Origin of the sequence: Pseudomonas sp. nanlin1 (assembly GCF_045571515.1) — a bacterium.
Lineage (GTDB): Bacteria > Pseudomonadota > Gammaproteobacteria > Pseudomonadales > Pseudomonadaceae > Aquipseudomonas.
Map to the genome: position 1 here is coordinate 807,672 of NZ_CP124218.1, position 57,413 is coordinate 865,084.

The following is a 57,413-nucleotide window of genomic DNA, read 5'->3' on the forward strand; positions in this document are numbered from 1 at the left end:
AAACCCTGGCGCTAGCGGCGGAGTTTCGGGGTATCGAGTCAATGGACCTGCGCCTGAGTAACTGCATGCGCCGCCCTGCCACCGGGGAGTTGGTCTGGACGGACCCGTTAGATGATTGTTTCTACGAGCCAGACCCCGCTATGGAAATGCCACTGAATGAACTCTTCGCGCGCCTCAAGTAAAAGGCGCGGGTGATGAAAAACCCAAACCCGCGCTACATCTTGATCACCGGCGCAGCCGGCACCGGCACCACCACGTTAGCGCAAGCGTTAGCCAACGAACTGCGCATCCAGCACCTAGAGGCAGACGACTTCCTATGGCTGCCCAGCGACCCGCCCTACCAGCACATGGCAGACAAAACCAAGCGAGGCGAGCGTTTACAGCAGGCCATGCACGACCATGGCCAAGCCATCGTCGCCGGCTCTATCGTGGGCTGGGGCCAGCCGCTTGAAAATGCATTTGGCCTTGTGGTGTTTCTTTACCTGCCGGCTGAACTCAGATTAAAACGGCTAGAGCGCCGGGAAATACAGCGCTTCGGCCAAGCCAAACCAGAGTTCCTGGCATGGGCCGCGCAATATGATCAAGGCGGCGTTCCTGGCCGCAGTTTGGCAGTGCACAACCAATGGCTGGCGGCGCGTGAGGGTGAGGTGTTGCGGCTAGAGGGGGATATGTCCGTGAGTGAGCGGGTGGGGCGAGTGCTAGATGTGCTCGGCCGGTAAAGTCGCATTCAGCTAGCGCAGAGCCCTTACTGAGTTCGGATGGTTGGTCGTGATACTTGAATCAACCCTGCATTCCACTGGCGATCGAACTCACGCTTGGCGGTATTGCGGTGGTCAACGCAGGCAACCATCTGAGCATCTGTCTTCCAGTTATCGCACCCCTTGGGGTCTTGATAAGACACGTCGAAGGCGCGCGCTCGGGCTTGTTCTTGTTCCCAGCGTAGTTGGGTTTCATGTACGTATTTTTCATTGGCAGCCTGCGCTGCCTGAGCTGCCGCTACCTTTCTTCGTTGAGCCGCTTCCACTTGAAGTTGCTGCGCAGCGTTAGCTTGTAGGGCGATGGCTTGAATCGCGGAGATACGCTGGGTGACGGCGTTCTGCGTGATTTGAGTGAAGGCGTAGTAGCCCAGAAGGGCAATTGCCATAGGTAGAAGCAGTTTGAGAAGAAGATGCTCGGGGGTTCTGGATCGGCGTCGTGCCATGGTTTGGGCTCCTGGGGTGATAGCTTAATGCTACCTGGTCTGGCTGTTGAACTCTACTGGGAGAAGGAATGGGGGCAGCTAAAGCGAACGAAACTCACCAACTCCATTATCGAAGCCGCCCGAGCAGGTGAGCAGGGAGGCGGTTTCGCCGTGGTCGCCGACGATGTACGCAGTTTGGCAGGACGCACTAGCGCCTCAACCCAGGAAATCGCCGGCCCGATTGCCCGGATCCAGTGAAGCACTCGTTAGGCAGTGACCAGCATGAAAGCAGCTGTCGCCCAAGCCTGTAAGGTCGTGGCCGTCACTGCTGAGGTGGAATGGGGGATCGAGGAGATACTGGACGCTACTTTGAGCACGACAGCGCTGGTGAGCAACATCACGCGGACTATTGGGGAGCAGCTTCTAGCGAGTAAGAGATCGGACATCAGGTTGAGATGGTTGCCGGTATGTCGGAAGGGGATAGTCGGGTGATAGATCAGCCAGCTAGCGGTATTGATGAGATTTATGGGCTTACGAATCGGCTTGTGCGGTTGGTTTGGCTTTGATGGTTCATGGGTGCGATTTGCGGGGTGGCGCGCATCGAAATCTGCGGGCTTTATTGCTTGTATGCTTGTTGCATAGGATCGTTGAAGTCACGCGCTACGAGTGGTGGCTGGTCTGATATTTACCGTTGAACAGAATGGGTGGGGGATATGGGTCTGTCTGCAGTGCGAAACGCTGATTCAGGCCCTGGTGCTGCCAGAGGTGATCGACAAGGGCACCTCACGGTCGACGCACGTGCCGGGGGGATTTGAACCCCCGTCTAGCGCAGGCCAGTTAAGGGCTTCAGCCAGAGGGCTGCCATAAAGCTGTCATTGCCTCGCAGCCTAGATGCATCGTCGAATGGGCAAAATAGCCTCACCGCGCTGCATCGATTGGCATTCCGCCAGCAGATAGGTACATTGACTGAGAGGATAAGAGCAGGGAGCTCCTCTGCTTCAGTATTCGATGCATGATGACCCTCCCGACACTTGATCCCGCGAAATCCTAGATAGGGATAATTAGGCAAGGGAGTTTTACATGAAGGTCATATCGGTTTTTAACAACAAAGGAGGCGTGGGCAAAACTACGCTAACTTATCATCTGGGAAACGCCCTGGCAGAAAGCGGTTACAAAGTGCTCATGATTGATGCGGACCCCCAGTGCAATCTGACCATCTATTCTCTGGATCAGGAAGTGGTTCATGATATATGGGCCGAAGAAGATAGATTCATCGATGAGGGTTTTGAGTCATCAAAACAGAAGCTCGGGGCGCAAAAATTCAGCGAGCTAAACGGTCGTCCGAGGAGTTTGCATTATCTCGTCAAGCCTACCGAAGAGGGTACTGGTGAGCTTGAGCATCTTCCTCCGCCATACATTGTCAACAGTAAGCTTCATATAATACCAGGCCGCCTTACCCTGCATCTTTACGAAGAGGTAATTGCCAGCCGTTGGACCAACTCTTATAGGGGGGATCCGTTAGCAATTAGAACCATAACAAAAATAAGGGCAATTGCTGAGCAGTTCTCAAATATCCATCATTATGACTATGTAATTGTGGATACGTCACCAAGTCTTGGCTCTTTGAATAAAGTAATCATTTCTACGGTTGACGGATTTTTCATTCCTGCGTCCCCGGACCTATTTTCGCTATATGGGATACGGAACATTGGCAAGGCTTTGTCAGCATGGAAAGAAGAATTCGATATTATATACAAGTTAATATCGTCGGAGAAGCGTCATAGCTTTCCGGAGCAGTTTGTAACATTTCTAGGCTACACGATTTACAATTCCAAGAAATACACGGGCAGTAACACAAAATGGAATCTTGCTCAAGCGCATCTCAAGTACGCCAACTTGATACCTGATACTATTGAAGAGCATATTGCATATAATCTCAGATCGCACCTAACCCGTGCCGACCTCGCTTCGCCCATTGGTGGGGAGCTAGTGATGCACAGTCATAACACTTTTCCGTCCATGGCTCAGTACTATCACTGCCCTATGTGGAAGGTCCCCAGCCAAAGAAATCTTGAGGCCGATCACCTCAATACGATACGCGGCGCGTCACAACGATACGAAGATACTAGGCGAAAATATATTGATTTCGGAAGGGATCTAATATCACGAATTGAACTGTTGGACTTTTAATCATGGATAAAAAAACAGTGATTGAGGCCGCGGTTAACGCGTTTCGTAGTGAAAAATACGTTTACGAAAGGTTCTTGAACGGAGTTGTCGATTCTTTCTCTCTGCAACCAGAGCTTAATGCATATGGGAATCCTATAATTTATACTGTAAAAAGCAGGATAAAAGACATAGATCATTTGCGCGAAAAGATATCTAGAAAGTGGTCGGATGACGATCCGATTTCTCCGGAAAATGTGTTCGAGAAAATCACAGACCTTGCTGGGGTAAGAATTCTCCATCTTTATCAAGACCAATTTCCCCATATCCACAACCATATAATGTCCCAGATCGAGTCGGGCGATTGGTTCTTCCGGGAGGCACCCGTTGCATATTCTTGGGATCCGGAGGCTAGCGAGTTTTTCAAGTCTCTCGGCCTCGACGCGAAAACAAGGGATACGTACTACACAAGCATCCACTATGTTATCTCGCCTAAGGCCGATTCGCATGTTTACTGTGAGGTTCAGGTAAGAACTCTTTTTGAAGAGATCTGGGGCGAAATCGACCATACTCTTAATTACCCAGTTCCTACCACCAGTCGATCGTGCAAAGAGCAGCTGCGTGTGCTTTCGAAGCTGGTATCTACGGGCACTAGGCTAGCAGACTCGATTTTCAGGAGCCAACAAGACTCCTTGAGCGGAACTGACGTTAAACCAATAAGCTGACTAAGGTGTCCTGAATAGGGTTTAGCAACCGTTTCAGGACAACCTGATTTTCGTCGAGGCACACAACATTCAACACATTACTAACATTACCCCATATTGCTACAGCTTTCCCCCCCGCACCTATATCCGCACTAGGCATCCATCGCCCATAAACTCTGGCAATCATTGTCCAGTCTGAGTGTCCCATTTGCTGTGCAACCCACATCGGGTGTTCTCCAGCAGACAGCATCATCGAAGCATACGTATGCCAGGTCTGGTATGGACGACGGTAGCGGACGCCAGCTTTTCTCACTGCGTGAACCCACATAGTCTCGCGTATGGGACCATCGCCCGCCCAGCGCTCAAGTGTTCGAGGATTCTGGAACACTTCTTGGCCCGCCAGGTAGGTGTGGTCTTTCTGCGCTTTCAGCGCGGATAGGGCCGGCGTGAGTAGCTTCACAGCTCTACGCCCAGACGCAGTTTTCGGGATCTCCGCGAGGCCCTTTGAGGCCTGAGTTATGGCTTTTGATATTTGAATCTCTGAATCGCCACTGGTTTCCTAGGCACTCTCCAAGCTCAGAAAATAACGTTTCTCATACTCTACTGGAGACAGCTGCATAGCACTGCTGTGCCGGCGTTTAGGGTTATAGAACATTTCGATGTAATCGAAAATATCACTTCGGGCGTTTCACGCGTTGGGTAGATCTTTCGTCGGATTCGCTCCCGCTTCAAAAGCTGGAAAAAGCTCTCGGCTACGGCATTGTCGTGGCAGTTTCCTCGTCGACTCATGCTGCTGATTACATTGTTGGTCTTCAAGAAGCTTTGCCAGTCTCAACTACTGAACTGACTGCCTTGGTCTGAGTGGATCATTACTTGCTGCTGTGGTTTGCGTCGCCACACAGCCATCAACATCGCATCGATAGCCCGGCCGCTGCACATCCTTGGCTTCATTGACCAACCAATTACTTGGCGTGAGAACAGATCCAGCACTACTGCCAGGTAGAGCCATCCTTCATAGGTGCGGATTCAAGTCATATCTGTTACCCAGACCTTGTTCGGCTCACTGACCTTGAACTGCCGCGCGAGGTGGTTGGGCGAGGCCACTGTTGGTTTTCCACCGTAGAACCCTGGACGCCGCCGATAGCCCGTTTGCGAACGCAGCCTCTCCGCCTGCATCAAGCGCCCGACCCGATTTCGCCCGCATGCCTCTCCCAGCTCACGTAGGTCATCGCGAATTTTGCGATAGCCGTATACACCTCCGCTCTCCAGCCAAGCATGTTTGATCAAGCCAAGCAGGTGTTGATCTTCTTTTGCTCGGGCAGATTGAGGCTCGCCCAGCCAAGCGTAGTAGCCGCTGGGATGTACCTTGAGAGTTTGGCAAAGGCGCCGTACCGGGTAATCAGTTGAGTGTTTCTTGATGAAGGCGTACTTCAGCCGCACTCTTTGGCAAAGTACTCGGCGGCCTTTTTTAAGATGTCTCGCTCTTCATTCACACGCTTGAGTTCGGCGCGAAGCTGACGCAGCTCGCCTTGCTGGTCATAGTCTTGCTCACGCTGCTCTTGTGGTTTGCTGTAGAGCTTGATCCAAGCGTAGAGGCTGTGAACGGACATGCCCAGGCGCTGGGCAACATCGGCGACAGGTTTGCCTTTCTCGGTCACTTGCTTGACCGCTTCGATCTTGAATTCTTCGGGTTAACGCTGACGACTCATGGCACCTCCTATTCGGGCCTCATTATGAGGCTTGGAGGTGTCTAGGAAACCAGGGGCGATTCAATGCCCGCGTAATGCATTTCCGGTGAGGTCGTAAGCTGGTCATTGAAATGCCCAGCCGAATGATGTCACTGTCTAGCCTCACCAACGAAAGGATTCCAACTGTGTATTGCAAAGTTTCCCTGATTTTGTGCCTTAGCTGCCTGCCTGCTCTCTCTCAAGCGGCTGATTATGATATAAAAAAATACTGTGGAAAAGTTTCGGATGCAGTGGGCGGTAGTGCTCAGATTGAGCTCGGGTGTCGAGAGCAAGAAGCAGATGCCCGGGCTGAGATCCCAGCCAAGAACGCTCCGCCAAAGATACTGGCTTACTGCGATCGAGTAGCGAAAGCAGTAGGCGGGAGTTACCAAATATTGTCAGGTTGCATCGATCAAGAGCAGGAGGCCCAAACGCAACTCGACAGGTGATCCTATTTAGGCATTCAAACCCGCCCCGGCAGGTTTCTTCATTTCTGAATCATTGGATGAGCCTCCCACTGATCATGCTGGGTGGCATCCCCATCCCGGCGCTATTCGGGAGGCCTTCGGTGTATCGGCACGACGTTGTGGTTCTTGGTTTGATTGATCGCAGATGCTAACAGTCTGCCGATGGCCGCCTTCTGGATATGCTCACTCCACCAGGCCATCATCGGACGCCGGCGTTCGATGTAATCCGCTCAGTTGTAGGCGCTCCGAACGTCATCCTTGTCGACATCCGCTAGCGCGATTTCAATCAGCTCCGGATCGCACTAATGCTCATTCAAGATGGTGCTGTCTGCCAGAGCCGTGAATCAAAGCTGATAAGCCCCCACGCATTGACCATCAAGCATTTCGATGGTGAGCGTGACCTTTGCTTCTCTTTCAAGCAGCAGTTGCTGGGCTCTATGGATATCAGTCTGGGCGCTACTCTTCAGCTCAGGCAACCTTTCCTCTTTCCATTGACGCAACTCGATGCGTTTGAGCTGGAGTGTGGACTGCCATTCCCAGACAGCACTCAGCGTATCGATACGCTCGTCCACGGCGTCCTTGAACGTTTCCAAGGGGCCATTAGAGCCGAAAAAAGTCTGCACCTCTGCTTCGAGATCCTGCTGACGTTTAGCTAACAGTGAGGTCTTGCCCGTGGTCTTCCCAAGAAGGCTACAAGCGACCCATCGACCGCTCATACACAGCTTCCATTCCTCGACGAGTCGTTCGGCCTTTTCTTGTTCAGATGCCAACTTGGCCGTTAAGCCAGATGACGTGTCAAACAGCCCTGGAGAATCAAACTCGACCACCTTCCTCTTGAGTCCTAGCAATTCAAAGCTGAGATGATCATTGATACCGCTGAGCTTAAGCTCAATCGCCTCCAACTGAGCACGAGCAGCGTCATCCCGTTCCCCATGTTGAAGCATGGCTGCGACTTGCTGAAGATACTTCAACGATCCAGTGATTTCGGATTTACGTTGATCTGCAAGAAAAGATGAAATGGAATCGATGCCGGCTTTTATGTCGTCGAGCTTGGCGCTGATATCTGCAAGGTGCTTCTGCGCCACGATCACCGAAGCGATTTGAAATAGCGCGGCGGAATTGACCAGATTTTGAAGACGCTCCGGCTCGAATAAGCTCGCATGTTCTTTGATCTTGCCGCCCTCGATTGTAAAAGCGCGGAAGCCCTTTCCGTTGGCCACCTTTGCAAGCGGGCCGTCAATTACAACCTCCATCAGACGCGACTGTGCAGCTTCTGTAGCTACCGCTGCACTGGGGATAGCCTGCAATAGCTGCGAAAGTTTATGTATGCCTAGTGAGGATCTATCGATGCTTTTAGATCCTTTGGGTACGGCATCCAATGACCTCAGAGTCACCAAAGGCTTGTCCCCATCCACACCGATGATTACCATATCGGTTGCAAATGAGAAGTGCGGGGATTCGCTTACTGACTTCATGTCTGCCTTCCCTTACCCTGCGGACGCGCCCGCGTGCTTTTGTCGAATGTACGCAATTTGCGCGACACACGGCAATGTGACTCTGTACGCCTCTTTGGCCGCAATATGTATACCAGCAGCCCCCGCCAGCGCAACGCCGACCGGGCCCAATAACCCAGTCGCTACTCGTCCTACAACCGTAGTCACTCCTACTGTGAAAGCGCCTTCAGCTAACAAGGCGCCAATGCCACTTACTCCTACAAAACCCGCTTTGGCTGCACCGAGCCCTCCACCGCGTATTGCAGCGAGTATAGCCGCCAGCCCTATATCAATCGCGCCATTGGCGTCATGGAATTTCCGCGCAAAATCAGCACGTTCATGTGCGCTCATCTTCTCCCAGACCTTAGTTACGAGCTTCTCCAAAACCTTCAATTCAAGCGCCTCGATTGACTCATTCGCCGTTACGCGGCCACCGATGTATTTCAGGACATCCCTAACAATTTCTGCGTACGGGACGCCAATCTGGCGGATTAAGTTAGCAATGCTGTTTCCTCCAAAGAGCTGGAGTTCGCGGATTAGAAGCAACAGCGTATCGCGGGAGTATTTGTTCTTCTGCTTCGCGGCTACCAGCGCTTTACTGACATCGGCAGCCATTGCCAGGCGCCCGTCACCAGAGTCGGTAAGAAAGTCCACGAGTGAACCTACATCTGCAGCATCTGCCGCCTGCAAAAGCGTCAGCAATTCCTTATCACCATTGACCACGTCTTCTTCATACGCCACGAGCTATTACCTCTTTTGTGCCGGCCCTGAAAACTCTGCAGGCACATAACTATCTGATTGAAATCAAATACAATGGATCATTTTCAGTTAAGCCGAAGCGGTCGTGACGAGTGAAGCTGTGCCGCTAGGCTTCAATTTCTTTGCTTATCGGCCTGACTTGATAAGTCTTGAGCATCTCTCCAGCAACCGGTATTTCAAGCCTTTGATATTGGGGTAAGAGCAGCGGCGTACTTGGCGACATGCGCCGGTGTGACCTCTATCAGCTCCGGATCCCACCCATGCTCGTTCAGGATGGTGCTGGCCATGGAACGAATGTCGTGGATGACCAACCGATCCTGAAGGTCATTCGTTTCAACGCCATGTTGGCGGTCTGACTGTTGGCGTGGGTGCGCGGATTTCTATCTGCCGGGAACACGTATTCCCTATGGCCTCAATTGGGCAAAGCAGTTCGATGGCCATTAGTGCGCTGATTTTTGAAAGCGGCGTTGTTTTCAGATATGGAAATAAATGCAGCGTGAGCGACCGCCAAATGTCCTCGGCGTAGGCCGGCGTGACCGAGTCTTTCTTAAGCTCGAACCAGGCGTTGGCCACGTTCTCGAAGGGGGGGCGTTTCTGCGCGCCTGGCCTCACTTTGTGCATCGCGCTGCACCTTCGGATCGATGCCTTGGGCGAGCAGCTCGCGCGCATCGACTGCCATCTTTCGTGCATTCGCCAGCGACAGTTCGGGATAGGTCCCGAAGCTAATGTTGATGCGCTTCTTGGTCACCAGCTCGCGGTAGTTGAAATTCCAAAGCAATTAGCCGTTGCTGCGCACGCGGAGCTGCAAGCCTTCACCGTCTGTAAGGACGTAATCCTTGGACGCGGGTATGACACCCTTGAGTTTTCGATCGGCGAGGCGGAGGTTTTGAGCAGGCATGAGATCGTCCTCAAGCACTGATTCGGTATTCCAAAGATTGGCACCGGGTGGGCTGGAATGCCGTCTGGAATACCAGAACAGCTAGAACTCAAAAACGCTCAAAAGACCGCAATAGCGCTGGAAATCCCATGGTTTCTGAATCCCACCCACAAAAAAAGACGCCCTAAGACGTCTTCTCATGTCGAATTGGTGGAGCCGGGGGGATTTGAACCCCCGTCCGCCAGCACTCCGCTGTCGGTACTACATGCTTAGCCGTGTCTACTGAGTTAATCCGCAGCCGCCCGATCGGCAGGGTGCATTGGACGAGCTGTGTAAGTTTTAGTCGTTTCGCCCACAGCGTGCTACGCGACGATCCTGTTCTGCGTGACGATCATTTTGAGTTTACAGGCATCCTCTGATGATCGCTGGCACCGAAGTAGCCAGAAGAGCGGCTCAGCTACCGTTAGGCAGCGAGAGCTTGGCCCTCGTAGGTTTCGTCATTGGCAACTATAGAAGTTGCAACAGTGGATTTACGAGTTCTGTTACCAACTCGGCATGCACCTAAAGTTTCATCACCGGCGTCGAATCCTAATCGGCCCCAACCGCTGCGGTTAAGCAGCGGAGGCGTGCAGTGTACGACAAACCTGACTGGAAGGCCAACCTGTGTTGGCCTGCCGGATCAGTTTTGGCTTTTACCAACGTTTTGCAGGCTTTGCAGAGCCTTGCCAGACACGCCAACGCAATCTTTGTCATGGCCTGCTTTTTGAGCAGCGATGGCCTTGGATTGAGCGTCGGTGATCTCTTTTTTCAAAGGTTCACCCATGTTGGTGTTAACGGTCAGGCCGTCTTTGATTTTCTGCAGGTTGACGTCGCAGAGGTCTTTGTCTTCTTTCGGGCCGGCGAAGGCGGTGGCGGAAGTCAGGGCAGCGGCGACGATCAGGCCGGAAATAATGCGTTTCATAAAAATTCCTTGGTCGTTTTTCAATCTGGATCGTGCTTATCCAAGCGGGATAGCACGCTGGTGGGCTTAGCCCGGATCAGTTTTGGCTTTTGCCAGCGTTCTGCAGAACCTGAACGGCTTGTTGAGCTTGCGAGATGCACTCTTTGTCTTTACCAGCGGCTTTGTTGCTGATGGCGGTCTGGTAGAAAGTGTTGGCATTGCCTTTGGCCGGTTCGCCGAGGTCTTGCTGGGTAGCAAGGAGGTCTTTGACTTTCTGCAGGTTGACGTCGCAGAGGTCTTTATCGGAAGCGAATGCCGACGAGGCCATCAGAGCAGTAACAACGATCAAGCCAGAAATAGCGCGCTTCATGGAAATCTCCTAAGTGTGCTGTGACTCGACGCGTAACATTGGGTTGGGCGTCCAGAGTCGGTATTCGCCCCCATTGTGTGGGCTTATACACATTGAGTTCGGCGAGCTGCAGGGGTTCTATGGAAAGTGCGTCTGTATGTAAAAAAATATCTGTCCCGGCCTTTTGCGCACTAAAAAGGGGCGTTTGAGCCCCTGTTTATAGTGGTTGGCCTTTTGCTATTGTCGGATTAGGCTGTTTTTAGGCTGGTTTACTGGGCTTGCGCGGTTCGCCTGCAGTGAGGCGAATGGGGGAGTGGGGGCTGTGGCGGGGAGGGGATTGAGGATGCAATCTTTTACTGGGCGATCGCCGAGGCCGGCCGCGAGGCCGTGCTAATGCATCCCAGCACTGAGCGCGGTATTAGGCGATTTGCCAGAGGCGTGCGGATGACGCCCGCGAGGTCTCCAGCCGGCATATTCCGTTCGTGCAGGAGATGCTCGAAGAGATGCGGCTAGAGGCCCAGCGGGAGGCGCGGGCGCAGCGGCGGAGGTTAGTCTTCCTTGCCCTTGTTGCGCACGGCCCGCTGCAATTCGCGGTTGGAGTCGCGCTCGCGCTCGGTGTCGCGTTTGTCGTACTCCTTTTTGCCCTTGCCCAGTGCGATTTCGCACTTGACTAAGTGTTTGCTCCAATACAGGGAGAGGGCTACGCAGGCGTAGCCTTTCTGCTGTACTTGGGAAAACAGCTTTTCCAGCTCGCGCTGGTTGAGCAGCAGTTTACGGGTGCGTGTCGGGTCGGCAATGACGTGAGTGCTGGCCGCTGTCAGGGGGGTGAAGTGGCTACCCATCAGCCAGGCTTCGCCGTCCTTGAGCAGGACATAGCTGTCAATCAACTGGGCCTTGCCGGCACGCAGGCTTTTTACTTCCCAACCAGCCAGGACCAGGCCGGCCTCGAAACGATGTTCGATGAAGTAATCGTGTCGCGCTTTCTTGTTCTGCGCGATGGTCCCTGTAGGGTGTTTCTTTTGTTTGGCCATAGGGGGCGCATTATAGGGAGTCGCCGCGTTGTCGGCTACGCAATTGCTGCATGCTTGAGCGCAAGAAGTTAATACCGGACAATGCCCGCTGTTTTTTGATCGCTCGGGCCTGACTGTTGTCTACCCAAAACACGCGAAATCATGAGGCGCCCCGTGGCGTCGCTCGGCATTCGAGACCGGTTTGCCGTTCAGCTTTGGAAGTGACGCTCGCATGACTACCCATATTCAACGTTCGGCTTTGTTACCTTACCCCGCTCAGGCGCTGTATGACCTGGTGAACGATGTAGCCCGTTACCCCGAGTTTTTGCCCTGGTGCTCGTCGGCTCAGGTGCTGGAATCCACCGATGAGTCCATGCGCGCCAGTTTGGAAGTGGCTAAAGGCGGGCTCAGTCAGCATTTTGTGACTAAAAATACTCTGGTACCGGGGCAGTCCATTGAGATGAATCTCGAGGAAGGCCCGTTTAATCAGTTGCATGGCGTCTGGGTGTTCAAGGCGCTGGGTGAGAAGGCTTGCAAGATCAGCCTGGACCTTTCCTTCGACTATGCTGGGCCCATCGTTCGGGCCACGTTAGGGCCGCTTTTCAATCAGGCCGCCAATACGCTGGTGGATGCCTTTTGCCAGCGCGCGAAGCAGATGCATGGCTGAGGCGTTGATCACGGTCGAAGTGGCGTGGGCGCAGCCTGAGCGCCAGGCTTTGATTGAGGTGCAGGTACCCGCAGGTACTAGTGTATTCGCGGCCGTAGAGGCTTCGGGCATTTTGCAGGTGTGCCCGGATATCCCCTGGCCAGGCTGCCCGCTGGGTATTTTTGCCGAGCGCGTGGCCGACCCCTCGGTGCGGCCAGTGCAGGCCGGCGACCGTATCGAGTTGTACCGGCCGCTACTGGCTGACCCCATGCAGGTGCGGCGTGAGCGCGCGGCGAGGGCGGCAGAGGCGAAGAAGGCGCGTTTGCGCAGCGGGGGCGCTTGAGCTTTAAGCGATAAACCCAGGCAATAAAAAACCCGGCGAGCCGGGTTTTTTTATGTGCGCCGATATTACTGCGGCGATGTTTCCAGGGGTTCCTGGGTCGGGACCGGTACGGTCTTGACGCCATCCACATCACGCTGGATATCTTCGAGCATCGAGCCAGGCTTGGCGGGCTCTTCGGCAGGCTGGTTGGTATCGCCCGTTGGGGTAACGGTCGTGCCATTGTCGTTGCCCAAGATGGCATCGTCACGGCTGACACCTGGCATGAAATCCCCCGCCAAGCTGACCAATTGGTCGTTGTCGTTGAAGATAACACTCATGCGTTCTTGCTGGCGTTCACCGCCACCTGGCTGCAAGCTGTACAGGTAATCCCAGCGATTGGCGTGAAACGTGTCGACCAACAGGGGGTTGCCCATGATAAACCTTACTTGCCGGCGGGTCATTCCCGGGCGCAACTGGTCTATCATGTCCTGCGTGACGACATTGCCCTGCTGGATGTCGATTTTGTAAACCCCGGGGAATGAACAACCGGCGAGTGCGAGCAGTCCCACGAAGGTGAGGCTGGTTAGCAAGTGCTTGGTGTTTTGCATCGGTGGGCGACTTCCACTATCTTGGCTGGGACAACGTAAACCCCGATCATACCCGCATTAAGAGAAGCTGCGAAGCAGCATCGGCGAGAAAGCTGACCATGGTTGAAAATAGCGAACTACGAAAAGCTGGCCTGAAGGTGACACTGCCGCGGGTCAAGATTCTGCAAATGCTCGACTCAGCAGAGCAGCGCCATATGAGTGCCGAAGATGTCTATAAGGCCCTGATGGAGGCTGGCGAAGACGTTGGATTGGCCACGGTTTACCGTGTGTTGACCCAATTCGAAGCCGCTGGGTTGGTGGTCCGCCATAACTTCGATGGTGGCCACGCGGTGTTCGAACTGGCCGATGGCGAGCATCACGACCACATGGTGGATGTGGAAAGCGGTGAGGTTATCGAGTTCTTCGATAGTGACATCGAGCAGTTGCAGAAAAAAATCGTGGCTGCGCACGGTTTGGAATTGGTAGACCACAATTTGGTGCTCTACGTACGCAAGAAAAAATAAGCGTACGGTTCCATCGATAAAGGCGACCCTAGGGTCGCCTTTATAGCTTCTGCCCAGGGCACCCGCCCCGCATGTTTTTCGCTTTTGTAGGAGCGAGCTTGCTCGCGAGATGCTCGCAGACGCCGCGTTTGTTCAAGGGCTGCGCGTTATCGTTGACGTTTTCGCGAGCAAGCTCGCTCCTACAGGGGGGTTCAGGGGGGTTAGCTTTTGGCGGTTACGACCATTTTCTTGGCATGGGCCAAGGATTCTTTGGTCAAATCGATACCGCCCAGCATGCGTGCCACTTCCTCTACGCGTTCGCTTTTACCCAGGCTGGAGACCGCCGTGCGTGTCTCGTCGCTGCCACGTACTTTGTGTACGAACAGGTGATGGTGCCCTTGGGCTGCCACTTGGGGCAGGTGGGTGACCGTCAGCACTTGGCCGCGCTCCCCTAGCCGACGCAGCAGTTGGCCGACGATTTCTGCGGTAGGGCCACCAATGCCCACGTCAACCTCGTCGAACACCAGGGTTGGCACGCGTGAGGTCTGCGCGGTGATCACCTGAATCGCCAAGCTGATACGCGACAGCTCGCCGCCCGAGGCGACTTTCGCCAGGCTTTTCAGCGGCTGCCCAGGGTTGGCACTGACCAGCAGTTCGATGGTTTCAAGCCCGTTAGGGTGCAGGTCTGCCTGGGTGTTCGGGTGCAGCTCGATAGTGAAGCGCCCGCCGGGCATGCCCAGGCGCTGGATTTCTACTTCGACGGCCGCCGCCAGTTGTGCGGCGGCTTGTTGGCGAAGCTGGCTGAGTTCTTCAGCCTTTTCCTGGTAATGGCGGCCATAGGCAGCCAACTCATCGGCAAGGCGATCGACGGATTCGTCACTGGCGTTCAGGCTTTCTAGCTCTTCGAACAGTTGCTGCTGCAAGGCCACGACTTCACTGGGGTGGATACGGTGTTTGCGTGCCAGGGTGTAGATGGTGTCGAGGCGCTCTTCCAGTTGCTGCAGGCGCGCCGGGTCGGCGTCGAAGTTATCGAGGAAGCGGTTGAGCTCGCCCACTGCTTCTTCTACCTGGATTTGGGCACTGGCCAGCATGGTTACCGATTCGCTGAGCGCACCAGGGGCATTCTGTACCGCGCTCAGGCGGTTGAGGCTGGCGGTCAGGGCGCTCAGCACGTTGCCGGAATCGCTCTCGCTGCATTGCTCGATCACTTGGCGGCAGATGCCAAAGAGGGCGTCGGCGTTGGTCAGGTTTTTGTGTTCCTGCTCCAATTGCTCCAGCTCGTTTTCGCCGAGCCCCAGGTTCTCCAGTTCTTCCAGCTGATAGCTGAGCAACTGATGGCGTGCGCGTTGCTCATCGCCGGAGTTCGACAAGCGCTCCAGTTCCAGGCGGGTCTGGCGCCACTTTTGCGCGGCCAGCTGCACTTGGCGTGACAGGTCGCCAGCCCCGGCGTATTCGTCGAGCAGGCGCCGGTGGGTCTCGGCTTTGAGCAGAGATTGGTGCTCGTGCTGGCTGTGGATATCGATGAGCAGTTCGCCCAGCGCCTTGAGATCGGCGAGGGGGCAGGGCGTACCGTTGATATAGCCACGGGAGCGGCCTTCGCTGGTGATGACCCGGCGCAGGATGCACGGGCCTTCGCCGTCGAGGTCGCGCTCGTTGAGCCAGGTGCGGGCCTCGGGGATATCGATGAGGTCGAAGGTGGCCAGGATGTCTGCCTTGTCGGCACCGGGACGCACCACACCACTGTCGGCACGGTCGCCCAGGGTGAGGCCCAGGGCGTCGAGCATGATGGATTTGCCGGCCCCGGTTTCGCCGGTAATAACGCTCATGCCGCGCTCGAGCTCGAGGTCGAGATGTTCGACGATGGCGTAGTTATGTACGGACAGGTGCACCAGCATAAAGACCGCTCCCAGGCTTTAGGTCTGGTTATTTATACAGTGCTTTTTGGGGGTTTGGCAACGCTGGGCGTTAGCTCGATTTGGTTGGGTGGGGCGTGTTCTTATTGCGTTTCGGTTAAGACCATTCAGCACCCAGGTGGTCTGAGCCCTTGAAGCCGAAAAATGCGACCCCATATACCGGGGCAGAAGCGCGAGTGGAGCTCGCTAACCTATCTAGAGGAGAAAACCATGGCTGACGAACAGACCCTGGATGAGCGCAATCCAGACGCCAACCAAGCCACTGAAGGCGCCAGCGAAGACCTCGCGGCCCGCGTGCAATTGCTTGAAGAGCAACTGGCGGGCGCCCAGGACCAGTCCCTGCGGGTCGCGGCTGACCTGCAGAACGTGCGTCGGCGTGCTGAGCAAGATGTTGAGAAAGCGCACAAGTTTGCGCTGGAAAAATTCGCTGGCGACCTGTTGCCGGTGATCGACAGCCTGGAGCGTGGTCTGGAGCTCTCCAACGCCGATGACGAGCATATCCGCCCGATGCGTGAAGGCATCGAGCTGACCCTGAAGATGTTCCAAGACACCCTCAAGCGCTACAACCTTGAGGCGCTGGACCCCCACGGTGAGCCGTTCAATGCTGAGCGGCACCAGGCTATGGCGATGCAGGAAAGCGCCGATGTCGAGCCTAACAGCGTGCTGAAAGTGTTCCAGAAGGGCTATCAGCTCAACGGTCGCTTGCTGCGCCCGGCGATGGTGGTGGTCAGCAAGGCGCCTACCGCGCCGAGCCCTTCGATCAATGAAAAAGCTTAAAACTCCATGCTGGGTCAGGCTTGAAATTGCCTTTCAGGCCCCCATTTAAGAGTCAAGCGTTTAAGTACTACCGCAGTTAGCCCTCACTGCTGCGGCAATCAAATCTAAGTTTTTGGGAGAGCGACAACATGGGCAAGATTATTGGCATCGACCTGGGGACCACCAACTCCTGCGTTTCGATTCTGGAAAATGGCAAGGTCAAGGTATTGGAGAACGCTGAAGGTACGCGTACCACGCCTTCGATCATCGCCTACGCCAACGACGGTGAGATCCTCGTCGGTCAATCGGCCAAGCGTCAAGCGGTGACCAACCCGCACAACACCCTGTACGCGGTTAAGCGTTTGATCGGCCGCCGTTTCGACGAAGAAGTCGTACAGAAAGATATCCAGATGGTCCCTTACAAGATCGTCAAAGCGGACAACAACGACGCTTGGGTCGAAGTAAATGGCCAGAAAATGGCACCGCCGCAGATCTCTGCGGAAATCCTCAAGAAAATGAAGAAAACCGCTGAAGACTACCTGGGCGAAGCAGTGACCGAAGCGGTCATCACCGTGCCTGCGTACTTCAACGACAGCCAGCGCCAGGCTACCAAAGACGCCGGCCGCATCGCGGGCCTGGAAGTCAAGCGCATCATCAACGAGCCAACCGCCGCTGCACTGGCGTACGGTATGGACAAAGCCAAGGGCGACCACACTGTCATCGTTTATGACTTGGGTGGCGGTACCTTTGACGTATCGGTTATCGAAATCGCTGAAGTCGATGGCGAGAAGCAATTCGAAGTGCTGGCCACCAACGGTGACACCTTCCTCGGTGGTGAAGACTTCGACATCCGCCTGATCGACTACTTGGTCGACGAATTCAAGAAAGAGAGCGGCATCAACCTCAAGGGTGACCCGCTGGCAATGCAGCGTCTGAAAGAAGCTGCCGAAAAAGCCAAGATCGAGCTGTCGTCCAGCCAGTCTACCGACGTCAACCTGCCTTACGTGACAGCTGATGCCAGCGGTCCTAAGCACTTGAACGTGAAGATCTCCCGCTCCAAGCTGGAATCCCTGGTGGAAGACCTGGTTCAGCGCACCATCGAACCTTGCCGTATCGCTATGAAAGACGCCGGTATCGATGTTGGCGCGATCAACGACGTGATTCTGGTCGGTGGTCAGACCCGTATGCCGCTGGTGCAGAAGCTGGTTACTGAGTTCTTCGGTAAAGAAGCACGCAAAGACGTCAACCCAGACGAAGCGGTTGCCATGGGTGCAGCGATTCAAGGCGCGGTACTGGCCGGTGATGTTAAAGACGTGTTGCTGCTGGACGTTAGCCCGCTGACCCTGGGTATCGAAACCATGGGTGGCGTGATGACTGCGCTGATCGAGAAGAACACCACCATCCCGACCAAAAAGTCGCAGGTGTTCTCGACTGCCGACGACAACCAGAACGCCGTGACCATTCACGTGCTGCAAGGTGAGCGTAAGCAGGCTGGGCAGAACAAGTCTCTGGGCAAGTTCGACTTGGCCGAGATTCCGCCAGCACCGCGCGGCGTGCCACAGATCGAAGTGACCTTCGACATCGACGCCAACGGTATTCTGCACGTCGGCGCGAAAGACAAGGCCACCGGCAAGCAGCAGTCCATCGTGATCAAGGCCAACTCGGGCTTGTCCGAGGAAGAAATCCAGCAAATGGTCCGCGACGCCGAAGTGAACGCCGAAGAAGACCGCAAGTTCGAAGAGCTGGCCGGCGCCCGTAACCAGGGTGATGCGCTGGTGCACTCGACTCGCAAAATGATCGCCGACGCAGGCGACAAGGTCACGGCCGAAGAGAAGACTTCGATCGAAGCCGCCGTGGTAGCTCTGGAAGCCGCTGTTAAAGGCGACGACAAGGCGACCATCGAAGCCAAAATCGAAGAGCTGTCCAAGCTGTCCGCGCCCGTCGCTCAGAAGATGTATGCCGAGCAGGCGGAAAAACCGGAAGCGGCGGCAGAGCCGGCTGAAGAAAAAGGTAAGCACGACGACGTCGTGGATGCCGAGTTCGAAGAAGTCAAAGACAACAAGTAATTTGTTGCTTGTGGTCAGCCAGCCGGCGCGTTAGCGCGCCAGGCTGGTAGGATGTCGCCGCGCGGGAGCCTGCTCCCGCGTTGGCGTGTCTGGAATAGACGAATTTTTACGGCATGCAACCACGGTCGTGTGCTGGCAGTGCGGCGGGCAACGCCCTGGCGTGCTGGCTCCTACAAAGAGTGCAAAGACTTATGGCAAAGCGTGACTATTACGAGGTGCTCGGGGTCGAGCGCGGCTCCAGCGATGCAGACCTGAAGAAGGCGTACCGACGCCTGGCGATGAAGTACCACCCGGACCGCAACCCCGACAACAAAGAGTCGGAAGAAGCGTTCAAAGAAGCCAACGAAGCTTACGAAGTGCTTTCCGATGCCAGCAAGCGTGCGGCCTATGACAACTACGGCCACGCCGGTGTCGATCAGGCCAGCGCTGCTGGTGGCGGCTTCGGCGGCGGTGGCGGGGCGAACTTCTCCGATATTTTCGGCGACGTGTTCAGCGACTTTTTCGGTGGCGCGCGTGGCGGCAATGGTCGCGGCGGTGCCCAGCGCGGCAGTGACCTGCGGTACACCCTGGAGCTGAACCTGGAAGAGGCCGTGCGCGGCACGACCGTCAGTATCCGTGTGCCAACGCTGGTCAATTGCCAGCCGTGCGATGGCTCCGGCGCCAAGAAAGGCTCGGCTCCGGTCACTTGCCCAACCTGTGGCGGTATCGGCCAGGTCCGCATGCAGCAGGGCTTTTTCTCGGTGCAGCAGACCTGCCCACGTTGCCATGGCCAAGGCAAGATCATCTCTGACCCTTGCGATGCCTGCCATGGCGAAGGCCGTGTGGAAGAATACAAAACCCTGTCGGTGAAAGTGCCGCCTGGGGTCGACACGGGCGACCGCATTCGCTTGTCCGGCGAAGGTGAGGCAGGCGCCCAGGGTGGCCCCACCGGCGACCTGTACGTGGTGATCAACGTGCGTGAGCACGAGATTTTCCAGCGCGACGGCAAGCACCTGTATTGCGAGGTGCCTATCAGCTTCACTGATGCCGCTTTGGGCGGCGAGTTGGAAGTGCCGACCCTCGATGGCCGGGTCAAGCTGAAAATCCCTGAGGGGACTCAGACCGGCAAGCAGTTCCGCCTGCGTGGCAAAGGCGTAGCACCGGTGCGTGGTGGCGGTGCGGGCGACCTGATGTGCCGCGTAGCGGTTGAGACGCCGGTCAACCTGGACCGCCGTCAGCGCGAACTGCTCGAAGAGTTCCGCGCCACCTTGGAAGGCAACAGCACCCACTCGCCAAAAGCCAATGGCTGGTTCGATGGGGTCAAGCGCTTCTTTGGCGATTTGTAACTAAGGGCAGAGCATGCGACGTATAGCAGTGATGGGCGCCGGGGGGCGCATGGGCAAGGTGCTGATCGAGGCGGTGCAGCAAGCGCCAGGCGCGGGCTTGACCGCCGCCGTGGCGCGCCCCGGTAGCACCCTGATTGGTGCTGATGCCGGTGAGTTGGCGGCATTGGGGCGTAACGGTGTACCGCTGTCGGCCGAGTTGGGCCGGGTGATCGAGGAGTTCGATGTGGTCATCGACTTCACTCACCCCACCGTGACCCTGACAAACCTCGCCCTGTGCCGCAAAGCAGGTAAGGCCATGGTTATCGGCACCACCGGTTTTAGTGCCGAAGAAAAGGCCCTGCTGGCGGAGGCGGGCAAAGAAATTCCGATCGTGTTCGCCGCCAACTTTAGTGTGGGTGTCAACCTGTGCTTCAAGTTGCTGGATGTGGCCGCCAGGGTTTTGGGTGACGAAGCCGACGTCGAGATCATGGAAGCCCACCACCGCCATAAGGTCGACTCACCCTCGGGTACGGCGGTGCGCATGGGTGAAGTGGTTGCCCGGGCGCTGGGGCGTGACCTCGAGAAGGTGGCGGTGTATGGCCGCGAAGGCCAGGTCGGTGCCCGTGACCGCCAGACCATTGGTTTCGCGACCGTGCGCGCCGGTGACATCGTGGGCGATCATACGGTGATGTTTGCCTCTGAAGGCGAGCGAGTCGAGATCACCCATAAGTCGTCCAGCCGCATGACCTATGCCAAGGGCGCAGTACGTGCCGCGCTGTGGCTGGAAGGCCGCGCTCCAGGGCTGTACGACATGCAGGACGTTCTCGACCTTCACTGATCTGGTTTTTGCCCCGGATTTTTTGTTGGAGAGTTAAAAGATCGGGGGCGAGCCCCCTCCTACGGGTTTTCGCCGGATTGGCGGTAGACCAAAACACGACTTTTCTGTAAGCTACAGCTTTAGTGTGTCCACTAAAAGCGCGCAGAATATTCGATAAAGAAGCGGGGTGACGTGTCCATACGTCATTCCGCTTTTTTACAACCTGCGATCGCCCTTTCAGGTTCTGTTTACGGGAGGTCTTCTTGACTAAGCCAGCCATACTCGCTCTTGCCGATGGCAGCATTTTTCACGGCGAGGCCATTGGGGCCGACGGCCAGACCGTCGGTGAGGTGGTTTTCAATACCGCCATGACCGGCTATCAGGAAATTCTTACCGATCCTTCCTACGCCCAGCAAATCGTTACCCTGACCTACCCCCACATCGGCAACACCGGCACCAACCCGGGCGATGCGGAGTCTGATCGCGTCTGGTCGGCGGGTCTGGTGATTCGTGATCTGCCGCTGGTTGCCAGCAACTGGCGTAATACGATGTCGCTGTCGGATTACCTAAAAGCCAACAAAATCGTAGCAATCGCCGGTATCGATACCCGCCGCCTGACCCGCATTCTTCGCGAGAAAGGCGCCCAGAGCGGGTGCATCCTGGCAGGCGACGGGGTCACCGAAGCGGCTGCGATCGAAGCGGCGCGCGCGTTCCCTGGCTTGAAAGGGATGGACCTGGCCAAAGAGGTCAGCGTCAAGGAGAGCTACCAGTGGCGCTCCAGCGTTTGGAACCTGAAAGGCAACGACCACGCTGAAATGGCCGACGCTGACTTGCCCTACCACGTGGTCGCTTACGACTACGGGGTCAAGGTTAATATCCTGCGCATGCTGGTCGAGCGTGGCTGCCGCCTGACTGTCGTACCGGCTCAAACTCCGGCCAGTGAAGTGCTCGCGCTCAAGCCCGACGGTGTATTTCTGTCCAACGGCCCGGGTGACCCTGAGCCTTGCGACTACGCCATCGCGGCCATCCAAGAAGTGCTGACCACCGATATTCCGGTCTTCGGTATCTGCCTGGGGCACCAGTTGCTGGCCTTGGCGGCCGGCGCGAAGACGGTGAAGATGGGCCATGGCCACCATGGGGCCAACCACCCGGTGCAAGACGTCGACACTGGCGTGGTGATGATCACCAGCCAAAACCACGGGTTTGCCGTGGACGAGGCGACCTTGCCGAGCAATGTCCGCGCCATTCACAAGTCGCTGTTCGACGGTACGCTGCAAGGTATCGAGCTGACCGACAAGAGCGCGTTCAGCTTCCAGGGCCACCCTGAAGCGAGCCCAGGCCCGAACGATGTTTCGCCTTTGTTCGACCGTTTCATCGACGCCATGGCCAAGCGCCGCTAAGCGAATGCTTCGAGTCAGTAACGAGTGCAGCGGTGGGCCCCGGAACGACCGGCGACCGCCCGCCACTGCAGCGCCAACGAATGTTCAGCTTCGGTACGCCGACTGACCTGCGGATTTGAGTGACCACCATGCCAAAACGTACAGACATAAAAAGCATCCTGATTCTCGGTGCTGGCCCGATCGTGATCGGCCAGGCCTGTGAGTTCGACTACTCCGGCGCCCAGGCCTGTAAAGCGCTGCGCGAGGAGGGTTACCGCGTCATTCTGGTGAACTCCAACCCAGCCACCATCATGACCGACCCGGCCATGGCCGACGCCACCTACATCGAACCGATCAAATGGCAAACCGTTGCCAAGATCATCGAGAAGGAGCGCCCGGACGCACTGCTGCCGACCATGGGTGGCCAGACCGCATTGAACTGCGCTCTGGACCTGGAGCGCGAAGGCGTTCTGGAGAAGTTCGGCGTAGAAATGATTGGCGCCAACGCCGACACCATCGACAAAGCCGAAGACCGTTCGCGCTTCGACAAAGCGATGAAGTCCATCGGCCTGGCCTGCCCGCGTTCGGGCATCGCGCACAACATGGAAGAGGCCAACGCGGTGCTCGAGAAGCTGGGCTTCCCGTGCATCATCCGGCCTTCGTTCACCATGGGCGGCACCGGTGGCGGTATCGCTTATAACCGCGAAGAGTTCGAAGAAATTTGCGCCCGCGGCCTCGACCTTTCGCCAACCAAAGAGCTGCTCATCGATGAGTCGCTGATCGGTTGGAAAGAGTACGAGATGGAAGTGGTCCGTGACAAAAAGGACAACTGCATCATCGTATGCTCCATCGAAAACTTCGACCCGATGGGCGTGCACACCGGTGACTCGATCACCGTGGCACCAGCGCAGACCCTGACCGACAAGGAATACCAGATTCTGCGCAACGCCTCCCTGGCGGTATTGCGTGAGATCGGCGTAGAGACCGGCGGCTCCAACGTTCAGTTTGGTATCTGCCCGAACACTGGGCGCATGGTGGTCATCGAGATGAACCCGCGGGTGTCTCGTTCCTCGGCGCTGGCCTCGAAGGCCACAGGCTTCCCGATCGCCAAGGTCGCGGCCAAGCTGGCGGTGGGTTATACCCTCGACGAGCTGCAGAATGAGATCACCGGCGGCAAGACCCCGGCATCGTTCGAGCCGTCCATCGACTACGTTGTGACCAAGCTGCCGCGCTTTGCCTTCGAGAAATTCCCCAAAGCCGATGCGCGCCTGACCACTCAGATGAAATCCGTGGGTGAAGTCATGGCCATCGGCCGGACTTTCCAGGAATCCCTGCAGAAAGCCCTGCGTGGCCTGGAAGTGGGCGTCTGTGGTCTGGACCCCAAGCTCGACCTGAGCAACCCGGAATCGGCCAGCATTCTCAAGCGCGAGCTGACCGTGCCGGGTGCCGAGCGCATCTGGTACGTGGCCGACGCCTTCCGCGCTGGCATGACCTGCGATGAAATTTTCGCCCTGACCATGATCGACCACTGGTTCCTGGTGCAAATCGAAGACCTGATCAAGGATGAAGAAAAGGTCAAGACCCTCGGCCTGGCCGACATCGACAAGAGCCTGATGTGGCGCCTCAAGCGCAAAGGCTTCTCTGACCAGCGCCTGGCCAAGCTGTTGGGTATCACCGACAAAAACTTGCGCCGTCACCGCCACAAGCTGGAGATATTCCCGGTCTACAAGCGGGTCGACACTTGCGCTGCCGAGTTCGCCACCGACACCGCCTACCTGTATTCCACTTACGAGGAGGAGTGCGAGGCCAACCCGTCCGACCGTGAAAAGATCATGATCCTCGGTGGCGGGCCGAACCGCATCGGCCAGGGTATCGAGTTCGACTATTGCTGTGTGCACGCCGCCTTGGCGCTGCGTGAAGACGGCTATGAAACCATCATGGTCAACTGCAACCCAGAAACCGTTTCCACCGACTACGACACTTCCGATCGCCTCTATTTCGAGCCGCTGACCCTGGAAGACGTATTGGAAATCGTGCGGGTCGAAAAGCCTAAAGGCGTCATCGTGCAGTATGGCGGGCAGACCCCGCTGAAATTGGCGCGCGCCCTGGAAGAAGCCGGTGTGCCGATTATCGGCACCAGCCCTGACTCCATCGACCGTGCCGAAGACCGTGAGCGCTTCCAGCAGATGGTCGAGCGCCTTAACCTGCTGCAGCCGCCGAACGCGACCGTGCGCAGCGAAGACGAAGCGATTCGTGCCGCCGGCAAGATCGGTTACCCGCTGGTGGTTCGCCCGTCCTACGTGCTGGGTGGGCGTGCCATGGAGATCGTCTACGAAGAAGATGAGCTCAAGCGTTACCTGCGTGAAGCGGTGCAGGTCTCCAACGACAGCCCAGTGCTGCTCGACCACTTCCTCAACTGCGCCATCGAGATGGACGTGGACGCGGTGTGCGATGGCACCGACGTGGTGATCGGCGCGATTATGCAGCACATCGAACAGGCTGGCGTGCACTCGGGCGACTCCGCTTGCTCGCTGCCGCCTTACTCGCTGCCAGCCCATGTGCAGGACGACGTGCGCGAGCAGGTCAAAAAGATGGCCCTGGAACTGGGCGTCATCGGCCTGATGAACGTGCAGTTGGCCCTGCAGGGCGACAAGATCTACGTGATCGAAGTCAACCCGCGCGCCTCGCGTACCGTGCCGTTCGTGTCCAAGTGCATCGGCACCTCGCTGGCGATGATCGCCGCGCGGGTCATGGCGGGTAAGAGCTTGAAGGAAATCGGCTTCACCAAGGAAATCATTCCTAACTTCTACAGCGTCAAAGAAGCGGTGTTCCCGTTCGCCAAATTCCCCGGCGTCGACCCGATCCTGGGCCCAGAGATGAAGTCCACCGGCGAAGTGATGGGCGTGGGTGACACCTTCGGTGAAGCCTTTGCCAAGGCCCAAATGGGCGCGAGCGAAGTGCTGCCCACCGGCGGTACTGCGTTTATCAGTGTTCGCGACGACGACAAGCCCCTGGTGGCCAATGTCGCGCGGGACCTGATCGGCCTGGGCTTCGATGTCGTGGCCACCGCAGGCACCGCGCGCATCATCGAGGCTGCAGGCCTGAAGGTGCGTCGCGTTAACAAGGTGACCGAAGGCCGGCCGCACGTGGTTGATATGATCAAGAACGATGAAGTGACCTTGATCATCAACACCACCGAAGGTCGCCAGTCGATCGCCGATTCCTATTCCATCCGCCGCAACGCCTTGCAGCACAAGATCTACTGCACCACCACCATTGCTGCTGGCGAAGCGATCTGCGAAGCACTCAAGTTCGGCCCTGAAAAGACCGTCCGCCGCTTGCAGGATCTCCACGCAGGACTCAAGGCATGATCAAGTACCCTATGACTGTCCAGGGCGCTCGCGCCCTGGAAGAAGAGCTGGCGCACCTGACCAAGGTCGTGCGCCCCAAGCTGAGCCAGGACATCGGCACCGCGCGGGAGCTGGGCGACCTCAAGGAAAACGCCGAATACCATGCCGCCCGTGAGCAGCAAGGTATGGTCGAAGCGCGTATTCGCGACATCGAAGGGCGTATGCAGAATGCGGTCGTCATCGACGTTACAACCATTGAACATACCGGCAAAGTGATCTTCGGTACCACGGTCGAGATCGCCAACGTCGAAACCGACGAGCGTGTGAAGTATCAGATCGTTGGGGAAGACGAAGCCGACATCAAGTTGGGCAAGCTCTCGGTCGGCTCGCCGATCGCCCGTGCGCTGATCGCCAAGGAAGAAGGCGATGTGGTCACGGTGAAGACGCCTAGCGGTGTGATTGAGTACGAGATTGTCGAAGTCCTGCACATCTGACCACCGTCGCCCGCCATTGGCGGGCGTCATCGTTTGGCAGTGGGCCCAAGTGGCTTGGGTGGGGGGCTTGTGGGCCCTTTACTTGGGCTTGCTACCTGCATTGGCGGGGATGGGCTTAGCGCCGTTACTGATCGACGATATCACCCAGCGAATCGGTAGCCTGTGGATCAGCTTCGCGGCGGTATGCCTCGGCCTGCAAGGGCTGGTGCTGTTGCATGGCATAGGCTGGCGTCAGGCCCGCCGGGACCTGCGAGGGCACTTGTTGTTGCTGGGCGGATTGGCGTGTGCAGGCTATTTCATCCTGCCAGGGTTGCTGCCCGAAGCGTTGCGCTGGGGGCTTTTTTGCTATTTGATATTGGGCGTGATCGGTTTGGCGCTGATCGTGCAGCCCCTGCCGGGCAGGGCGCGTAAAATACGCCCCTGACCGTCGGCTGTCAGTGGAAGCGGTGAATATTCGACAGCTGTTTGTTGACCTTCGGGTTTTTCCGATAGATCAGCGCCATTTTGCCGATGACCTGCACCAAGTCGCCCTTGCCGGCCTTGCACAGTTCTGCAATAGCTTGCAGGCGTGCTTCACGATCAAGGATATTGACCTTCACCTTGATCAGTTCATGATCGCTCAAGGCGCGTTCGTATTCGGCCAATACACCTTCGGCCAGGCCGTTGTCTGCTACCGTTAATACCGGCTTCAGATGGTGGCCAATGGATTTGTACTGTTTCTTCTGCTCCTGAGTGAGCGGCATAATCTGACCCTTCGTCTGAACTTGTAAAAAGCGGCGGCCAGTTTACCCGAGCGCCCAAGGCTGCGCCCAGTTAATCACGACCCGTTATTCGAGGTACCCCGTGGCCCGTTCCAAAACAAGCCATAATTGGCTGAAAGAACACTTCAACGACCCTTACGTCAAGATGGCGCAGAAGGACGGCTACCGTTCGCGTGCTAGCTACAAGCTATTGGAAATTCAAGAGAAAGACCGCCTTATCCGGCCGGGCATGAGTGTCATCGACCTGGGCGCTGCGCCGGGTGGTTGGTCGCAGGTCACCAGCCGTCTGATCGGCGGGCAAGGCCGACTGATCGCATCCGATATTCTGGAAATGGACAGCATTCCTGATGTGACCTTCATTCAGGGTGATTTTACCGAGGATGCCGTGCTTGCCCAAATCCTCGAAGCAGTAGGCAATTCGCAGGTTGACCTTGTGATTTCCGACATGGCCCCCAATATGAGTGGATTGAGCGCGGTGGACATGCCGCGGGCAATGTTCCTGTGTGAATTGGCCCTCGATCTGGCCACCCGGGTGTTACGCCCAGGCGGTGATTTCTTGATCAAAGTGTTCCAGGGTGAAGGTTTCGACGCGTATCACAAGACCGTTCGGCAGAAGTTCGACAAGGTCCAGATGCGCAAACCGTCTTCTTCGCGAGACCGTTCGCGGGAGCAGTACCTGCTAGGCAGGGGCTTTCGCGGCGAGCAGCAATAGGCCGGCGAGTTTCTCGGTAGGCGATAGGTTTTTTTAAATAGCCGGGTCTGCCGAGCTTAATTGAACATGGAACGGTCAAAAGTTTCACAAAGGGTTACAGACGACGCCTGCAGATGTGTAGGTTATGTAGTAACTTTAGCCGGTGAAAATCATGCGAAGCACGCCTGCGCGGGTTGCGGGTAGCAGGCTTCAGAGGGTAGCGAATTGAACGATATGGCAAAGAATCTGATCCTGTGGTTGATCATCGCTGCGGTCCTGGTGACCGTGATGAACAACTTCTCGAGCCCGAATGAACCGCAAACCCTCAACTATTCCGACTTCATCCAGCAGGTGAAGGACGGCAAGGTCGAGCGCGTGGCGGTCGACGGCTACGTCATCACCGGCAAACGCAGCGATGGCGACTCCTTTAAAACGATCCGCCCGGCCATTCAAGACAATGGCCTGATCGGCGACCTGGTCAACAACAACGTCGTGGTCGAAGGCAAGCAGCCTGAGCAGCAGAGCATCTGGACTCAACTGCTGGTCGCTAGCTTCCCGATCCTGGTGATCATCGCGGTGTTCATGTTCTTCATGCGCCAGATGCAGGGCGGTGCCGGCGGCAAGGGTGGGCCCATGAGCTTCGGCAAGAGCAAGGCACGCCTGCTCTCCGAAGACCAGGTCAAAACCACCTTGGCCGACGTCGCCGGTTGCGACGAAGCCAAAGAGGAAGTGGGTGAGCTGGTCGAGTTCCTGCGCGACCCGGGCAAGTTCCAGCGTCTGGGCGGCCGCATTCCCCGCGGTGTGCTGATGGTTGGCCCGCCAGGTACCGGTAAAACCCTGCTGGCCAAGGCCATTGCGGGCGAAGCCAAGGTGCCGTTCTTCACTATTTCCGGTTCCGACTTTGTCGAGATGTTCGTTGGTGTGGGCGCAAGCCGTGTACGGGACATGTTCGAACAAGCGAAAAAGCACGCACCTTGCATCATCTTCATCGACGAGATCGACGCCGTCGGTCGTCATCGCGGTGCTGGCATGGGCGGTGGTCACGATGAACGTGAGCAGACCCTCAACCAGTTGCTGGTAGAGATGGACGGCTTTGAAATGAACGATGGCATCATCGTGATCGCCGCCACTAACCGCCCTGACGTGCTCGACCCCGCGCTTCTGCGTCCGGGCCGTTTCGACCGCCAGGTAGTGGTTGGTCTGCCGGATATTCGCGGTCGCGAGCAGATCCTCAAGGTTCACATGAAAAAAGCGCCACTGGGGGATGACGTCAACGCTGCCGTGATCGCTCGTGGTACGCCAGGCTTCTCTGGTGCCGACTTGGCCAACCTGGTCAACGAGGCCTCGCTGTTCGCCGCTCGTAATGGTAAGCGTCTGGTCAGCATGAAAGAGTTCGAGCTGGCTAAAGACAAGATCATGATGGGCGCTGAGCGCAAAACCATGGTCATGTCGGAAAAAGAGAAGCAGAACACCGCTTATCACGAAGCAGGCCATGCGATTGTCGGTCGTGTCGTGCCTGAGCACGATCCGGTCTACAAGGTGTCGATCATCCCGCGCGGTCGCGCGTTGGGTGTGACCATGTTCCTGCCTGAAGAAGATCGCTATAGCCTGTCCAAGCGCGCGCTGATCAGCCAGATCTGCTCCCTGTATGGCGGCCGTATCGCCGAAGAGATGACGTTGGGCTTCGACGGTGTCACCACCGGCGCTTCCAATGACATCATGCGGGCCAGCCAGCTGGCGCGGAACATGGTGACCAAGTGGGGCTTGTCCGAGAAGCTTGGGCCTTTGCTGTACGCCGAAGACGAAGACCAGGGATACCTGGGCCGTGGCGGCGGTGCGCAGGCTTCTGGCGTATCGGGCGAGACTGCCAAGCTGATCGACTCAGAAGTACGCAGCATCATCGACCACTGCTATGGCGCGGCTAAGCAGATCCTCACGGACAACCGTGACAAGCTCGACGCCATGGCAGATGCCTTGATGAAGTACGAGACCATCGATGCCGATCAGATCGACGACATCATGGCTGGCCGTACGCCGCGTGAGCCCCGTGATTGGGAAGGGGGGTCAGGCACCAGCGGTGGTACGCCGGTTCCTGCCGATGAGCGCCCGGAGAGCCCGATCGGCGGTCCTGCAGCTCAACTCTAAGGTCGCTCATGATTTTGCAGCAATACCCCACCCGGTTGCCTTGCGGCAACCGGGTTCTTGATTTATCCCATACCCATGTCATGGGTATTCTGAATGTCACCCCTGATTCTTTCTCTGACGGTGGGCGCTTCGCTCAGCGCGATGAAGCGCTGCGTCATGCGGCGCGCATGGTGGCGGCTGGCGCTACGCTGATCGACATTGGCGGCGAGTCCACACGGCCAGGCGCGCGCGTGGTGTCTGCGCTAGAAGAGCTGGAAAGGGTGGCCCCTGTGGTCGAGGCCGTGGCGCGGGAGTTGGACGTCATTATCTCGGTCGACACTTCTACCCCTGCTGTCATGCGTGAAAGTGCGCGCCTGGGCGCCGGGCTGATCAACGACGTGCGCGCCCTACGCCGTGACGGGGCGTTGGATGCGGCAGCCGATACCGGTTTGCCGGTGTGCCTGATGCATATGTTGGGTGAGCCGGGGACCATGCAGGATGCGCCGCACTACGACGACCTGGTCGCCGAGGTGTGTAGCTTTCTCGAGCAACGTATCCAGGCCTGCGCCAGTGCAGGGATCCCGGCAGAGCGTATAATCCTCGACCCCGGCTTTGGCTTCGCCAAAACCCACGAGCACAACTTGAGCTTGTTCAAGCACTTGCCTGCCCTGCACGCGCTGGGCTTGCCGCTGTTGGTGGGGGTCTCGCGTAAAAGCATGGTGGGCCTTGCCTTGGGCAAGCCAGTGGGCGAGCGTCTGTATGGCAGCCTGGCCCTAGCCGCGCTCGCGGTCAGCAACGGCGCCCGCATTTTGCGCGTCCACGATGTCGCCGAGACGGTCGATGTGGTGCGCATGATCGCTGCGGTTGAAGCCGCCGAATAAGAATTACGGAGCATTGGTTATGAGCAGGAAATATTTTGGTACCGACGGCATTCGTGGGCGTGTTGGTGAGTACCCCATCACCCCCGAATTCATGCTGAAACTGGGCTGGGCCGCCGGTATGGCTTTCCGCCGGATGGGCGCTTGTCGGGTGCTGGTGGGCAAGGATACGCGTATCTCCGGCTACATGTTTGAGTCTGCCCTAGAGGCCGGACTTTCCGCCGCCGGGGCAGACGTGATGCTGCTAGGGCCCATGCCAACCCCGGCTATCGCTTATCTGACCCGCACCTTTCATGCAGAGGCAGGTATCGTCATCAGCGCCTCGCATAACCCTCACGATGACAACGGCATCAAGTTTTTCTCGGGGCAGGGCACCAAGCTGCCCGATGAAGTCGAGTCGATGATCGAAGAATTGCTCGACGCGCCGATGACCGTCGCCGAGTCCAGCAAGCTGGGCAAGGTGTCGCGCATCAACGATGCGGCCGGGCGCTATATCGAATTCTGCAAGAGCAGCGTGCCCTCCAGTACCGACTTTGCTGGGCTCAAACTAGTGGTCGACTGCGCCCACGGCGCCACCTATAAAGTTGCCCCCAACGTATTTCGCGAATTGGGCGCGCAGGTCACCGTGCTGTCTGCCCAGCCCGATGGGCTGAATATCAACGACAATTGCGGCTCTACCCATATGCAGGCGTTACAGGCTGCCGTGCTGGTTGGGCATGCTGACCTGGGTATCGCTTTCGACGGCGATGGCGACCGCGTACTGATGGTTGACCATACCGGGGCCATCGTCGATGGCGATGAGTTGCTGTTCATCATCGCTCGCGACCTGCAGGAGCGCGGCAAGCTGCACGGTGGTGTAGTGGGTACGCTGATGAGTAACCTGGGGCTGGAGCTGGCCCTGGCGGACCTGGGCGTGCCGTTCGTGCGGGCCAATGTCGGCGACCGCTACGTCATGGCAGAGCTGCAAGCCCGCGACTGGCACTTGGGGGGTGAAAACTCCGGCCACATTGTCTGCTGTCAGCACACCACCACGGGCGATGCGATTATCGCCGCGCTGCAGGTGTTGTTGGCGCTCAAGCGCCGCAACGAAACCCTGGCCCAGGCCCGCCATGCCCTGCGTAAATGCCCGCAGGTGCTGGTCAACGTGCGCTTCGCCGGCGGAGACGTCGACCCCGTGCAGCACCCTGCGGTGTTGGAAGCCTGTGAGCGGGTTACCCAGGCCATGGGCGGGCGGGGCCGGGTCTTGTTGCGCAAGTCAGGCACCGAGCCTTTGGTGCGGGTGATGGTCGAGGGTGACGAAGAAGCTGCGGTCCGGGGTCATGCCGACGAGCTGGCGAAACTGGTTACCGAAGTTTGCGCCTGAATCGGCTTGCCAGCCTTCCCACGGTTGGGTAACATCTGCGCCCACTTTGACCGACGAGGTATAGCCCATGCGTCGCACTATGGTAGCTGGTAACTGGAAAATGCACGGTACCCGCGCCAGTGTCGCAGAGCTGATCGTTGGTCTGCGTGCCCTGTCGTTGCCTACAGGGGTCGATGTGGCGGTGTTTCCGCCAAGCTTGTACATCGGCCAAGTCATCGATGGCCTGCAAGGGCTGCCGGTGGCGGTCGGCGCGCAGAATGCCGCAGTGCAATCCAAGCAAGGTGCGCTAACCGGTGAACTGGCTTCCACACAGTTGCAGGATGCCGGTTGCACATTGGTGCTGGTTGGGCACTCCGAGCGGCGCCAGATCATCGGTGAAACCGATGCAGCGCTGATCGCCAAGTTCACCGCCGCGCAAGAAGGGGGGTTAACCCCAGTCCTGTGCGTCGGCGAGACCCTTGAAGAGCGTGAAGCGGGCAAGACCCTCGAAGTGGTCGGGCACCAGTTGGGCAGCGTGATCGAAGCGCTGGGTATCAAAGCTTTCGTCAACGCGGTCATCGCCTATGAGCCTGTATGGGCCATCGGTACCGGGCTGACAGCAACGCCTCAGCAGGCCCAAGATGTGCACGCCGCCATCCGGGCTCAGCTGCAGGCAGAAGATGCTGATGTCGCACAAGCTGTGCGGCTTCTGTACGGCGGCAGCGTCAAGGCGGCCAATGCGGTCGAACTGTTCGGCATGCCGGATATCGATGGTGGGCTCATTGGTGGAGCCTCCCTCAATGCAGATGAGTTCGGTGCGATCTGTCGCGCCGCGGGAAACTGAGAAATGCTGGAAAAAGTAATCGTCGTTTTTCATCTGCTGGGTGCCCTGGGCGTCGTCGCCTTGGTTTTGCTGCAGCAGGGTAAAGGTGCGGACGCTGGCGCGTCATTCGGGGCAGGCGCATCAAATACTGTCTTCGGAAGCCAAGGTTCCTCTACCTTTCTGAGTAAGTTTACTGCTATACTTGCCGCAGGTTTCTTCATAACCAGCCTAGGGTTAGGTTACTTTGCTAAAGAGAAAGCTCAAGAGCTGACTCAAGTAGGGTTGCCAGATCCAGCGGTGATTGAAGCGCCAAGGCAGAAGCCGGCAGCAGATGATGTTCCGGTGCTCGAAGGGCAAAAGGCTGAAGTGAACTCCACTGACGTGCCGGCCGCTCAAGAGCAGAAGTAACAGGTTTCAAAGTTGTATTGCCGAGGTGGTGGAATTGGTAGACACGCAACCTTGAGGTGGTTGTGCCCATAGGGTGTAGGGGTTCGAGTCCCCTTCTCGGTACCAATTAAACAAGAGAGCCCGCAGTTGCGGGCTTTCTTGTCGGTGGCGTTTGGATTGACCCGGTAAGGGTTCGGTCGTATACTTTCGCCCCAGCTTTGTCGCGGGATGGAGCAGTCTGGTAGCTCGTCGGGCTCATAACCCGAAGGTCGTTGGTTCAAATCCAGCTCCCGCAACCAGTTTTAGCGGAGCCCCTTTTCAAGGGGCTTTTTGTTAGCTGGACAGTTCATAGCGCCGGTATTCAACGGCGATTCAGGGATGGGCGCTTTGCCCATTTTTTATTTGCATAGCATGCACGAGGGGGTTCAGGTGTCGAGCAAGCTAGAACAGTTGCAGGCCTTGTTGGCCCCGGTGGTCGTGGCCCTAGGCTATGAATGCTGGGGTATTGAGTTTTCGGCTCAGGGTCGCCATTCACTGTTGCGTGTTTATATCGACAAAGAGGGCGGTGTGCTGGTGGATGACTGCGCCATTGTCAGTCGCCAAATCAGCGGCATTTTGGACGTTGAAGATCCTATCAGCTCCGAATACACCCTCGAAGTTTCTTCTCCTGGCATGGAACGCCCGCTGTTCACTATCGAACAGTTTGCTGCGTACGCCGGAGCACAAGTGAAGATAAAGCTGCGCGCCCCGTTTGAAGGGCGGCGCAACTTTCAGGGCCTTCTCCGCGGTGTGGAGGAGCAAGACATCGTTGTTCAGATGGATGAACACGAATTTCTGCTGCCGATCGATTCGATCGACAAGGCCAACATAATTCCCAGTTTTGACTGAGACGTGCCGGATACCGCCCTTATAGCGGATCCAATGGCTTGCGAAAGGCGAGGCGTACGATGAGCAAAGAAGTACTGCTGGTTGTTGAATCGGTATCCAATGAAAAGGGCGTACCGGCCGGCGTGATATTTGAGGCGCTGGAGATTGCTCTGGCGACCGCAACTAAAAAACGCTTCGAAGACGAAGTGGACCTGCGTGTGGAAATCAACCGCCACACCGGTGCCTATGAGACATTCCGTCGCTGGACCGTTGTTGAAGAAGACGACCTCGACGATCCGGCCATCGAAACATGGCCGAGCAAGGTCAACATCGATCACCCTGAAGCTAAAGTGGGCGATGTCATCGAAGAGAAGATCGACTCCATCGAGTTCGGTCGTATCGCGGCGCAAACAGCCAAGCAAGTCATCGTGCAAAAGGTGCGTGAAGCTGAGCGCGCTCAAGTCGTGGACGCTTACCGTGAACGTCTCGGCGAAATCATTTCCGGTACCGTGAAGAAAGTTACCCGCGACAACGTCATCGTTGACCTGGGTAACAATGCTGAAGCGTTGCTGGCGCGTGAAGACATCATTTCGCGCGAAACTTTCCGGGTCGGTGTGCGTTTGCGTGCACTGCTCAAGGAAATCCGCACTGAGAACCGTGGTCCTCAGCTGATCCTGTCGCGTACTGCGCCGGAAATGCTGATCGAGTTGTTCCGCATCGAAGTGCCGGAAATCGCTGAAGGCCTGATCGAGGTCATGGCCGCTTCCCGTGACCCGGGTTCGCGCGCCAAAATTGCCGTTCGCTCGAAGGACAAGCGTATCGACCCGCAAGGCGCCTGTATCGGCATGCGTGGTTCGCGAGTTCAGGCCGTATCGGGTGAACTCGGCGGCGAGCGCGTCGACATCGTCCTGTGGGACGACAACCCGGCGCAGTTCGTGATCAATGCCATGTCCCCGGCTGAAGTAGCGGCGATCATCGTTGACGAGGATGCCCACGCCATGGACATCGCCGTCGGCGCTGATAATTTGGCGCAAGCCATCGGTCGTGGGGGGCAGAACGTACGCCTGGCTAGCCAGTTGACTGGCTGGACCCTGAACGTGATGACCGAATCTGACATTCAGGCTAAGCAGCAAGCGGAGACCGGCGATATTCTGCGCAATTTCATCGACGAACTGGAAGTCGACGAAGAACTCGCGCAAGTACTGGTAGACGAAGGCTTCACCAGCCTGGAAGAGATTGCCTACGTACCGTTGGAAGAAATGCTCAACATCGACGGCTTTGACGAAGATATTGTCAACGAGCTTCGTGCTCGTGCCAAGGATCGACTGTTGACCAAAGCCATCGCTACTGAGGAAAAGCTGGCAGACGCCCATCCGGCCGAAGACCTGCTCTCGCTTGAGGGTATGGACAAGGATTTGGCGATGGAACTGGCGGTGCGCGGCGTAATTACCCGCGAAGACCTGGCCGAGCAGTCAATTGACGATCTGCTCGACATCGACGGCATCGACCAAGATCGTGCCGGCAAGTTGATCATGGCCGCCCGAGCCCACTGGTTCGAGTAAGTAGATGCGGCCTGAGGAGAGAAGTGCATGACGCAAGTCACGGTGAAAGAATTGGCCCAAGAGGTCGCCGCACCGGTAGAGCGCCTGTTACAGCAGATGCGTGAGGCAGGTCTGCCGCACACCGACGCCGGACAAGTTGTGACCGATAATGAGAAGCAGGCTCTGCTGGCTCATTTGAAAAGCAGCCACAAGGCTAAAGTGGAAGAACCGCGCAAGATTACCTTGCAGCGTAAGACCACAAGCACCCTGCGTGTGGCAGGTAGCAAGAGCATCAGCGTAGAAGTACGTAAGAAGAAAGTCTTCGTACAGCGCAGCCCTGAAGAAATTCAGGCTGAGCAGAAGCGTGAGCTCGAAGAGCGTCGTGCGGCTGAAAACGCAGCGCGCCAGAAGGCTGAAGAAGAAAGCCGTGCGCGCAGCGAAGCGGCATCGGCCAAGCCAGCTGCTGCTGAAGCAGTGGCGGCGCCTGCGCCTGCAGCCGCTCCCAGCGAGCCTGCGGCCGCACCCGCGGTATCGGCACCGAATATCGACCTGGCAGCCGTTGCGCCAGCGCCGGTTGCTGAGCGCAAGAAAGAAGAGCCACGTCGCCCGGACAAACCGCGCAACGAAGATGTGCGTCGCGATGGCGACCGCAAGAACCAGCCGCATCGGGCCACTGTTAAAGAAAAGGCTCCGACGCCGCGTGCCGCTCCACGTACTACCGATGAAGAAAGCGATAGCTTCCGTCGCGGTGGCCGTGGCAAGTCCAAGCTGAAAAAACGCAACGCCCACGGTTTCCAGAGCCCTACCGGCCCTGTGGTGCGCGACGTGTCGATCGGCGAGACCATCACTGTCGGCGAGTTGGCCGCACAGATGTCGGTCAAGGCGGCTGAAGTCATCAAGTTCATGTTCAAGCTGGGCACCCCGGCCACCATCAACCAGGTACTGGATCAGGAAACTGCCCAGCTGGTCGCTGAAGAACTGGGCCACAAAGTGACCCTGGTCAGCGATACCGCCCTGGAAGATTCCCTGGCCGAATCGCTGAAGTTCGAAGGTGAAGCGTTCGCCCGTGCACCGGTCGTGACCGTCATGGGTCACGTTGACCACGGTAAGACCTCGCTGCTCGACTACATCCGTCGTGCCAAGGTAGCCGCTGGCGAAGCCGGTGGTATCACCCAGCACATCGGTGCTTACCACGTTGAAACCGAGCGTGGCATGGTGACTTTCCTCGACACCCCGGGTCACGCCGCGTTTACCGCGATGCGTGCTCGTGGTGCCAAGGCGACTGATATCGTGATCCTGGTGGTTGCGGCGGACGACGGCGTCATGCCGCAGACCATCGAAGCGGTGCAGCATGCCAAGGCAGCTGGCGTTCCGTTAGTGGTCGCGGTCAACAAGATCGACAAGCCAGGTGCTGACCTCGATCGCATCCGTAGCGAGCTGTCCGTGCACGGCGTGACCTCGGAAGAGTGGGGTGGCGACACTCCATTCGTTTCGGTCTCGGCGAAGATGGGTACTGGCGTCGATGACTTGCTCGAAGCCGTCTTGCTGCAAGCCGAAGTACTGGAACTGAAGGCTACCCCTTCTGCCCCAGGCCGTGGCGTAGTGGTCGAATCGCGTCTGGACAAGGGCCGCGGCCCTGTCGCTACCGTGCTGGTACAAGACGGTACGCTGCGCCAAGGCGACATGGTGCTGGTCGGCTCCAACTATGGCCGCGTGCGCGCCATGCTGGATGAGAACGGCAAGCCAATCAAAGAAGCTGGCCCATCCATTCCGGTCGAGATCCTCGGCCTGGACGGTACCCCGGACGCCGGCGACGAGATGAGCGTTGTGGCCGACGAGAAGAAAGCCCGTGAAGTGGCTCTGTTCCGTCAAGGCAAGTTCCGCGAAGTGAAGCTGGCCCGTGCTCACGCTGGCAAGCTGGAAAACATCTTCGAGAACATGGGCCAGGAAGAGAAGAAGACGCTTAACATCGTCCTCAAATCGGACGTCCGTGGTTCGCTGGAAGCTTTGCAAGGCGCTTTGAACGGCCTGGGCAACGACGAAGTGCAAGTGCGCGTAGTCGGCGGCGGTGTCGGTGGTATCACCGAGAGCGACGCTAACCTGGCATTGGCCTCCACTGCGGTGCTGTTCGGCTTCAACGTGCGTGCCGATGCTGGCGCACGTAAGATCGTCGAGCAGGAAGGTCTGGATATGCGTTACTACAACGTGATCTACGACATCATCGAAGACGTCAAGAAAGCCCTGACCGGTATGCTGGGCAGCGATGTTCGCGAGAATATCCTGGGCATCGCCGAAGTGCGTGACGTGTTCCGTTCGCCTAAGTTCGGTGCTATCGCCGGTTGCATGGTGGTCGAGGGTGTGGTCTTCCGCAACCGTCCGATCCGTGTCCTGCGCGAAGACATCGTGATCTTCGAAGGCGAGCTGGAATCGCTGCGTCGCTTCAAAGACGACGCGTCTGAAGTCCGTGCCGGCATGGAATGCGGTATTGGCGTCAAGAGCTACAACGACGTCAAAGTGGGCGACAAGATCGAAGTGTTCGAAAAAGTCCAAGTGGCTCGTACGCTCTAACATGCGAGCTTGAGGAATGCTGGCGGCCCCGCCGCCGGTATTCTAAACGCAACGCCCGGTCCGGCTCACGCTTGGCCGGGCGTTTGCCGCTTTAGTTACAGGTAGCAAAACATGGCAAAAGAATACAGCCGTACCCAGCGTATTGGCGATCAGATGCAGCGCGAACTGGCGCAGCTGATTCGTCGTGAAGTCAAAGACCCGCGTGTGGGCCTGGTGACCATCACGGCCGTTGAAGTCAGCCGCGATGTTGGCCACGCCAAGATTTTTATCACGGTCATGGGCGAAGATACCGCCCAGGACATCGCGCAAAGCATCAAGGTGTTGAATAACGCCGCGGGCTTCTTGCGCATGCAATTGGCCAAAGAAATGAAGCTGCGCAGCGTGCCGCAGTTGCACTTCCACTACGATGAGAGTGTGACCCGTGGTGCCCACCTGTCGGCGTTGATCGAACGTGCAGTGGCTGAAGACAGCCAGCACCCGACTGATACTGAGCCCAAGGAGTAATTCACAGGTGGCTCAGGTCAAGCGTATTCGTCGTAACGTCAGCGGCATTATCCTGCTCGACAAGCCGTTGGGTTTCACTTCCAACGCCGCATTGCAGAAGGTCCGTTGGCTGCTCAATGCCGAGAAGGCCGGCCACACCGGTAGCCTTGACCCTTTGGCGACAGGCGTGTTGCCGTTGTGCTTTGGTGAGGCGACCAAGTTCTCCCAATACCTGCTCGACTCGGACAAGGGCTACGAGACAGTGATGCAACTGGGGCAGACCACCACCACCGCCGACGCGGAAGGTGAAGTTTTGCAGACCCGCGAAGTCACCGTTGGTCGCAGCGATATCGAAGCGGTTTTACCCAATTTTCGTGGGCAAATCAGCCAGATACCGCCGATGTACTCGGCGCTCAAGCGTGATGGGCAGCCCCTGTACAAGTTGGCTCGCGCAGGGGAAGTAGTGGAGCGTGAAGCGCGTTCTGTTACAATCAACCGCCTGGAATTGCTGGCCTGTGAAGCGACCCGGGTGCGCCTCTCCGTAGGCTGTACCAAAGGCACCTATATTCGGACCTTGGTCGAGGACATTGGCGAGCAACTCGGCTGCGGCGCTTATGTCGCAGAGCTGCGCCGCACCCACGCCGGGCCTTTTGAGTTGGCCCAGACGGTGACGCTCGAAGAGCTGGAACGGGTGCATGCCGAAGGTGGGAATGAGGCAGTTGATCAATTCCTCATGCCATCGGACAGCGGTTTGCTCGACTGGCCTTTATTGCAGTTCTCCGAGCACAGTTCGTTTTATTGGCTGAACGGGCAACCGGTCAGGGCACCCGAAGCGCCGAAATTCGGCATGGTGCGAGTGCAGGATCACAACGGTCGCTTCATCGGTATCGGTGAAGTGAGCGAAGACGGGCGTATTGCGCCGCGTCGATTGATTCGGTCGGAATGACCGAAACCTGCGGCAAAGGCTTTCGGGCCTGCGCGGCAGGTAAAGAGGATGGCTGTTAACAGGCATGGTCACTCCTCACTTTTGAATACAGGGATCGATGTCCCTGGCCTGTTGGGACCATTCGCGTGGCCCCTTGATATGGAGAAGCCCACATGGCACTCAGCGTTGAAGAAAAAGCTCAAATCGTTGGTGATTATCAGCAAGCTGCTGGTGACACTGGTTCGCCAGAAGTGCAAGTTGCACTGCTGACCGCCAACATCAACAAGCTGCAAGGCCACTTCAAGGCCAACGGCAAAGACCACCACTCCCGTCGTGGCCTGATCCGTATGGTTAACCAGCGCCGTAAGCTGCTGGATTACCTGAAGGGTAAAGACGTTAGCCGTTACAGCTCGCTGATCGGTCGTCTGGGTCTGCGTCGCTGATAGCGGCCTGACCGTGGTGTGCTTGGCTTGTTCGTCAGCCACGGCAACAGTGTGGCGTCCGGCGTGCCAGCCAGGCGTATCAATGAGGTTGGTTGCTCGTTTTGCTCCGGCGTTTCGCTGGGGCAAGGCGGGCTTCCAGCCTCAAGTTTTATCTGGACGGTCAAAGGGGCCGAACCCCCTTTCTGCCCAAGAATTTCGCAAGAAACCAGTTCCCCCAAGAGCCATTAAAGAAGGTAGGAAACCGTGAACCCGGTAATCAAAACGTTCCAGTTCGGTCAATCGACCGTTACCCTCGAAACGGGCCGTATCGCTCGTCAAGCTTCCGGCGCAGTGCTGGTCACCGTCGACAACGATGTCACCGTACTGGTGACCGTGGTCGGTGCCAAGCAAGCCGATCCAGGCAAGGGGTTCTTCCCGTTGTCTGTGCACTACCAGGAAAAGACCTACGCAGCCGGCAAGATCCCCGGTGGCTTCTTCAAGCGTGAAGGCCGCCCTTCCGAAAAAGAAACCCTGACTTCGCGCTTGATCGACCGCCCGATCCGCCCGCTGTTCCCGGAAGGCTTCATGAACGAAGTGCAAGTGGTTTGCACGGTCGTTTCCACCAGCAAGAAGACCGATCCGGACATCGCGGCCATGATCGGTACCTCGGCGGCCTTGGCTATCTCGGGTATCCCGTTCGACGGCCCGATCGGCGCTGCGCGCGTGGCGTTCCATGAAAGCACCGGCTACCTGCTGAACCCCACCTACGAGCAACTGGCCGCTTCGAGCCTGGACATGGTCGTGGCGGGTACCAGCGATGCCGTATTGATGGTTGAGTCTGAAGCCAAAGAACTGACTGAAGACCAAATGCTCGGCGCTGTGCTGTTCGCCCACGATGAATTCCAGTCGGTCATTACCGCCGTCAAAGAGCTGGCCGCTGAAGCTGCCAAGCCGACCTGGAACTGGACCGCCAAGGCCGAGAACACTCCACTGCTGAGTGCTATCAGCGGCGAGTTCGGTGCTGCAGTTTCCGCCGCCTATACCATCACCGACAAGGCCGATCGTTATACGCGCCTGGGCGAGCTGCGCGATCAGGTCATCGCCAAGTTCTGCGGTGAAGAAGGTCAGCCTAGCGCTGCGGAAGTCAAAGAGATCTTCGGTGAGATCGAATACCGTACCGTGCGCGAGAACATCGTCAGCGGCAAGCCGCGTATCGATGGCCGTGACAACAAGACTGTGCGCCCACTGAATATCGAAGTTGGCGTACTGCCCAAGACCCACGGTTCGGCTCTGTTCACCCGTGGCGAAACCCAGGCCCTGGTTGTGGCCACGCTGGGTACCGCCCGTGACGCGCAACTGCTGGACACCCTGGAAGGCGAGAAAAAAGACCCCTTCATGCTGCACTACAACTTCCCGCCGTTCTCGGTCGGTGAGTGTGGCCGCATGGGCGGTGCAGGCCGTCGCGAAATCGGTCACGGCCGTTTGGCCCGCCGTTCCGTACAGGCGATGCTGCCTGCGGCAGATGTGTTCCCGTACACCATCCGGGTGGTTTCGGAAATCACCGAGTCCAACGGCTCCAGCTCCATGGCTTCGGTGTGTGGTGCTTCCCTGGCGCTGATGGACGCGGGTGTGCCGATGAAGGCGCCGGTGGCCGGTATTGCCATGGGCCTGGTCAAAGAAGGCGAGAAGTTCGCCATTCTGACTGACATCCTGGGTGACGAAGATCACCTGGGCGACATGGACTTCAAAGTCGCCGGTACCGCCAAGGGCGTCACCGCGTTGCAGATGGACATCAAGATCAACGGCATCACCGAAGAGATCATGGAGATCGCCCTGGGCCAAGCCCTGGAAGCCCGCCTGAACATCCTTGGGCAGATGAACCAGATCATTGGCCAGTCGCGTACCGAACTATCGGCTAACGCACCGACCATGATTGCGATGAAGATCGACACCGACAAGATCCGTGACGTCATCGGCAAGGGCGGCGCTACCATCCGCGCCATCTGCGAAGAGACCAAAGCGTCCATCGACATCGAAGATGACGGTTCGATCAAGATCTTCGGCGAGACCAAAGATGCCGCAGAAGCAGCGCGTCAGCGCGTTCTGGGTATCACCGCAGAAGCTGAGATCGGCAAGATCTATGTGGGCAAGGTTGAGCGCATCGTCGACTTCGGCGCGTTCGTTAACATCCTGCCTGGCAAAGACGGCTTGGTGCACATCTCCATGCTGAGCGATCAGCGCGTAGAAAAAGTGACCGACATTCTGAAAGAAGGCCAAGAAGTGAAGGTATTGGTACTGGACGTGGATAACCGCGGCCGTATCAAGCTTTCCATCAAGGACGTGGCAGCAGCAGAAGCATCGGGCGTTTAAATACCGGTGTTTGAAAAAGGGCCTTCGGGCCCTTTTTTCATGCCTGGGATTTACCGCACGGGTGGTTAAAGTTTTGCGAACATGCAACTTGCACGCAGGCAGAGGGCAGGGCGTGCAATTTGCACGAGGCGAGTTATACGGTTTATTTATAACTACATGATTCTAAAGGAAAAATAATATTCAAAAAGCTGGCACGCCAACTGCAATATCCTTGCTAACCCTGCAACCTAGATCGTAAAGGGTTGCAGAGATCCGTCAAAAAACAGGAGTGACTCGTATGAAGAAGTTCGCTATTGCTGCCGCTGCTGCTACAGCTCTGACCCTCACCATGGCCAACGCTGCTTTCGCTGCTCAAGCCACCCAAACCGCGCCGATGATGTTGGCTGCCGGTGAAGTGACTCAGGCTAAAGAAGACGTTTCCGATACTTGGATCACCACCAAAGTCAAAGCTGACCTGGTTACCGAAAAAGGCATTCCTGGTTCCGACATCAAAGTCGAGACCAACAAAGGTGTCGTTTCCCTGTCCTCGATGGTCGCCGTGACCGAAGCACAGAAAACCACCGCTGTTGCGATCACCAAGAAAATCAAAGGCGTTAAAGCTGTTTCTGCTGACGGCCTGAAAGCTCAGTAAGCTTCATGCGAAGACCACAAGGACGTGGTCACCGAGAGCCCCGAGGCTGATGCGTCGGGGCTTTTTTATGGGCGCTATTTAGCGTCAGTTGTTGCGTCGGCTCTCGATTCTGATCAACCGGTCGCCCTGAAATTTCAGGTACTGATACATCCCGTTATCAGGGCCGTAGACCCATTCCTCAACCGGCACCTCCGTGAACCCACGGCCTTGACCGGGGATACGCTGGATTCCCTGGTTAGACTTGGCGACGGGCGCTCCACACTTGCGGCTGACCTCAAAGGCCGAGTCGCCGGTCGATACAATCGAGCGACCGCAGCGCGCGGTCGAGGCCGCTTGGCTCACCTGAGCACAGGCCAGAAGGCCGACCACTAATAGAAAAGTCTTGCCTATCATCATTCAGCGTCCAGGTGCAGTGGGGTAATCACGCGGCCATCGGGCTCGGCTTTGCCCAGCGTGGTGTCGATAAAGTACACCCGGTCGTCCGCCAACTGAGCGTGACCTACCAAGTAGTCCTTGATGCTGCTGGCTCGGTCCTGCCCCAACTGGCGCAGCAGTGTGGTTGTAGCACTCCAGGATTTGACGACTTCGGCGCGCAGGTTGGCCTGTCGTTGAGCGGTATCCAACGATTCCCACTGCGCGGGCGGCTGTTGTTTGAGGCGAGTGCGGTAGATACCTTCGAGCAGAGCGGATTTCTCTGCTTCTGGGACCTGTAACAGGCTAGCCTGGGCCGGTACCTTATCGCCACGCTGTTGCAGCACCTTATAGTAGAGGCGCTGGTATTCGCGTTCCAGGCGCTGCTGCGCGATGATTGGGCCGTCGCTGGTTTGAGCGCTGGTGCCCTCGATCTCCAGGCGCAGCTCAGGGCGTTCTTTCAGCGCGCCAGACAGCTTCATCAAGGCCGCCTGAGCTTCGCCGCTCAGCTCGCTGGAGCCGGGCGCGAACGCCACAGTGCCTAGGTCTTCGGCGCTGCCGCCGCCGACCAAGCCGCCGATAAATTTGAACGGCGACTGCGCGGCCCGCAGTACCACGTTACGCAGGGTTTGCCAGACGATGGGCATCACGCTGAATTGCGGGTTGTTGAGGTCGCCAGAAACCGGCAGCTCCAAGGATATTCGGCCTTTGGTGTCCTTGAGCAGCGCTACGGCTAGGCGAATCGGTAGGTCAAGGGCATCGGGGCTGTCGACCTTCTCGCCCAATTGTAGTTGCTCGATCACCACCTTGTTCTCCGCCTTCAACTGGCCTTTGGTGATCAGGTAATGAAGGTCCAGGTCCAGCCGGCCCTTGCGGATACGATAGCCGGCGAACTTGCCGGAGTAGGGCGTCAGGGTGGTCAGTTCGACGCGCCGGAAGCGCGTGGCAATGTCCAGGCTGGCCATAGGGTCGAAAGGGTTGAGTGCGCCACTGATGGTGACGGGAGCGTAGCGGTCGACCTTGCCTTTGATATCGATGTTGGCGGGTTTGGCCAAGCGGTTGTCGAGGGTGCCGACCTGGCCATTCAACTGCTGGATCGCCGTGGCAAAGTTGGGCGTCAGGCTGAAATCTGCAAAATTGGCCGCACCCTCGTTGATCGCGATTTCCCCGATGTGGATACCCAGGGGCTTGTCGCTGCCAGCAGCTTTGGCTTGCTTGCTGGCGGCGGCCACCGGTGGCTGCGGTATCAGCAGGTCGTCAATGTTGGTTGTGCGGTCTTCGTTGATCATGAACCGCGCGTAGGGCTTTTCCAGCTTGACCTTGGCAATGCTTAGGCTCTCTCCATGCTGGTAGTCGAGGCCCTCCACCAGCAGTTGCTGCCATTTGACGAAGTCGCGCTCTTTGAGGGTGTCCAGGGTGTGCATCTGGTTGACCTGGGCCTTGCCGGTGACACGCAGGGCCAGCGGCTCAGTGCTTTCAAGGTTGACCGCGAGCTCAGAGGCCAGCATGCCGCTGCGCAGCTCCAAGCGAATGAAAGGGCTGATGTAGGCTTGGGCCAGGCGTAGGTCGATGTCTTGGCTGGTGACGTTCAAGCGCGCGCTGACAGGCGCCAAGTTGACCTCGCCGTTGGCCTGCAGTTTGCCCTGGCGGCCCAGGCCAGTGTCGAGCTTGAGGCTAAAGGGGCTTTTGTTGAGGCTGTCGAAGTGTTTGATGTCGAGGTTCAACGGGCCGACTTCTAGAGCAACGGGCTGTTTGGGGACGCGGTCTGCCAAGTGGGCTTTATAGTCGCGTAACTGCACGTCGTTGAGCAGCACTTGCCATGGTTTGGCAGGCTTCGCTGGGGCAGGCGCGCTGGCGGTCGCTGGCGCGCGGCTGGCAGCGGCGCTGGGCGCTGCTGGTTGGCTGGCGAATAGCTTCTGCCAGTCGAGCTGGCCGTCGGCCTCTCGGGCCGCCCAGGTTTCCAGCCCTTGGCTGCGCACTTTGCCAAGAATGACTTGTTGTTTGGCCAGGTCCAGGGAGCCTTCGCTGACGTCGAACCGGGCCAGGCGCACGAGCGGCTTGCCGTCGGGCGACTTGATCGCGAACGGGGCGATGCTCAGCGACGCATTGCTGAGTTTCAGTTCGGTTTGCTTGGCCAGGTTCAGGCTGTAGTCGGTGTTGAAATTCAGCACCCCGTTTTCCAGCACAAGCGGCACGGCATCGCGTACATAGGGCCACCAGGCGTTCATCGGCCCGTCGGTGACCCGCAGTGACCCTTGGGACGTGATCGGGCTCAAGCCCACCTGGCCTTTCCAGTCAATGCGCCCGCCGTCCGGGCCAACAGCCACTAGGCTCATGTCGGCATGGTCGTCGGGCAAGGTGCTGAGGTTGTTCAGCTCCATGTTCAGCGAGTCGTAAAGGAACTCAATGGGCTGGCTGGGGCGCAGGTCCTGGAAGTGCAGGTAGCCTTCGTTCAACTTCAGCAGGCCGACACGGATGCCCAAGGGGCTCGCGGCGGGTTCTTCGGGCTTGGTCTCGCTGGCGGGCAGCTTGAACAGCTGTGCGAGGTTCAGCGTGCCGGCCTTGTCGAACAGCACTTGGGTCCGCGGCTTGTCCAGCTCGATGGCGGCCAGGTGCAGGGCGCCGCTCCAGAGGCTGTCGAGCTGAAGGTTGGCATACAGCCGTTCGAAGCCGACTTGCTCGGTGCCGGGCTCGCCGATGTGCAGCCCCCACAGCGTCAGCTCCAGGCTGAACGGGTTGAACTCCAGGCGCTCGAGATGCGCTGGCACGCTGGCGTAGTTCGCAAGCTGCTGGTTGGCAATGCGCAGGCCGATGCCGGGCAGGATGATGAAGCCCAACAAGCTGTACAGGGCAAGCAGCGCCAGTAGGGCGCCTACGGCACGTTTCAAACCTTTGGGCATAAGAGGGCAACTGTCTCCAACGAAGTGCCTCGGAGTATGCCACGGCAACGCGGTTGCGCAGAACCGCGCTTATGTTTCACAGATGCAGAACGAGGGTTTTAAGCGGTGGCTGGCCATCGTGGGAGGGGAAATCAGCGTCTGGTTTAATGGTTTCCCAGGCGCGTACCGGGCGCCCAGCTTTTTCGGCACAGCGCAGCACGCCCTCGCGCCAATCATCGAAGCTCACTTTTGCCAGATTGTTGCAGCAGATAAGAGTGCCGGCGTCCGCAGTGGCCAGCAGCGCGGGTTTGAGCAGGCTTTGGTAGTCGCGCAGCAGGTCGACGGTGCCGAACGCGCTTTTCGCCCAGGCAGGGGGGTCGAGAAATACCAGGTCGTATTGGCGCTGCGCCAGGCGTGGGTAGCTCGGCAGTTTGTGCCCCCGCCGCGCGGTGATGGGCAAGCCAGCCAATTGGCGGATGGCGGGGAAGTAGTCGGACTGAATAAACTCCATGGGCGCGAGGGTGGGGTTCAACTGGCCATTTTCGCGACCCACCGCCAGGTTGCCCTCGGCGAAATCCAGGTTGCACACCTCACTGGCGCCCCCCGCTGCCGCGCTTAGGCCCACGCCACAGGTGTAGGCAAACAGGTTCAGCACGCTTTTGCCTTGGGCATGGCGTTTGACCCAGCCGCGGGCTGCGCGTAAGTCTAGAAACAGTAAAGGATCTTGCCCCGGGTGGCGGCCGCGAACGCGGTAATTAAGCCCCCACTCATGGCCGACCAGGTCTGCTAAGGCAGCCGCCTCGGCGGGGTAGATGGGGTCTAGGCGATCGATACGGGAATTGCCCTGGGAGCGGTCGTTGTAGACCAGCAGCAAGGGCTGTTGTAGCTCGGCTTCAGCCAGTTCGCGCAGGGCCAGGAGGTCTTCCAGCGCGAGGCTGCGGTGGAAACTCTGCACCAACAATTGCGGGCCATAGCGGTCCAGGGTGAGGCCGCTGGCGCCCTCTTGGCTGCCATGGAACAAGCGGTAACAGTCGGTACCTTGCTGGTGTAGCTGTGCTAGCAGAGGTTTGCGCTGGTCGAGCGCGGCGCGCAGCGCCTGAGTCAAAGAGGACATGCCTGGCGCCTTGAAAAAGAGGGCGTCAGTTTAACCCGTGGATCAGAGGATGCCCATCCGCCGCCGTGCTCGGTGCAGCGAACCGTCGCGTACCGCCCAGCGCAGCACCGGCGCCAGAGCGTGGATGCCGGCACGGGTGGCTTGGCGCTGCCAATGGGGCTGGTGCAAGCCCAACTGGTCGCTGGCCCAGTCGGGCAGTAAGTCGATGCCTGCCTGCATCATCAAATGGCCGAAGGGTTTAGCCAAGCGACTCGGTGCGGGCGCGTTGAGTAAAAGGCGCAGCACTTCTCGACTACGATGGTCGCACACCAGCTGCGGGCGGATGCGCGTCAGGTAGGCGCTGACCTCTGCACGCGATTGCGGAACATCGACGGCCCCTAGGGCGTGCGCGACGCGGGCTATTTCGCGGTAGTAGGTGTCTTGCTCCTGGCCTGAAAGGTGCGGGTTGCGATAGCGCAAATGGGCCGCGAGAAAGTGGCTGACTTCTGCCACATGCACCCAGGTCAGCAACTGCGGATCGCTGGCAGCATAAGGCCGGCCGTCTTCGCTGTGACCGCTGACTTGCAGGTGAATGCGGCGTACTTTGTCGATCAGCCAGTCGGCGTCATGGGTCGAGCCGAAGGTGGTGCCAGAGATGAACTGCCCGGTACGGCGTAGCCGCCCCAGCATGTCGTGACGAAAATTGGAGTGGTCCCAAACGCCCGCCAGCGCCAGCGGGTGCAAGGCTTGCATCATCAGCGCGCTGATCCCGCCGATGAGCATGCTGGTGAAGTCGCCATGCACTTGCCAGCTCACTGAGTCTGGGCCAAACAGGCCCGGGTCCCCTCGTGGGTGCTCAAGGTCGAGTTGCCCCAGGGACAGCCCGGTTAGGCTGAGCACCTGGGTTTCGATACGGCGGCGAATGAATTCCATACTAAGCCAGCGCCGCCAGGCCCCTTGCGCCAGTTGCAAGGGGCCTGGGGCGATTAACCGCGGTGGCGGCTGCGGAAGAAGTTGATCAGGCCTTGGGTGGAAGCATCCTCAGCAGGCTCTTCAATGCCGCCGGTCAAACGCTGATAAACACCCTTGCCCAGTTCTTTGCCCAACTCTACGCCCCACTGGTCGAATGCGTTGGTGCCCCACAGTACGCTCTGTACGAACACCTTGTGCTCGTACATGGCCACCAACGCACCCAGACGGCGAGGGCTGATGCGCTCTACCACCAAGGTATTGCTCGGGCGGTTGCCCGGAATCACCTTGTGCGGCGCCAGCTTTTGCACATCGGCTTCCGCCATGCCGCCGTCGCGCAGCTCGGCTTCAGCCTCGGTGCGGCTCTTGCCCAGCATCAGCGCCTGGCTTTGCGACAAGCAGTTGGCGAACAACCATTGGTGGTGGTCGGCGACCGGGTTGAAGCTGACCACGGGCACGATAAAGTCGGCCGGGATCAGTTGGGTGCCTTGGTGCAGTAATTGGTGGTAGGCGTGCTGCCCGTTGCAGCCCACGCCGCCCCAAATCACTGGGCCGGTATCCGTGGTGACTGGCGTGCCGTCCTGGCGAACGCTCTTACCGTTGGACTCCATGTCCAGCTGTTGCAGGTGCTTGGTGATGTTACGCAGGTAGTGGTCGTACGGCAGGATCGCGTGGGACTGGGAATTCCAGAAGTTGCCATACCAGATGCCCAGCAGCGCCAGCAGGACGGGCATGTTGTGTTCGAAGGAGGCGGTCTGGAAGTGCTGGTCCATGACGTGGGCGCCGGACAACAGCTCTTTGAAGTTGGCCATGCCAATGGACATGGCGATGGGCAGGCCGATGGCCGACCACAGGGAATAGCGCCCGCCAACCCAATCCCACATCGGGAAGATATTTTCTTCGCGAATGCCAAACGCTACGGCGGCCGCGTTATTGCTCGATACAGCGATGAAGTGCCGGTACAGCTCGGCTTCCGAACCGCCCTGGGCCAAATACCAGCCGCGTGCGGCCTGGGCGTTTTTCAGGGTTTCGAGGGTGCTGAAGGATTTCGATGAGACGATGAACAGCGTGGTTTCAGCGCGCAGTTTGGCGGAAAGCTCGTGGAACTCACTGCCGTCGATATTCGCCAGGTAGTGGCAGCGCACGCCTTTCTGGGCGTAGGGCAGCAGGGCTTCGGACACCAGCTCCGGGCCCAGGAAGGAGCCGCCGATGCCGATATTCACTACGTCGGTGATGGGTTTGTCGGTGTAGCCGCGCCACAGACCATCGTGGATGCGCCCGACCAGTTCGGTGATCTGGTTGAGCACTTTGTGGACTTCCGGCATCACATTGACGCCGTTGACGCTGAGCTTGTCGCCGACGGGGCGGCGCAGGGCAGTATGCAGCGCCGGGCGGCCTTCTGAGGCATTGAGCAGTTCGCCAGAGAACATCGCTTTAATTGCGTCAGCCAGGCTCACTTCATTGGCCAGTTGCACCAGCAGGTCGCGGGTCTCGGCGGTGATCAGGTTTTTCGAGTAGTCCAGAAACAACCCGCACGTGCTGAGAGAAAACTCATCGAAGCGTTTCGGGTTGGCATTGAAAGCATCGCGCATGCTGAAGTTATGCATGGCATCGCGGTGGTGCTTGAGCGCCTGCCAGGCGGGCAGGGTAGTCACGTCGTGAGGAGTGCGGTAGTACGCCATCGCTGCAGGTTTCCTTTTTCTTTGACTGCCTTTGGACAAGGAGCATCCCGGCCAGGTTGCGTAAATATTCACGGTGCGCAGCGGGCCGAATTACTCCTTGGCCCAATGCCATGTATACCATGCAGCGCTACAGGTTGAGCAATCACGCCGCGCGGTTGCCGCAGAAAGCTGAAAAAAAGGTCAACCCCCGCTGCTCAGCTTCACTTGTAGATTGTCGATCAGGCGCGTATTCCCAAGATACGCCGCCACCAGGATCACCAGATCGCGGTCCTCTGGGGTAGCGGGGCGCAGGTGCCGGGCTTCGCGTACTTCGAGGTAGTCGGGCCTGAAGCCTTGCTCCTGTAAGCCTTGCTGGGCATCGGCGAGCAAACGAGGATAGTCACGGCGGCCGGCATGCATGGCTTCGGCCAGGCTTTGCAGGCAGGCGTATAACTGTGGCGCCAGTGCGCGCTCCGGCTCGGACAAGTAGCCATTGCGCGAAGATAGCGCCAAGCCGTCTTCAGCGCGAACCGTGGGCTCGCCGTCAATTTGTATCGGCATGTTGAGGTCGCGCGCCATGGCGCGGATCACGGCCAGTTGCTGATAGTCTTTTTGCCCGAATATCGCCAGGTCAGGCTGGACCATGTTGAACAGCTTACTGACCACCGTGGCCACCCCTTCAAAATGCCCTGGGCGGCTGGCACCACACAGGCCCTCGGACAGTTGCGGCACACTGACGCGGGTTTGCCCGGCCATACCGTCGGGGTACATCTGCGCCACCGTGGGCGCAAACAGCAGGTCGCAGCCGGCGGCCTCTAGCTTGTGTTGGTCGGCGGCCAGGGTACGCGGGTACTTGTCGAGGTCTTCGCTGGGGCCGAATTGCAGCGGGTTGACGAAGATGCTGGCAACCACGAAGTCCGTGCGTTCGGCGGCTTTGCTGACCAACTCGGCATGGCCGCTGTGCAGGTTGCCCATGGTTGGCACGAAGCCGACCTTCAGCCCCTGCTGGCGTGCGCTGGCGACGGCGGCCCGCAGCGCGGATACGGTGTTAACGGTGATCATGCGCTGAACCCATGTTCGCTGGCGGGAAAGCTGACGGCTTTGACTTCACTGACATACGCACTCAAGGCGCTCTGGATGTCAGGCTGCCCGCGCATGAAGTTCTTCACGAACTTGGGCACCCGGCCGCTGAGCGACAGGCCGAGCATGTCGTGCAGCACCAGCACCTGGCCGTCGGTTGCACTGCCGGCGCCGATCCCGATCACTGGCACTTTTGCTGCCTGGGTAATCTCGGCAGCCAGCTCGCTGGGAACGCACTCTAGCAGAATCATGGCGGCACCGGCCTGCTCCAGCGCCAGGGCGTCTGCACGCATTTGCCTGGCTTGGCTTTCTTGGCGGCCTTGAACCTTATAGCCGCCCAGCACGTTGACCGACTGCGGCGTCAGGCCCAGGTGCACGCACACCGGTACACCCCGTTCGGCCAGCAAACGCACGCTATCGGCCAGCCAGGCCGCGCCTTCGAGCTTGACCATATGGGCGCCGGCCTGCATGACCGCAGCGCTGTTGGCCAGGGTCTGCTCGAGGGTCGCGTAGGCCATGAAGGGCAGGTCTGCAAGGATGAGGGCATCGAGGTTGCCGCGCTTTACGCAGGCGACATGATAGGCCATGTCGGCGGTGCTCACCGGCAAGGTGCTGGAATGCCCTTGCAGCACCATGCCCAGAGAGTCCCCGACCAATAACACTTCCACACCGGCCTGGCTCGCGGCGCGCGCGAAGGTCGCGTCGTAGCAGGTCAACATGGTTATTTTCTCGCCCTTGAGCTTGAGGCTCTGCAGGGCGGTCACGGTAATCTCTGGCATCGAAAGGGATCCTCAGTCGGGCGCGGGGTAAGACGACGTCATCTGCTGTGGCGTTTGCTGCGCGTCCGGTTGTTATGATTTTCGCGCCTATAGTCGTGAGGAGGGCCTACGAAGTCAATTGTCCCGTTGCGCGGGGCCTTGATTGGCCGATCAGGCGTCTGCCGGCCCTGCGGCCATGCGCTCCAAGCCTTGGAAAGGGCAAGCTGCCAGCAGTTCGCTCAGGGCACGGCCGTCGGCCAGCACGAAATCGCTCGGCACCAGCTCCGCCAGGGGATAAAGCACAAACGGGCGAGCGTGGAGGTGATAGTGCGGCACTTTCAGGCGGGGGATGTCAATGACGTGCTCACCGAAGAGCACGATGTCCAAGTCCAGGGTACGCGGCCCCCAGCGTACGCCACGTTCGCGGCCCTGGTCGGCTTCGATGGCTTGTAGGGCATCGAGCAACGCCAAGGGCGCCAGCGCGGTAGCCAGTGCGACCACGGCATTGGTGTAGCGCGGCTGCCCAGGCAGCAGCGAGTCACTGGTGTAAAAGCTGGAGGTACCGGTCACGGCCGAGTTCGGCAGCGTGCCTAAGGCGGTAATCGCCTGGCGCAACTGGGCACTGGGTTGTGCCAGGTTGCTGCCCAGGCCGATGAACACCTGTTCCAAGGCTTATTCGCCGGCGCCGCTGGCGGCATCGGCACCTTTGCGCTTGGCCGCGCCACTGCGGCGGCGTTTGCGCGGCGCGCCGGGGGCGGCGCCTTCGTCTTTGCCACCGAGGTCGCGAATCATACCGCGGCGCTCGCTGTCGTTGGCGTCCTGGTAGGCCGTCCACCATTCGCCCAGGCCATCGGTGTCTTCACCGGCGGACTCGCGCAACAAGAGAAAGTCATAGCCTGCCCGAAAGCGTGGGTTGTCCAAAAGCAGGTCGGCGCGTTTGCCGCTGCGGCGCGGCAGGCGTTCTTGCATGTCCCAGATCTCGCGAATCGGGATGGTGAAACGCTTGGGAATAGCGATGCGCTGGCACTGCTCGATGATCAGTTCGTGGGCCGCTTCCTGCATGGCTGGAATCGGCGGCATGCCACGGCTCTGCAAGCGCAGCACGCGGGCGGGCAGGGCCGGCCACAGCAGGGCTGCGAACAAGAACGCCGGGGTCACGGGCTTACCCTGCTTGACGCGCAGATCGGTATTGATCAGCGCTTCGCTGATCAGGGTGTGGGTATAGGTCGGCTCATCTTCCAGGGCTTCGGAACTGGCCGGGAACAGTGGCTCGAACAGCTCCAGGTCGACCATCATCTCGAAGGTGTCGCTGGCATAGCCATTGAGAAACAGCTTCAAGACTTCCTCGAACAAGCGCGCCGTGGGGATTTCCCGCAGCATCGGCGCAAGTTCGCGAATCGGCGTGGCAGAGTGCCTTTCTATGCCGAAGTCGAGCTTGGCGGCGAAGCGCACGGCACGCAGCATACGCACCGGGTCCTCCTGATAGCGCTTGACCGGATCGCCAATCAGGCGAATCAGGTGGTTGCGTACATCATGGACGCCATTGGCGTAGTCCAGAATGCGTTCGGTGACGGGGTCGTAGTACAGCGCGTTGATAGTAAAGTCGCGGCGCTGGGCGTCTTCTTCGAGCGTGCCATACACGTTGTCGCGCAGAATGCGCCCGCTTTCGTTGCTGGAGGATTGATTGCTGTGTTCCTCCTCGTCGAGCGGGTGATTGGCGCGGAACGTCGCGACTTCAATGATCTCACGGCCAAAATGCACATGGACCAATTTGAAGCGGCGCCCAATCACGCGGGCATTGCGGAACTCCGCTTTAACCTGCTCGGGCGTGGCGCTGGTGGCGACGTCGAAGTCTTTCGGGGTGATCCCCAGCATCAGGTCGCGGACACAACCGCCAACCAGATAAGCCTGGTAACCCGCGTTTTGCAGGCGCTCGACGATACCGACGGCGTGACGGCTGAACTGGTGACGTTGCAGCGAATGTTGGCCGCTATTGAGTACTTCGGGCGTGGTGCGCAAGTGTTGCGGACGACGCACCGGGGTACGGAATGACTGGAACAGCTTCTTCAGCATGGGAGGCACTGTTTGAAGGAATGTTCGACCAAAAACGGAGAGTGGTCGCATGATGGGCGGGGATTCTAGCATTTACTCGGGGGATGGTGTAGGACGCTGCCGCATTGGCTGACGTGCGAGCCGGCGCGGAAACTACAAGGGGAGCCGAAGCTCCCCTAGAAAGTAGTTTTGCGTGCTCTTATTGTTTTGTGTCGGGCTTCTTGTTTTTGTTGAGTGCCCTGGCCACAAAGCTTGTGCTTGTGGCTGCCTCCCGAATCGGGAGTCAAGAGCAAACGGATTGCTTTGGTCGCTGCGCTGCAATGATCGATCGATCCAACCAGTTCGGGCCCTGCTTTAAAGTGCAGTCTTATTATTCTCGGCCTGGCTGTGAGGCGAACCTCAAGTACAACTCCTCTCCAAAAGAATCAGTTAGCTGCGCCTCCGCCGTGTTGTTCTTGTTATGCGTGAGCCGTTTCGTTTTATTTTTATTGTGGTTTACATCGGTTTTTATTGTTCTTGTACCGTAGATATAGCAGGACCTGTGCCAACTTTTAGGAGGCCTTTAAAATCAAGGGGTTAGAAGTTCTGGTGAACAGGTGTAGCCCGGAATGACGGCATTTTCGTTACCGCTGAACCCGCCTTTTGTTACGTCTGCGGGCCAGCGGTAACAGTTTTCGCCAAGGGGGCGATGTTACCCCCGCGGGTGGGGGTAACAGCTGAAACGTATCAGCTTTCCGAGGTGGCCCCCGACTTGCGCCGCGGGATGCCCAGGCGCTGTCGACGCTCCCACAAGCACTTGCGGCTGACCCCCAATTTGCGCGCCAACTCGGTCTCAGTCATGTGATCCTGATGTTCGAGTACGAAGTGCTGGAAGTAGTCCTCGAGGGAGAGGTCTTCAGTGGGCTCGTGGCTGGCCGACGTACTGCCGCTCTGTGGCGGCAAGCCAATGAAATCGTCATCCAGGTCGTCGGGCTCGAAGTCGATACCGAGCATCTCTGCGGGAATTTCTGCGCTCTCGCTCAGGATGACAGAGCGTTCCACGGCGTTTTCCAGTTCTCGTACGTTGCCTGGCCAGGCGTAGTGGCGGATCGCATGCTCGGCGTCCGGCGCAAAGCGCAGGTCGTTACGGCCGATGCGTGCGCTTTGGCGCAGCAAGAACGCCTGGGCAATCTCATTGACGTCAGCACCGCGCTCGCGCAGTGCCGGCAACTTGAGCGCAATGACGTGCAGGCGGTAGTACAAGTCTTCGCGAAATTGCCCGACCTTGGCCAGGCTCTTGAGGTCGCGGTGGGTCGCGGCGATCAGCCGAACGTCGACCTTTTGCGATTGCACCGAACCCACTCGGCGGATTTCACCTTCCTGCAGTACCCGCAGCAGACGCGCCTGAGCCTCGAGCGGCAGCTCACCGATTTCATCCAAAAACAGGGTACCGCCGTCTGCCGCTTCCACCAGCCCCGCGCGCCCGGCGCTAGCACCGGTGAATGCGCCCTTTTCGTGGCCGAACAGTTCCGACTCGATGAGGGTTTCAGGAATGGCGGCGCAGTTGACCGAAATCATCGGCGCCTTGGCGCGCCTGGACAAATTATGCAAGGCCCGGGCGACCAGCTCTTTACCGGTGCCTGACTCGCCCTGGATCAAAACATTGGAGTCGGTGGGCGCGACTTTGCGGATCTTGCTGTAGAGGTCCTGCATGGGCGCGCAGGAGCCGATGATGCCGATCTCGCCATTGGCCGCTTCGGCGCCAGGTTTGTCGTTACCCGGTTTTGCCGCAGGCGCCGTGCGCGGCTGGCGGTCACGCAGGATGCGCGCCACGGCCTGGAGCATCTCGTCGTGGTCGAAGGGTTTGGCGATGTAGTCCACCGCGCCCATTTTCATCGAGTCCACGGCCGAGCGCAGGCTCGCGTAGCTGGTCATGATCAGCACCGGAATGCCCTGACCCAGGCGAATCAGTTCAGTGCCCGGGGCGCCAGGCAGGCGCAAGTCGCTGACGATCAGATCAAACGAGGTGATGGTGTAGCGTTCCTGGGCTTCCTGCACGGAACCGGCTTCGCTGACCTGGTACTGATTGCGTTCAAGCAGACGGCGCAGGGCGGAGCGAATGATGGTTTCGTCTTCGACGATCAAAATATGCGGCATTGACTCGGCTCTCTCGACGGTCTCAGTTCACAGCGGACGTCGCTTCGACATGTCGCGGTAGGGTTACCCTAATTCGGGTGCCGCGCTGGCGTTGTATATCAGCCGGGCTGTCGATGGTGATTTGTCCATAATGCTCCTCAACGATGGAATAGACCAGTGCAAGCCCTAGCCCGGTTCCTTCGCCTGGATCCTTTGTGGTGAAGAAAGGTTCGAACAGGCGGTCTATGATGTTCTTGGGAATTCCGCTGCCTTCATCTTCGACAATTAGGTCGACGGTATGCTCACTCGCTTCGCTTTTGACCCGCACAGCGCCGCCGGCCTGTGAGGCGTCGCGGGCATTGGACAGCAGGTTGATGAGGACCTGGGCCAGACGTTGCGGGTCGCCCCCTACCCAGTGGTCGGGGTCGCACAGATTATAGAACTGCACTTCGAAGTTGCGCCGGTTCAGCGCCAGCAGGCCGATAGCGTCTTGCGCCACTTGGGCCAGGTTCACCGGCTCGTCGCTGTGCTGATGGCCGCCGGCATGGGCGAAACTCATCAGCGACTGCACGATGCGCGATACGCGCTTGGTTTGTTCGAGTATCTGATTGGTCAGGACGGTGATTTCGCCGTCTTCTTCACGCTCTTCGCGCAGGTTTTGCGCCAGGCAGGCAATCCCGGTGATCGGGTTACCAATTTCGTGGGCGACCCCTGCGGCCAGGCGTCCAATGCTGGCCAGGCGCTCGGAGTGCACTAATTTGTCTTCGAGCATCTGGGTGTCGGTGAGGTCCTCGACCAGCAGTACCAAGCCGCTGTTACCGGGGGCCAAGGGCTCGTCGATCGCCGCCTTGTGCAGGTTCAACCAGCGGATCTGCCCCTCCAGCGGCAAGCGCTGTTTATGCAAGTGTTCATCGGGCACATTGATAAAGCCCATCAGTAAAGCGCGCCAAGGGTCGCTGATGGTGATCAGGCGCGACCCCACCACGTGCTGCGCGGCAATGCCGGTGAGGTCCTCCATGGCTTTGTTCCACATGAGGATTTCCTGGTCCTTGGCCAGTGAGCAAACGCCCATGGGCAGCTCTTGCAGGGTCTGGCGGTGATAGCGGCGCAGGGCATCGAGCTCGGCGGCCAGGCCGGTCAACCGCGAGTGGTAGTCTTCCAGGCGGCTTTCAATAAAGTGAATATCTTCGGTGACGTAGTTCTCGCCGGCCGACTTATAGGGGAGGAAGGTCTCCACCATGTCCTGCGCCACGCTGGGGCCCATAAGCCCGGAGAGATTGGCTTCAATGCGGTCGCGCAGGCGCCTTAAGGCGTAGGGGCGGCGCTCGTCGAACGGCAGATAGAGGTCGCGCAGCGCTTGCTCGACCTCGCGCTGGGCCGCCTTGGCGCCCAGGGGCTTAGCCAATTGGGTGGCGAACTCCTGCGGCGACGCGGCGTGCAATTCGCGGCGTTGCGGGCGGCGCACGTTGTCCACCGCGCAAGCCTCGGCGGCGCTGATCTCTTCGGTGCTGGCTGCGGTAAACAGCGACACCAGGGTGAACACCAGTACGTTGGCGGCCAGTGAGGCGATCGCCGCCATGTGCCAACTGGTGTCGTCGAGCACGTAAATCATGTTCAGCAGCGGAATGTAGAAGCCTTGCAAGTTGCCAATCAGCGGCAGCAGCATGGTGATCAGCCAGACCAGCATGCCGGCCAGCAGGCCGCCGATAAAACCACGGCGGTTCGCCGTCGGCCAGTAGAGTACCGAGAGCACCCCCGGCAAGAACTGCAAGG

The 57,413-nt window shown here is 58.4% G+C and carries 49 protein-coding genes, 2 tRNA genes, 1 other RNA gene and 6 pseudogenes (2 of these 58 cut by a window edge); 33 read left to right on the top strand and 25 right to left on the bottom strand.

Translation table 11 applies throughout. The features are described from left to right. Both QCL65_RS03760 and QCL65_RS03765 read left to right on the top strand, forming a co-directional pair. Positions 1-182, top strand: partial view of a hypothetical protein gene (locus QCL65_RS03760; protein WP_407314964.1) — the 3' portion only. 454 nt of this gene lie to the left of the window's left edge; the window shows 182 of its 636 coding nt (coding positions 455-636); the start codon falls outside the window, past its left edge; its stop codon occupies positions 180-182. Between the two features lie 12 nt (positions 183-194). Further along, complete coding sequence (locus QCL65_RS03765) at positions 195-719, top strand: AAA family ATPase (protein ID WP_407314965.1); 525 nt, start codon at positions 195-197, stop codon at positions 717-719. A 26-nt stretch (positions 720-745) separates the two neighbouring features. On the opposite strand, the gene QCL65_RS03770 is transcribed toward QCL65_RS03765, so the two are convergent. After that, on the bottom strand, positions 746-1,201 hold the full coding sequence (locus tag QCL65_RS03770) for a hypothetical protein (RefSeq protein ID WP_407314966.1): 456 nt from the start codon (positions 1,199-1,201) through the stop codon (positions 746-748). 99 nt (positions 1,202-1,300) lie between these two features. On the opposite strand from QCL65_RS03770, the pseudogene QCL65_RS03775 reads away from it, so the two are divergent. The 3 genes and pseudogenes from QCL65_RS03775 to QCL65_RS03785 all read left to right on the top strand — a co-directional run. Further along, positions 1,301-1,746: pseudogene (locus tag QCL65_RS03775) on the top strand (methyl-accepting chemotaxis protein); the annotation flags it as partial. Positions 1,747-2,260: 514 nt separating this feature from the next. Continuing rightward, a complete protein-coding gene (locus QCL65_RS03780) occupies positions 2,261-3,370 on the top strand; it encodes a ParA family protein (protein WP_407314967.1) in 1,110 nt (369 codons plus the stop codon). Positions 3,371-3,372: 2 nt separating this feature from the next. After that, positions 3,373-4,071 carry a (p)ppGpp synthetase gene (locus QCL65_RS03785; RefSeq protein WP_407314968.1) on the top strand — a complete coding sequence of 233 codons (699 nt, stop codon included), beginning with the start codon at positions 3,373-3,375 and terminating at the stop codon, positions 4,069-4,071. On the opposite strand, the pseudogene QCL65_RS03790 reads toward QCL65_RS03785, so the two are convergent. The 9 genes and pseudogenes from QCL65_RS03790 to QCL65_RS03830 all read right to left on the bottom strand — a co-directional run. Then, a pseudogene (locus QCL65_RS03790) lies at positions 4,055-4,579 on the bottom strand (hypothetical protein); the annotation flags it as partial. The gene QCL65_RS03785 and the pseudogene QCL65_RS03790 sit on opposite strands and share 17 nt — an antisense overlap. 30 nt (positions 4,580-4,609) lie before the next feature. After that, a pseudogene (locus QCL65_RS03795) lies at positions 4,610-5,726 on the bottom strand (IS3 family transposase). 601 nt (positions 5,727-6,327) lie between these two features. Beyond that, a pseudogene (locus tag QCL65_RS03800) lies at positions 6,328-6,570 on the bottom strand (integrase); the annotation flags it as partial. An 18-nt stretch (positions 6,571-6,588) separates the two neighbouring features. Next, on the bottom strand, positions 6,589-7,719 hold the full coding sequence (locus QCL65_RS03805; protein WP_407314969.1) for a hypothetical protein: 1,131 nt from the start codon (positions 7,717-7,719) through the stop codon (positions 6,589-6,591). Between the two features lie 12 nt (positions 7,720-7,731). Then, positions 7,732-8,478, bottom strand: coding sequence for a hypothetical protein (locus QCL65_RS03810; RefSeq protein ID WP_407314970.1), 747 nt, complete (start codon positions 8,476-8,478; stop codon positions 7,732-7,734). 230 nt (positions 8,479-8,708) lie between these two features. After that, a pseudogene (locus QCL65_RS03815) lies at positions 8,709-9,394 on the bottom strand (integrase arm-type DNA-binding domain-containing protein); the annotation flags it as partial. Positions 9,395-9,581: 187 nt separating this feature from the next. Then, positions 9,582-9,973, bottom strand: a transfer-messenger RNA (tmRNA) gene (ssrA, locus tag QCL65_RS03820). Positions 9,974-10,052: 79 nt separating this feature from the next. Next, positions 10,053-10,334 (bottom strand): hypothetical protein, encoded by a 282-nt coding sequence (locus QCL65_RS03825; RefSeq protein WP_407314971.1) that lies wholly within the window; start codon positions 10,332-10,334, stop codon positions 10,053-10,055. 76 nt (positions 10,335-10,410) lie between these two features. Further along, the gene (locus tag QCL65_RS03830) at positions 10,411-10,683 is read right to left on the bottom strand and encodes a hypothetical protein (protein WP_407314972.1); all 273 of its coding nucleotides are present in this window, start codon (positions 10,681-10,683) and stop codon (positions 10,411-10,413) included. A 401-nt stretch (positions 10,684-11,084) separates the two neighbouring features. Here QCL65_RS03830 and QCL65_RS03835 point away from each other — a divergent pair. After that, a pseudogene (locus QCL65_RS03835) lies at positions 11,085-11,210 on the top strand (GntR family transcriptional regulator); the annotation flags it as partial. On the opposite strand, the gene smpB reads toward QCL65_RS03835, so the two are convergent. Next, positions 11,211-11,693, bottom strand: coding sequence for an SsrA-binding protein SmpB (gene smpB, locus QCL65_RS03840; protein ID WP_407314973.1), 483 nt, complete (start codon positions 11,691-11,693; stop codon positions 11,211-11,213). 211 nt (positions 11,694-11,904) lie between these two features. Here smpB and QCL65_RS03845 point away from each other — a divergent pair, with 211 nt between their 5' ends. Next, positions 11,905-12,339: a type II toxin-antitoxin system RatA family toxin gene (locus QCL65_RS03845; protein ID WP_407314974.1), complete on the top strand. Its 435-nt coding sequence runs from the start codon at positions 11,905-11,907 to the stop codon at positions 12,337-12,339. After that, complete coding sequence (locus QCL65_RS03850) at positions 12,332-12,661, top strand: RnfH family protein (protein ID WP_407314975.1); 330 nt, start codon at positions 12,332-12,334, stop codon at positions 12,659-12,661. The genes QCL65_RS03845 and QCL65_RS03850 overlap by 8 nt, the downstream gene beginning before the upstream one ends. A 65-nt stretch (positions 12,662-12,726) precedes the next feature. Here the strand turns inward: QCL65_RS03850 and QCL65_RS03855 are convergent, their stop codons facing one another. Beyond that, a complete protein-coding gene (locus tag QCL65_RS03855) occupies positions 12,727-13,248 on the bottom strand; it encodes an outer membrane protein assembly factor BamE (RefSeq protein ID WP_407314976.1) in 522 nt (173 codons plus the stop codon). Positions 13,249-13,346: 98 nt separating this feature from the next. Here QCL65_RS03855 and fur point away from each other — a divergent pair, with 98 nt between their 5' ends. Continuing rightward, on the top strand, positions 13,347-13,751 hold the full coding sequence (gene fur / locus QCL65_RS03860; RefSeq protein WP_407314977.1) for a ferric iron uptake transcriptional regulator: 405 nt from the start codon (positions 13,347-13,349) through the stop codon (positions 13,749-13,751). Between the two features lie 200 nt (positions 13,752-13,951). On the opposite strand, the gene recN is transcribed toward fur, so the two are convergent. Further along, on the bottom strand, positions 13,952-15,625 hold the full coding sequence (recN, locus tag QCL65_RS03865; protein ID WP_407314978.1) for a DNA repair protein RecN: 1,674 nt from the start codon (positions 15,623-15,625) through the stop codon (positions 13,952-13,954). Positions 15,626-15,853: 228 nt separating this feature from the next. Here recN and grpE point away from each other — a divergent pair, with 228 nt between their 5' ends. The 8 genes from grpE (at position 15,854) to QCL65_RS03905 (ending at position 26,233) form a co-directional block, all read left to right on the top strand. Continuing rightward, positions 15,854-16,420 (top strand): nucleotide exchange factor GrpE, encoded by a 567-nt coding sequence (gene grpE / locus QCL65_RS03870; protein ID WP_407314979.1) that lies wholly within the window; start codon positions 15,854-15,856, stop codon positions 16,418-16,420. A 128-nt stretch (positions 16,421-16,548) separates the two neighbouring features. Further along, the gene (gene dnaK / locus QCL65_RS03875; RefSeq protein WP_407314980.1) at positions 16,549-18,465 is read left to right on the top strand and encodes a molecular chaperone DnaK; all 1,917 of its coding nucleotides are present in this window, start codon (positions 16,549-16,551) and stop codon (positions 18,463-18,465) included. A 191-nt stretch (positions 18,466-18,656) separates the two neighbouring features. Continuing rightward, on the top strand, positions 18,657-19,790 hold the full coding sequence (gene dnaJ, locus QCL65_RS03880; protein ID WP_407314981.1) for a molecular chaperone DnaJ: 1,134 nt from the start codon (positions 18,657-18,659) through the stop codon (positions 19,788-19,790). A 13-nt stretch (positions 19,791-19,803) separates the two neighbouring features. Beyond that, positions 19,804-20,607, top strand: a complete 804-nt coding sequence (gene dapB, locus QCL65_RS03885; protein ID WP_407314982.1) for a 4-hydroxy-tetrahydrodipicolinate reductase — start codon at positions 19,804-19,806, stop codon at positions 20,605-20,607. Between the two features lie 242 nt (positions 20,608-20,849). Beyond that, the gene (carA, locus tag QCL65_RS03890) at positions 20,850-21,986 is read left to right on the top strand and encodes a glutamine-hydrolyzing carbamoyl-phosphate synthase small subunit (protein WP_407314983.1); all 1,137 of its coding nucleotides are present in this window, start codon (positions 20,850-20,852) and stop codon (positions 21,984-21,986) included. Between the two features lie 128 nt (positions 21,987-22,114). After that, positions 22,115-25,336, top strand: a complete 3,222-nt coding sequence (carB, locus tag QCL65_RS03895) for a carbamoyl-phosphate synthase large subunit (RefSeq protein WP_407314984.1) — start codon at positions 22,115-22,117, stop codon at positions 25,334-25,336. Next, positions 25,333-25,809: a transcription elongation factor GreA gene (greA, locus tag QCL65_RS03900; RefSeq protein WP_407314985.1), complete on the top strand. Its 477-nt coding sequence runs from the start codon at positions 25,333-25,335 to the stop codon at positions 25,807-25,809. The genes carB and greA overlap by 4 nt, the downstream gene beginning before the upstream one ends. Further along, positions 25,787-26,233 carry an MFS transporter gene (locus tag QCL65_RS03905; RefSeq protein WP_407314986.1) on the top strand — a complete coding sequence of 149 codons (447 nt, stop codon included), beginning with the start codon at positions 25,787-25,789 and terminating at the stop codon, positions 26,231-26,233. Before greA ends, QCL65_RS03905 begins: the two co-directional genes overlap by 23 nt. Positions 26,234-26,243: 10 nt before the next feature. Here QCL65_RS03905 and QCL65_RS03910 read toward each other — a convergent pair whose 3' ends face one another. Next, complete coding sequence (locus QCL65_RS03910) at positions 26,244-26,552, bottom strand: YhbY family RNA-binding protein (protein WP_407314987.1); 309 nt, start codon at positions 26,550-26,552, stop codon at positions 26,244-26,246. A 100-nt stretch (positions 26,553-26,652) separates the two neighbouring features. On the opposite strand from QCL65_RS03910, the gene rlmE reads away from it, so the two are divergent. From rlmE to QCL65_RS03990, 16 genes are all read left to right on the top strand, one after another. Next, entirely contained in the window at positions 26,653-27,282 is a 630-nt protein-coding gene (gene rlmE / locus QCL65_RS03915; protein ID WP_407314988.1) for a 23S rRNA (uridine(2552)-2'-O)-methyltransferase RlmE, read from the top strand. A gap of 213 nt (positions 27,283-27,495) precedes the next feature. After that, on the top strand, positions 27,496-29,406 hold the full coding sequence (ftsH, locus tag QCL65_RS03920) for an ATP-dependent zinc metalloprotease FtsH (RefSeq protein ID WP_407314989.1): 1,911 nt from the start codon (positions 27,496-27,498) through the stop codon (positions 29,404-29,406). An 8-nt stretch (positions 29,407-29,414) separates the two neighbouring features. After that, complete coding sequence (folP, locus tag QCL65_RS03925; protein WP_407314990.1) at positions 29,415-30,266, top strand: dihydropteroate synthase; 852 nt, start codon at positions 29,415-29,417, stop codon at positions 30,264-30,266. Positions 30,267-30,285: 19 nt separating this feature from the next. After that, entirely contained in the window at positions 30,286-31,626 is a 1,341-nt protein-coding gene (gene glmM / locus QCL65_RS03930; protein ID WP_407314991.1) for a phosphoglucosamine mutase, read from the top strand. Between the two features lie 67 nt (positions 31,627-31,693). Next, positions 31,694-32,449 (top strand): triose-phosphate isomerase, encoded by a 756-nt coding sequence (gene tpiA / locus QCL65_RS03935; RefSeq protein ID WP_407314992.1) that lies wholly within the window; start codon positions 31,694-31,696, stop codon positions 32,447-32,449. Between the two features lie 3 nt (positions 32,450-32,452). Continuing rightward, positions 32,453-32,836 (top strand): preprotein translocase subunit SecG, encoded by a 384-nt coding sequence (secG, locus tag QCL65_RS03940; RefSeq protein WP_407314993.1) that lies wholly within the window; start codon positions 32,453-32,455, stop codon positions 32,834-32,836. Positions 32,837-32,855: 19 nt separating this feature from the next. Next, positions 32,856-32,941, top strand: a tRNA-Leu gene (locus tag QCL65_RS03945). A 96-nt stretch (positions 32,942-33,037) separates the two neighbouring features. After that, positions 33,038-33,114 (top strand) — tRNA-Met (locus QCL65_RS03950). Between the two features lie 130 nt (positions 33,115-33,244). Further along, positions 33,245-33,703: a ribosome maturation factor RimP gene (gene rimP, locus QCL65_RS03955; RefSeq protein ID WP_407314994.1), complete on the top strand. Its 459-nt coding sequence runs from the start codon at positions 33,245-33,247 to the stop codon at positions 33,701-33,703. A gap of 59 nt (positions 33,704-33,762) precedes the next feature. Further along, positions 33,763-35,244, top strand: coding sequence for a transcription termination factor NusA (gene nusA / locus QCL65_RS03960; RefSeq protein WP_407314995.1), 1,482 nt, complete (start codon positions 33,763-33,765; stop codon positions 35,242-35,244). Positions 35,245-35,271: 27 nt separating this feature from the next. Beyond that, on the top strand, positions 35,272-37,791 hold the full coding sequence (infB, locus tag QCL65_RS03965) for a translation initiation factor IF-2 (protein WP_407314996.1): 2,520 nt from the start codon (positions 35,272-35,274) through the stop codon (positions 37,789-37,791). 111 nt (positions 37,792-37,902) lie between these two features. Continuing rightward, positions 37,903-38,295: a 30S ribosome-binding factor RbfA gene (rbfA, locus tag QCL65_RS03970; RefSeq protein WP_407314997.1), complete on the top strand. Its 393-nt coding sequence runs from the start codon at positions 37,903-37,905 to the stop codon at positions 38,293-38,295. 7 nt (positions 38,296-38,302) lie between these two features. Continuing rightward, complete coding sequence (gene truB / locus QCL65_RS03975) at positions 38,303-39,220, top strand: tRNA pseudouridine(55) synthase TruB (protein ID WP_407314998.1); 918 nt, start codon at positions 38,303-38,305, stop codon at positions 39,218-39,220. Between the two features lie 152 nt (positions 39,221-39,372). Further along, a complete protein-coding gene (rpsO, locus tag QCL65_RS03980) occupies positions 39,373-39,642 on the top strand; it encodes a 30S ribosomal protein S15 (RefSeq protein WP_407314999.1) in 270 nt (89 codons plus the stop codon). Between the two features lie 243 nt (positions 39,643-39,885). Then, positions 39,886-41,991 (top strand): polyribonucleotide nucleotidyltransferase, encoded by a 2,106-nt coding sequence (gene pnp, locus QCL65_RS03985; protein ID WP_407315000.1) that lies wholly within the window; start codon positions 39,886-39,888, stop codon positions 41,989-41,991. 277 nt (positions 41,992-42,268) lie between these two features. Beyond that, positions 42,269-42,622, top strand: a complete 354-nt coding sequence (locus tag QCL65_RS03990; RefSeq protein ID WP_407315001.1) for a BON domain-containing protein — start codon at positions 42,269-42,271, stop codon at positions 42,620-42,622. Between the two features lie 84 nt (positions 42,623-42,706). On the opposite strand, the gene QCL65_RS03995 is transcribed toward QCL65_RS03990, so the two are convergent. The 11 genes from QCL65_RS03995 to QCL65_RS04045 form a co-directional block, all read right to left on the bottom strand. Further along, a complete protein-coding gene (locus QCL65_RS03995; RefSeq protein WP_407315002.1) occupies positions 42,707-43,018 on the bottom strand; it encodes a DUF2845 domain-containing protein in 312 nt (103 codons plus the stop codon). Further along, the gene (locus QCL65_RS04000) at positions 43,015-45,933 is read right to left on the bottom strand and encodes a DUF748 domain-containing protein (protein WP_407315003.1); all 2,919 of its coding nucleotides are present in this window, start codon (positions 45,931-45,933) and stop codon (positions 43,015-43,017) included. Before QCL65_RS04000 ends, QCL65_RS03995 begins: the two co-directional genes overlap by 4 nt. Positions 45,934-46,009: 76 nt before the next feature. After that, on the bottom strand, positions 46,010-47,026 hold the full coding sequence (locus QCL65_RS04005; protein ID WP_407315004.1) for a class I SAM-dependent rRNA methyltransferase: 1,017 nt from the start codon (positions 47,024-47,026) through the stop codon (positions 46,010-46,012). Between the two features lie 42 nt (positions 47,027-47,068). After that, positions 47,069-47,938 (bottom strand): oxygenase MpaB family protein, encoded by an 870-nt coding sequence (locus QCL65_RS04010; RefSeq protein WP_407315005.1) that lies wholly within the window; start codon positions 47,936-47,938, stop codon positions 47,069-47,071. A gap of 53 nt (positions 47,939-47,991) precedes the next feature. Further along, positions 47,992-49,656: a glucose-6-phosphate isomerase gene (pgi, locus tag QCL65_RS04015; protein ID WP_407315006.1), complete on the bottom strand. Its 1,665-nt coding sequence runs from the start codon at positions 49,654-49,656 to the stop codon at positions 47,992-47,994. A gap of 180 nt (positions 49,657-49,836) precedes the next feature. Continuing rightward, the gene (gene panC, locus QCL65_RS04020) at positions 49,837-50,697 is read right to left on the bottom strand and encodes a pantoate--beta-alanine ligase (protein WP_407315007.1); all 861 of its coding nucleotides are present in this window, start codon (positions 50,695-50,697) and stop codon (positions 49,837-49,839) included. Next, positions 50,694-51,494, bottom strand: a complete 801-nt coding sequence (panB, locus tag QCL65_RS04025; protein ID WP_407315008.1) for a 3-methyl-2-oxobutanoate hydroxymethyltransferase — start codon at positions 51,492-51,494, stop codon at positions 50,694-50,696. The genes panC and panB overlap by 4 nt, the downstream gene beginning before the upstream one ends. Positions 51,495-51,644: 150 nt before the next feature. Beyond that, a complete protein-coding gene (gene folK / locus QCL65_RS04030) occupies positions 51,645-52,142 on the bottom strand; it encodes a 2-amino-4-hydroxy-6-hydroxymethyldihydropteridine diphosphokinase (RefSeq protein WP_407315009.1) in 498 nt (165 codons plus the stop codon). Between the two features lie 3 nt (positions 52,143-52,145). Then, positions 52,146-53,546, bottom strand: coding sequence for a polynucleotide adenylyltransferase PcnB (locus QCL65_RS04035; protein ID WP_407315010.1), 1,401 nt, complete (start codon positions 53,544-53,546; stop codon positions 52,146-52,148). Between the two features lie 705 nt (positions 53,547-54,251). After that, on the bottom strand, positions 54,252-55,661 hold the full coding sequence (locus tag QCL65_RS04040) for a sigma-54-dependent transcriptional regulator (protein ID WP_407315011.1): 1,410 nt from the start codon (positions 55,659-55,661) through the stop codon (positions 54,252-54,254). A gap of 22 nt (positions 55,662-55,683) precedes the next feature. Next, a protein-coding gene (locus tag QCL65_RS04045; protein ID WP_407315012.1) for a sensor histidine kinase crosses the window boundary here: on the bottom strand, positions 55,684-57,413 show its 3' portion. It continues 1,219 nt past the right edge of the window; only the last 1,730 of its 2,949 coding nucleotides appear in the window; the start codon falls outside the window, past its right edge; the stop codon is at positions 55,684-55,686.

What these genes read in the sequence shown, in the direction of transcription:
- QCL65_RS03910 (WP_407314987.1), bottom strand. Translation starts at nt 26,552, where the DNA reads ATGCCGCTCACTCAGGAGCAGAAGAAACAGTACAAATCCATTGGCCAC.
- dnaK (WP_407314980.1), top strand. Translation starts at nt 16,549, where the DNA reads ATGGGCAAGATTATTGGCATCGACCTGGGGACCACCAACTCCTGCGTT.
- QCL65_RS04000 (WP_407315003.1), bottom strand. Translation starts at nt 45,933, where the DNA reads ATGCCCAAAGGTTTGAAACGTGCCGTAGGCGCCCTACTGGCGCTGCTT.
- QCL65_RS03825 (WP_407314971.1), bottom strand. Translation starts at nt 10,334, where the DNA reads ATGAAACGCATTATTTCCGGCCTGATCGTCGCCGCTGCCCTGACTTCC.
- rbfA (WP_407314997.1), top strand. Translation starts at nt 37,903, where the DNA reads ATGGCAAAAGAATACAGCCGTACCCAGCGTATTGGCGATCAGATGCAG.
- nusA (WP_407314995.1), top strand. Translation starts at nt 33,763, where the DNA reads ATGAGCAAAGAAGTACTGCTGGTTGTTGAATCGGTATCCAATGAAAAG.
- QCL65_RS04010 (WP_407315005.1), bottom strand. Translation starts at nt 47,938, where the DNA reads ATGGAATTCATTCGCCGCCGTATCGAAACCCAGGTGCTCAGCCTAACC.
- QCL65_RS03855 (WP_407314976.1), bottom strand. Translation starts at nt 13,248, where the DNA reads ATGCAAAACACCAAGCACTTGCTAACCAGCCTCACCTTCGTGGGACTG.
- dnaJ (WP_407314981.1), top strand. Translation starts at nt 18,657, where the DNA reads ATGGCAAAGCGTGACTATTACGAGGTGCTCGGGGTCGAGCGCGGCTCC.
- fur (WP_407314977.1), top strand. Translation starts at nt 13,347, where the DNA reads ATGGTTGAAAATAGCGAACTACGAAAAGCTGGCCTGAAGGTGACACTG.
- QCL65_RS03850 (WP_407314975.1), top strand. Translation starts at nt 12,332, where the DNA reads ATGGCTGAGGCGTTGATCACGGTCGAAGTGGCGTGGGCGCAGCCTGAG.
- greA (WP_407314985.1), top strand. Translation starts at nt 25,333, where the DNA reads ATGATCAAGTACCCTATGACTGTCCAGGGCGCTCGCGCCCTGGAAGAA.
- tpiA (WP_407314992.1), top strand. Translation starts at nt 31,694, where the DNA reads ATGCGTCGCACTATGGTAGCTGGTAACTGGAAAATGCACGGTACCCGC.
- QCL65_RS03990 (WP_407315001.1), top strand. Translation starts at nt 42,269, where the DNA reads ATGAAGAAGTTCGCTATTGCTGCCGCTGCTGCTACAGCTCTGACCCTC.
- dapB (WP_407314982.1), top strand. Translation starts at nt 19,804, where the DNA reads ATGCGACGTATAGCAGTGATGGGCGCCGGGGGGCGCATGGGCAAGGTG.
- recN (WP_407314978.1), bottom strand. Translation starts at nt 15,625, where the DNA reads ATGCTGGTGCACCTGTCCGTACATAACTACGCCATCGTCGAACATCTC.
- QCL65_RS03805 (WP_407314969.1), bottom strand. Translation starts at nt 7,719, where the DNA reads ATGAAGTCAGTAAGCGAATCCCCGCACTTCTCATTTGCAACCGATATG.
- QCL65_RS04005 (WP_407315004.1), bottom strand. Translation starts at nt 47,026, where the DNA reads ATGTCCTCTTTGACTCAGGCGCTGCGCGCCGCGCTCGACCAGCGCAAA.
- QCL65_RS03845 (WP_407314974.1), top strand. Translation starts at nt 11,905, where the DNA reads ATGACTACCCATATTCAACGTTCGGCTTTGTTACCTTACCCCGCTCAG.
- carB (WP_407314984.1), top strand. Translation starts at nt 22,115, where the DNA reads ATGCCAAAACGTACAGACATAAAAAGCATCCTGATTCTCGGTGCTGGC.
- rpsO (WP_407314999.1), top strand. Translation starts at nt 39,373, where the DNA reads ATGGCACTCAGCGTTGAAGAAAAAGCTCAAATCGTTGGTGATTATCAG.
- QCL65_RS04040 (WP_407315011.1), bottom strand. Translation starts at nt 55,661, where the DNA reads ATGCCGCATATTTTGATCGTCGAAGACGAAACCATCATTCGCTCCGCC.
- QCL65_RS03785 (WP_407314968.1), top strand. Translation starts at nt 3,373, where the DNA reads ATGGATAAAAAAACAGTGATTGAGGCCGCGGTTAACGCGTTTCGTAGT.
- QCL65_RS03995 (WP_407315002.1), bottom strand. Translation starts at nt 43,018, where the DNA reads ATGATGATAGGCAAGACTTTTCTATTAGTGGTCGGCCTTCTGGCCTGT.
- folP (WP_407314990.1), top strand. Translation starts at nt 29,415, where the DNA reads ATGATTTTGCAGCAATACCCCACCCGGTTGCCTTGCGGCAACCGGGTT.
- infB (WP_407314996.1), top strand. Translation starts at nt 35,272, where the DNA reads ATGACGCAAGTCACGGTGAAAGAATTGGCCCAAGAGGTCGCCGCACCG.
- pgi (WP_407315006.1), bottom strand. Translation starts at nt 49,656, where the DNA reads ATGGCGTACTACCGCACTCCTCACGACGTGACTACCCTGCCCGCCTGG.
- panB (WP_407315008.1), bottom strand. Translation starts at nt 51,494, where the DNA reads ATGCCAGAGATTACCGTGACCGCCCTGCAGAGCCTCAAGCTCAAGGGC.
- secG (WP_407314993.1), top strand. Translation starts at nt 32,453, where the DNA reads ATGCTGGAAAAAGTAATCGTCGTTTTTCATCTGCTGGGTGCCCTGGGC.
- smpB (WP_407314973.1), bottom strand. Translation starts at nt 11,693, where the DNA reads ATGGCCAAACAAAAGAAACACCCTACAGGGACCATCGCGCAGAACAAG.
- QCL65_RS03780 (WP_407314967.1), top strand. Translation starts at nt 2,261, where the DNA reads ATGAAGGTCATATCGGTTTTTAACAACAAAGGAGGCGTGGGCAAAACT.
- grpE (WP_407314979.1), top strand. Translation starts at nt 15,854, where the DNA reads ATGGCTGACGAACAGACCCTGGATGAGCGCAATCCAGACGCCAACCAA.
- glmM (WP_407314991.1), top strand. Translation starts at nt 30,286, where the DNA reads ATGAGCAGGAAATATTTTGGTACCGACGGCATTCGTGGGCGTGTTGGT.
- QCL65_RS04035 (WP_407315010.1), bottom strand. Translation starts at nt 53,546, where the DNA reads ATGCTGAAGAAGCTGTTCCAGTCATTCCGTACCCCGGTGCGTCGTCCG.
- QCL65_RS03770 (WP_407314966.1), bottom strand. Translation starts at nt 1,201, where the DNA reads ATGGCACGACGCCGATCCAGAACCCCCGAGCATCTTCTTCTCAAACTG.
- QCL65_RS03765 (WP_407314965.1), top strand. Translation starts at nt 195, where the DNA reads ATGAAAAACCCAAACCCGCGCTACATCTTGATCACCGGCGCAGCCGGC.
- panC (WP_407315007.1), bottom strand. Translation starts at nt 50,697, where the DNA reads ATGATCACCGTTAACACCGTATCCGCGCTGCGGGCCGCCGTCGCCAGC.
- QCL65_RS03830 (WP_407314972.1), bottom strand. Translation starts at nt 10,683, where the DNA reads ATGAAGCGCGCTATTTCTGGCTTGATCGTTGTTACTGCTCTGATGGCC.
- ftsH (WP_407314989.1), top strand. Translation starts at nt 27,496, where the DNA reads ATGGCAAAGAATCTGATCCTGTGGTTGATCATCGCTGCGGTCCTGGTG.